Below are 57,493 nucleotides of genomic sequence, written 5' to 3' on the forward strand. Positions count from 1 at the left end.
TTTCCAAACCATTTATTACTATATTTAATAATGAAGTTAATGTTTAAAAACGGTCAACCATATTTAGGGATGTACATAGTGAGTGGTAAGTAGTGAGTGGTAAGTAGTGAGTGGTGAATGGTGAATAGTGTGTAGTAAGAAGTGAGTAGTAAACAGTTTACGGTTTGCAAATCGCGCAAAGCACAAAGAGCAAAGCACAAAGAGCAAAGCACAAAGAGCAAAGCACAAAGAGCGAAGAGCCACTTACCACTCACCAATTAAAAAATGAAAAATGAAAAATGAAAAATATAATACAACAAAAGATAAAAGAGATCGAATCCTCCCATGGTATAGAAGTACTATATGCCTGCGAGTCGGGAAGTAGAGCTTGGGGATTTGCCTCTGTAGACAGCGATTATGATGTGCGTTTAATCTACAAAAGAAAACAAGCAGATTATGTAAGTGTTTTGGAACCGTCAGATTTTTTACAGTTACCTATGGATGGGTTATGGGATTTTAATGCCTGGGATCTCAAAAAGGTATTGGGACTGTTGATACGATCAAATACGACGGTTTTCGAATGGATTCAATCGCCTATAGTATACAGAGAAACTAGTTTATTTAAAGAAGAACTGTGGCAATTGTGTCATAATTACTATTGCCAACAAACCCATACGTATCATTATTTGGGATTGGCAAAAAAGAAAATTTTAGAGAATCAAGAAGAACAAATTAAGTACAAATCCTTATTTTACATTTTACGCGCGTTGCTTTCTGCTCAATGGAATGTTCAGTTCAATTGTATTGCTCCCATGGAGTTTGCTCCGCTCTTAGTATTAGTTCAGGATGAAGCCTTGAAAGAGGATATCCTACAGTTGATGAAGGAGAAAGAAAGTTTGACAGAAAAAGAGATGTATTTTTGGAGCGCTAATTTAAAAGCCTATATAATGGCATTGTATGACTCCTTATCAAAAGCAACCGTTCATAAAAGTAAAAACGATTTTGATCAGGAACAGATCAACTTTTTCTTTAGAAAGGAGGTAATGAAATGACGATAGAAGAAATGAAAGCCAAAGGGCTTGTGCTCTTTGAGTGTATCAGTGGAAGTAGAGCCTACGGATTGGCAACCAAAGATTCGGATACCGATATACGTGGGGTTTTTTATCTGCCCAAGGAACTTTTTTATGGACTGACTTATATCCCTCAAATTAGCAATGAAACCAATGATGTTGTGTATTATGAGTTGGGGCGTTTTATAGAATTGTTGAGCAAGAACAATCCGAATATTTTAGAACTCTTAGCCACACCTGAGGCGTATGTGTTGTACAAACACCCTATACTAGAAAAGGTTCGTTTAGCTGATTTTTTATCTAAATTAACCAAAGATACTTTTGCCGGTTATGCCTTGAGTCAGATGAAAAAAGCCAAAGGATTAAATAAAAAAGTATTTCAACCTATGGATAGGGAACGCAAAGATCTTTTAGATTTTTGCTATGTTCTAGAGGAGAAAAAAACTGTAGCGCTAAAAAACTGGTTAGAACGCAGGAGTAAACAGCAAGCCCAATGTGGTTTGGCAAAGGTCGATCACATGAAAGGATTATACGCTTTGTATTACGATGAGGATAGAAACAAAGGCTATAAGGGAATTGTTTACTCGGATATGTCTAATCAAGTGTGTTTGAGCAGTATTCCCAAAAATGATCCTATAGAAGCCTACTTCCTGTGTAAAATGGATGAGTATTCCAGTTATTGCAAGCAGTATAAAGAATATTGGGATTGGATAGAGAAGCGAAATGAAACGCGCTATCAAACGACAGTCCAACACGGCGGAGGATACGACAGTAAGAATATGATGCATACCATGCGATTACTGCTGATTGCTCGAGATATAGGCAAACAGGGAACGCTAGAAGTTTTTACCCCTTACCGAGCAGAATTGCTCCAAATAAAGGCTGGACACTTTACGTATGAAGAGCTACTCGAACGGGTAGCGGCCCTACATGAAGAAATAGAGCAACTGTACGAAACTTCTTCTTTAATGGAAAAACCAGTGCTAAAGAAGACGGAGGAATTGTTGGTCGAAATGAGAAACGAGTTGTATAGCAGTTAACAGTTGAGGGGCAGTAACCCGCGCAAAGAACAAAGCGCAAAGAACAAAGAAAAAAAACATGAAAGAAAATAAACAAATAAACGGAAATGATTTACTAGCCTTAGGATATCCTGAAACCAAGTTGTTGGGGATTGCCTTAAAGGCAAATAAAAAGCGAACTGGGCTAACACGTGTTGAAATGTTAGCTCACTATAAAATGGTTTTAGCTAATGCGGAGGATTATATCAACCATAAAGTATTTGGAAAATTAGCCACGGCAATTATTGAAGGAGTAGGACAGCCAGAAGAGGAGGAGGAAACAATCCCTTTAAAAGAAACCCCTGTAGCCTATAGTATTTATGGCGCTGATCAGATTGAAGAAGGAGCGATGAAGCAGATGGAAGTTGCCGTGAAATTACCCGTGGCTGTTGCAGGGGCTTTAATGCCCGATGCACATCAAGGATACGGATTGCCAATTGGAGGAGTATTAGCCACAGAAAATGCTGTGATTCCCTATGGTGTTGGTGTGGATATTGGCTGTCGAATGGCGTTGTCCATTTTTGATATTAAGGGAATTGAATTTTATGGAATGGAAGCCGTATTGAAGGAACAATTGGTGAAGCATACGAAGTTTGGTGCGGGCCATGGATTCTTAGGGCAGTATAAAGCCCAACATGCTATCTTGGATAGAGGGGAATTTAACTTGAATCCCTTTATCAAGAATCTACAAGATAAAGCCTGGGCACAATTGGGATCTTCGGGTGGAGGAAACCACTTTGTAGAATGGGGGATTGTGGAGTTTGCTCAACGCGATGAGGTGTTGAATATTGACCAAGGAACGTATTTGGCGTTATTGACCCATTCAGGTTCTCGCGGAATGGGGGCGATGATTGCGGGTCGATACACTCAGATTGCCAAAGATTTGTGTAAGTTGCCTCAGGAAGCGAAGAATTTAGCGTATTTGGATCTGAATTCAGAAGCGGGTCAAGAATATTGGACGTTAATGAACTTAGCAGGAGATTATGCTTCGGCTTGTCACGAGGTGATTCACGATAAATTGACGAAGGCGATTGGGGCTGAGGTCTTAGCAAAAATTGAAAACCACCATAACTTCGCTTGGAAGGAAATGTATCAAGGAAAAGAGGTAATTGTTCACCGAAAAGGAGCGACTCCGGCAAGTAAAGGCGTGATGGGAATTATCCCAGGGTCCATGACGGCACCGGGGTTTTTAGTCCGCGGAAAAGGAGAAGAAGAAGCCTTTAACTCTGCTTCCCATGGAGCAGGACGACAAATGAGTCGAACACAAGCCATAAAAACGCTAAAAGCTAAGGATATCCAGGCCGTTTTAGAGGATCATGGAGTTGACCTAATCGGAGCAGGTAAAGATGAAGCACCGATGGCGTATAAAGATATTCATCAAGTGATGGCCGCCCAGGGCGATTTAGTAGATGTGGTAGCGATGTTTACCCCTAAAATTGTCCGAATGGCTGATGACGGAAGTAGAGAAGATTAAACAAAAGAAAACCTCTTGTGCATCACAAGAGGTTTTTTATTTTTACTAGGTTCCCATTTCGATTGCATCCCAATCCGATTCTGCATTGAGCAGCCATTCTAATGCACGACGGCGTTCGTATACAATGCCTTCATTGACTTTGGCTTCTTTACCCGCTAGGCGTTCGTCTACACAATACCAATGTAGGCGATAGTAGAAATCGAGCATGCTGTACAGCTCTTCGACTGAGTGCATGGTTGTGATCTGATCTAAGCGATTGTTATCTTCTCCTTCTTCTAGATTAGGTAACATCGCAGCCATCGATTCGTCATTCCATTCTGTTTCGTCTAAATCCGGAATCATTTTAGCCGCCCACATCAGTGCCCATAATCCTTCCAAATACCAACGCAGCGTATTGATTTCATATTGATCTAAATCCTCTTGTGTTTTCGATAGGATTTCTTTTTCCCAAGCCGATAAGTGTTTGGTTAAATTTTGTTTTTCAATCCATTGCTGGATAATGTGTACCGGAGCTTCGAAAGAAATGTTAATCAAAGCATTCATCACAGACATACGCCCAATTAACTCTTCTTGTGTTCGCAATTGTGGCTGTTCCAAAATAGGAAGCCAATCGATGTAGCGATAGTTCTTTTCAGCAATACGAGTAATATTGTGCGTTTTGATAGCAATGCGTTGTTCTTCTGTAAGTTTCATAGTTTTTTTTGTAAAGATAGCGGAAATAGCCCTGCTTTCACATCCCTAGATTTGACTAAATGCGTTGAGAACCTTTTGGAATCTTGCAGGGTGCAAATCGTGTCCCATATGTTCTATTAACAATAGTTTGGAATGAAAGATAGCAGCATGCAAATCTAAACGGGGTATGCCTACTCTATCAACTTATTACTCAAGATTGGATTGATTTTCTGACGGATTAAATCATTGAGACAGAAATTCACTTTTATTTGATATATGTTTGATTAATCAAATACTTTACACCTATAGTTGCGAGAGATATAAATATAAAATGCCAAGGATAGTTTGCTTCCTTGGCATTTTTTTAGTTGTTCCGTGTAGAGCAGTAAGAGCGGAGCTACCCAAAGCTTTTTCTGCGCTTATGAGATAAAACAAGAAAGTATAACCTAAGACTGTGCCCAATAAAAGGAACAACGATCAAAATGGCGATTCTTTAAATCGTCTTTGTCTATTAATATAGAGAAAACCCCTTCATCATTAAATTCATTTTCACCCACTTGAAAGAGAACAACTTGATTCGAAGCCACTACTTCTTCAATTTCCTCTTTTCCCAACTGGCAATGGGTGAAAAAACCAAAGATCTTGGAGCGCAAAGTACCGCCAAAATAATCCCAGTAGTATCCGTGTTCATCCGCATCGTCTTCTTCGTAATCTTCTTCAGGCAGGTAGTAGCGGTCGCTCCATTGGTCTACATCTGCATAGATACGATCGATTAAAACCCCGTAGAAAAAATTATCATCGTGTTCAGCAATGATTCGAACTAAATCTTCATTTTTTACATCTGCATAGATGACTTTGCCTTCTTCTGTCATGATATCCACAAAAAAGAGCAGTTGTCCCGTTTTGGGCAGTAATCCGTACGGATCAAGAGGTGCAAATTGAGTGAGGTCCAATTGACCAGCGAAGCGCAATCCTTCGGGATGTTCTACTCCAGGAGGTAAATCAATGACCGGACCTCCGTAGCGAGAATGTCCTAAAGGGATTTCAACTTCCGTATGGGGAACATCGCGTTCCTTCATCCAATTTTGTCGACCCAAAAATTCGGGATAGTATTGCTGTTTCGCTGCTTCAAAGCGGATAATATCGATGGTTTTATCGTACATTCGTTTATATTTAATAATAAAAATTAAAGATAATTAGTTTTACTTCAAGATGAACCGTCCCCAAACTAAAAAAACACGCTGGACTACTGCCTTTTTTCACCTTGTACTCTTTATAGGGTTGGGGTATATGCAAGCTCTCTTATCCATGACTCCCTTTAAAGATCAACCGTCGAGCAATCTTTCCTATGCTTTTTATACGGATGTGTTTTGGGCGGTGACCTTGACAAGTGTGCCCTATTTTCTGCTGCAACTCTTGCTCCATCGCGTACAACCACACAAGCTGCAATTCACCTTGCATCTGTTTTTGGTAGGTTTACTGTGGTTCTGGATCAATTGGGGGGTATTCCTCGATCGAGAAGCGGGCTGGAGCACGTATACAACGGTGGAATCACTCTGCGCTACGTTGAGGTGTAGTGCTTGGTTGGGTGTAGGCTTGGTGGCTTTTGGTTGGGGAAGTTGGAGAGTGAATCATCACCGTAGTAAAGAAAAAGTAGAGCAAAAATAGTTAACTAGTACGCTCAGGTTTTGAATCAAAGAGATGGTACTGACTCGTGCTATTTCTTTTCTCCTCGGCAGATTCCCAAATACTCCAAAGGTGAAGCCGTTCTATTCCCCAATGAGAAGGCAGTGAAAAAAGCAGTTGTCCCTCTTGTCGTGTTCCTATTTTTTGGAAGATATAAAACTCGTCTAGTTTATCGTGATACACAAGTAAGGTAACTTGATCATCCGGTTGGCTGAGGATATTACTCAATCGAGTATCCCAAGTGAATAAAAAGGTGTGTTGCTCCTGTTGTTGAAATTGCTCCTCCGTTGCTGCGGGTAAAGTACCTATAGCGAGTAAAATCCGATCGAGAACAAGGTAAGGCGTACCCGCTAATACGGTGACACATTGCTTCATGAGCAAGGAAATGAGTTGTTCCTTTCCTGATAGGCGTTTGTTATTGATTTGGAGTTCGACGGAATACAAATTCACCACATCTCGAACTTTGTTTACAAAACTAGAAACCAAACTGAACTTTTCTCGCTGTAGCTGTTGAGCAGGGGAGGCTTTTCGTTTAATAGATCTTGGATTGGTGCGCAATAAGTTTTTGCCTCTCCACTGATACCCCACCATATTGCCAATTTTACCTGATACCCCACCTAAAATACCGTCTTTTATTTCTGCCATCGTTGCTTTTTTTTATTTTCTAAGATAGTAAGATGAATGCCAAAAAACGTGTAGTATTCAAAACTGGTTTGTAATTGTAATTAGTTGTTTTTTACTTGGTTATTTTGTATTTAATCCAAAAGATAAAGGAATCAACGAACCCTTTTCGGTAGTCAAGAAGAAGATATGAAGTGTTTTTATTTGAGATAAAGGATACTTTAGGTTAGAAGCTAGTTGAAGTTTGAACAGAGGATGCTTCGAGTGTGCTTCGACCCTGCTTCGACAAAAAGGGCTTTTTTCCAGATATACTCGGAGGGGAGTCGGAGAAGTGTTGGAGGGGAGTAGAGGAGTGGTGATTGATACACCGGAAACGACAACTGGAAAGGAAGTATTATATCATTATTTAAATCGATTAAATAAAGGGGAATAATCTATTTATATAGAAGAAATTCTACCTTTGTTAGAAAACAAAGCATATGAAAAAACTATTTACTTTAGCCCTATTGGGCTTACTTACTTTAGGGTGTAAACAAGGGGAAAAACAAGATAATCCGATTAAAGAAGAGCCTACTGGAATTGCCGTTTCACAGGTATTTGAGCAAAGTGAAGCACTGAAAAAAATCAGCAGCGAATTGCTGATTCCCATGGAACTCGTAGAGCCCAATGCAAAAGAGGTAACTACCAAATACGGATTAGAATTTGGAGGAAATTGTTATGCTTGCGATGTGGCAAATATTTTAATTGACGGAGAAATGATTACGCTGATGAATGCGTGTGATCTAAATAGTCAAATCTCTTTTATCATTGAATCAGTCGAGGAACAAGGACAGCAGATTAATATCCGCACTAAATTGCACACTTTTGTATTTGAACAAGTGGATGATTATCCTGTGTATAGCCTAAAAGTGATAGGAGAAGAACTAGATGAATCTATATTTAGAGAAGGAGCCTTCTATACGTTGCGCAGCTTATTGCAAACTTTTGAAGTACACGATTGTGAAGATTTTGAAGGATAGGCTTTAGCCACTTCTAATTGATCGAAGGAATATCAGGCGGTTAATAAAGAAGGAGCCTTTGGTATAAAGCACAACAAGTCTTAGCCCTTTTTGGACCAAAAGAAGAAATTGTGATGGTCGCTCATCACAATTTTTCTGATTCGTTCTGTATCGCTATTACCCTCTATTCTGGTTGATCCTCATCATTCTTTTTAGAGCTTCCTCCCATAAACATGAAGATCGCCACAACAAGACCTACACATACTAATCCAAAGATAATGATCATAAATGTGCCATTAGCAAAATTGTACAGTGGTAAATTCATTAAGTTCATAATACGTGTTTATTTATGTTATTCTGTACTAATTTATGAAAAAAAATAATAATACAGTATGATAAATGTCAGTATATTATGACGAATAATAAAAAACGCCTCTTTTTTTTTAAAAGAGGCGCTGTTTTTTTATAGTTTATCTAAGGTATTTCCTAAGGGAAGATTCATTTTCTTTGTTAAGGAAGACAGCTCGTTTAAGCTGAAATTTCCTGTGATTAGGACTAATACTGTTTCTTTGGAAGGATCTACACTTTCGTTTAGCATGACTAGCTCAGCAATGTTCTGGTTGCTACCCGATTTATCAATGTAGATGACGATTTTTGCGTCATTGTCTTTTTTATTTATGAGCTCTTTTAGTCCATTAGCTTGTATATATTCCTGAACCGCTGTAGTCATCGCTTTTTTATCCTCTGAGGATTTGGTGTTGAACACCCGTAAACTCGTCAATTTCTTAATTAGGTCAAAGTAGCGTTTTTCTTCAACATTTGTTGCTTCTACCTTCACATTGGCCATCATCTCAAACATCTTCTTATTTACGACTACATTGTTGATGCTTTTGCTCTTTTCAAATTTCGAAAAGCTGTCTTGTCCAAAGGCTACATTTGCGGTGAAAATAACAAAGCAGAGAAAGACATATGATATTATTCGTTTCATACTATTCTAATTAGTTGTATCGCTCGTATTTAAGGCTTTAGAAACCTCCGATAAAATGGTTTTACACTCCTGGTAAGCCACTTCTGGATTGGTAAAAGTACCAAGGCTGGTTTCTGGGGCTGCTGATTTTGTAGTATTCAAGTATTGAGATTGTACAACCAATACAAGTAAACTTACAAACAGTATCCCACCAATGAAGTAGGTGAAGTTTCTTTTGTTCTTCATTATTCTTGCGAACTAAATTAATATTATTGTAAAAATATAAAATATAATGGAATAATTACCATCTATTGCTAATATAGTGTGAAAGCAGTATAATAAAAAATGCCCCAAAAAGGGTTTAACTTTTTGGGGCATGTCTATTCAGACTCTTATTTTTATTACTTATAGTTAGCGTAAAAGTTATTCGTCATAATTCCCGCTGTGAAGCTACTTACTTTTTTACCTTGTCTATAAACATTTACTTTACTAGGCTCGTTCATATCTCCTGCGTCTCCGACGTAAATGACTTTGTTAATTACATTAAACCCGTAAAAGGATGATACTTCGTTGAATGTTTCTGCTTCCAGGCTTAAAACTGGTGCTGTTTGTACGTAGGTGTCATTAGGTTTCCAATTGTATACCTCATTCTTACTCGTATAGTATAAATCGTTGTTGTCTAAACGGAGGTTTTTTGCGTTAGCATTTCTCGTTGAGAAGAATTCTAAAACCTTTTCATCTGTATGTGCATCAAATTTATGGAAGAAAGACTTGTCTTTAGTAGACGATATCGCGTAAACAAAATCACCTAATGTAGCTATTCCTTGCAATTTGTTGTCGATCGCTATTTTTTTCGTAATCGCAAATTCTGCGTTGATTACCACAATCTCACTTTTGGTTTCTGAAATATTCTTTTGTACATACAATTTAGTATTCCAGGCTAAGATTTGCCCTACTGGTGCATCCATTGGTATTTCATGAATGAATTTGTTGTTTGCATCATATACAGCAACCGATTTTCCCTCTTCGTTAGTTACGTATAGGTTATTGTTCGCAAACGCAATATAAAGTGGTTTGTTTAATCCTTCTTTTATCGCACCTAGGTGTTTAAACGTATAGCGATCAAAGATTTCGATCGTATTTGAACCTTTTAAAACTACATAGGCTTTATTGTCTTTAAAAGCAATACTATGCGCTAGATCTCCTAATACTTTTTCTGGCGTTTTTGCAATGTTTTCAAAGTACTTGTCGTAAGTAAAAGATGAAAATCCTATAGACGCATCATTTAATTGAAAACCTCCCTCGTTTAATATAATTAATCCGTTCTCAAGATTCGGACCTGGTTCTACCTCTACAAAAGGATCATCCGATGTACTACAAGATGTTGAAAGGATTGATAATGATAGTGCTAGAAATAAAAGTTTTTTCATATTTAGTTGCATAGTATTAGTATTACACGAAAGTGAAAGTTTAATAAAATGTTAATTTTTATCTTTCTCAAAATTAGTTTTTATTCTGAAATAAACAAGAACTAAACTATAAAATTTATGGGCAACCCCCTGAATTAACGCTGAAATACGAATAGTAAACCGCATTGTGGAATTAAAATCAAGGATCCCATGGTGTTTTTAACACGATTTTCTCTGGTTTTGCTCCTCATTTGATGCTTTATACTAACGAATAAATTCCTCCTATCGTATGTATAATGGTAAAAAAGGAGGAAATAGTTTCGATTGAAAAGGGGATATTGTAGTCCTAGACCTTTGTTAAAATGCAAAATGTGAAAGAGAAAAATTAGTTTGTAATTTTTAATATCACTTTTTACTTCGGAATGTTCAGAACTAAAGCTGTGTTTTTTGTATGGATTTTACCCTTTTGTCGCGAAAAATGATTGATAAGGTGACAAAGAAGACTAAATTGGTAAAAATGATAAAAACTAAAAAGAGCATACTGCAAGCTCGCTAAGACTAGAAAAGATGTAACTAAAGTTCAAAGAAGGTTTCTTTTTCAACTTATTGGTTGTTTTTACTAGGGAAAATCACAAGAATGTTCTTAATTCGATTGGACTCAATGAAAAGGAAATTATTCGTTTTTTGATTTTTTTAAACAAATCAAGTTGTTGTAAATGAGCTGTTTGTGTTTTTTGTGCTGAAAAATGGGTTTCCTGTGAAAGCAGTAACTTGGCAGTAACTAAAATAACAATAGTATGACTCAACTAAGGGTAAAAAAAGAAATACATCCCTTATATCAAAAGCAACAAGAAGAATTAACAAAACTTATCGAAAACTATGATGCATTAACTACTTATCTTTTTAAAGGCAATCGGAACACCATTAAACTGGCCACCTTATCAACAGGACAATGCGTAGCGATTAAAGCCTTTAAAATACCAAATGAATTTAACAAACGCGTGTATAAATTTTTTAGAAAACCAAAAGGGTTGCGATCATTTGAACATGCTGAAAAGTTAAAAGAACTTGGCGTAGCTAATCCACAAGCTGTCGCATACTTTGAATACAGTACAGCCACAACGATTCGAAATACCTATTATATTTCTGAATTTGTGGATGCTGAACTGACGTACCGCGATCTACTTACGAAAAAGAATTACCCTGATCGAGAGGTGATTTTAGAAGATTTTGTTCGATTTTCTTATGGATTGCATGAAAAGGGAATTATGTTTTTGGACCATTCCCCCGGAAACACCTTGATCCAAAAACAAGAGGATGGGACCTATAAATTTTATTTGGTCGATTTGAATCGAATGAAATTCAATCAAACGATGTCTTTTTCGCATCGAATGAAAAATTTAGCTCATTTAACCACCAATATCCATGATATTGAAAAAATGGCAGAGCATTACGCTCGACTAATCGGAAAAAATTCCAAAGAAGTGTTTATCCGTTTATGGCTTGAAACAATTAAGTTTCAATTTAGATTTTACAAAAAGAAAGACATTAAGTTTAAAATTAGACGGTTTTATTTTAATTAATTTTTATTTCAACTGAGGGCTTTCAAGAAGACTCAGAATATAAAACCCCAGTCCAAACTGCTGGGGTTTTTTCATGCCATATGCTAAAGGGGCACCCGTTCTAATAAAACGCAACCTTTTTTTAAGATAGGTCAGCTCACTTCAATCGAATAAATAAGTTTATTTTTGTAGACAAACAGTCGAATACATGAAGAAATTGGTTTTTTACTTGATGGGATGTACCTTGTTTGTATTTTGTGGCAGTTGCAAGCAACAACTAAAAGAAGAGGAGATACAACAGACAGAGCAATCGAATATTGACTATGCAAAAGGCTTTAACTTTACCAGCTATGACGATGTCTACGTGGTGAATATCACCCAACCTTGGGCTAATGCCAATACGCGTTTTACCTATGTTTTGAAAAGAGCAACCGCTCAGGTTCCTGATTCGCTTCAAAAGTATCCACAGATACAAATTCCAATACAATCTCTTGTAGCCACTTCTACGACGCATATTCCTGCTTTGGATGTACTTAATCAAGTACCTTCTTTGGTTGGTTTTGCAGGCTTAGATTACGTTTCAACCCCTGCTGTTAGACAGCAAATTGACTTGGGGAAGGTTAGAGAAGTAGGGCAAAATGATGCGCTAAATGTTGAGGTTATTTTAGATGTACAACCCGATGTTTTGATGGCTTTCGCCATGAATAAAGAAGATAAAAGTCTGCAAACACTTGCCAATGCGGGTATTCCCATTTTGTACAATGGCGATTGGACCGAACAAAACCCCTTGGGCAAAGCGGAGTGGATTAAACTTTTCGGACTATTATATGACAAGGAAAAAGAAGCCTCTGCCTTTTTTGATCAGATTGTCATAGATTATACCGCTGCCCTTCAATTGGTGAAAGCGGTAACGAAGCAACCCACTGTGATGAGTGGAGTCATGTACGCAGATGTTTGGTATTTACCAGAAGGGAAAAGCTGGGCTGCTGTTTACTTTAGCGATGCACAAACCGATTATTTATGGAAGGATACTCAAGGAGTAGGGAGTTTAGCGTTGTCTTTCGAGCAAGTGCTAGAAAAAGCCCAACATGCAACGTATTGGATTAACCCAGGGCATTATGAATCCCTAGCTGAATTAGCTCAAGCAAATCCTCATTACAAAGAGTTTGAGGCTTTCAAAAACAAAAATGTCTATTCTTTCGCTCCGACAAAGGGGCCAACAGGGGGATCTTTATTTTATGAAATAGGCGGAATGCGACCTGATTGGGTTTTAAAAGATCTCATCCATCTGGTCCACCCTGAGGTATTACCCGAATATGAACCACACTTTTATAAACAATTGAAATAAGCATGAAACAAAAACTGGGCTGGGGGCTTGGAATTTTGTTGCTCCTATTTTTGTTTGCATTAAATCTCTCCTGGGGAAGTGTAAAGATTCCTCTAGCCTCGGTATGGGATATTCTCACAGGACATGAGGGAGTAAAATCCTCTTGGGAATATATTGTTTTACACTATCGTTTGCCAAAAGCTTTGGTCGCTATGCTTGTAGGCATCGCCCTTTCTGTGAGTGGATTGTTGATGCAAACTTTGTTCCGAAATCCCATGGCCGAATCATATGTGCTAGGTGTTAGTGCAGGAGCTGGACTCGGAGTGGCTCTCGTATTAATGGGAGGTGCACTCTTACCCGCTTTTATTTCGCCTTTGTTGACTTCGAACTACACTCTACTCCTCACAGCAGTTTTGGGTAGTCTCGTGCTGTTACTCCTTATATTAGCCGTTTCAAAACAGGTGAAAAATTCCATAACAGTACTCATCGTCGGGTTGATGTTCGGCAGTTTTGCCAATGCAGTGATTGCTATATTGAGTTTTTTTAGCGAAGCAGATCAGCTCAAAAAATATGTGGTTTGGATGTCAGGAAGTTTGGGGAATCTCACCCAAGAGATGATTTTGCTCTTCGGAATGGTAGTGGGTTTGGGGGTTGGATTAGCCCTCTTGTTGATTCGACCATTAGATGCCTTGTTACTGGGAGATACTTACGCTGCTTCTTTGGGAATTCAGGTCAAGCAAACCCGTAATTTGATTATCATTACCGCAAGCTTGCTTGCAGGGGGAGCAACGGCTTTTGTAGGGCCAATTGCTTTTATAGGACTGGCAGTTCCTCATATGGCGCGTATGCTATGCAAAAAAAATACCCATCGCAGCCTATTGTTTGCGTGTATGTTACTGGGAAGTACCCTGATGTTGCTCTGCGACATACTTACCCAGGTCAATGCAAATGCCCTACTGCCTATTAACGCCATTACAGCAATTTTTGGAGCACCCATTGTACTTGTATTGGTATTCAAATACCGCATTATTTAGAAAAGAGAAAAAAAAATTAAAACTAAGGTTGATGACTAGTTTTAAATTATCTTTGCAAGCTGTAAATAGATAATATGAAGTTCGAATTATTACATACTGATGTACAGTCACGTGCGCGTGCTGGAAAAATTACTACGGATCACGGCGTAATTGAAACACCTATCTTTATGCCTGTTGGAACAGTTGCAACGGTAAAAGGTGTACACCAAAGTGAGTTGAAAGAGGAAATTAATCCCGATATTATTTTGGGAAATACCTATCATTTATACTTACGACCAAAAGTAGAAATTTTAAAGCAAGCAGGTGGTTTGCATAAATTTATGAATTGGGACCGCAATATTTTGACAGATAGTGGAGGGTTCCAAGTGTATTCTCTATCGGCAAATAGAAAAATTAAAGAAGAAGGAGTGAAATTCAAATCGCATATTGATGGATCTTATCACTTCTTTTCGCCAGAAAATGTAATGGAAATACAACGTGCGATTGGCGCTGATATCATCATGGCTTTTGATGAGTGTACGCCTTATCCATGTGATTACCGCTATGCGAAACGTTCCATGCACATGACACACCGTTGGTTAGACCGCTGTGTGACGCATTTTAATAATACACCTGAACTGTACGGATACTCCCAAGCGTTGTTTCCAATTGTTCAAGGAAGTACATATAAAGACTTACGTCAGCAATCTGCAGAGTATATTGCTAATGTTGGTGCCGAAGGAAACGCCATTGGTGGATTATCCGTTGGGGAACCAGCAGAAGAAATGTATGCGATGACTGATGTGGTAACTTCAATTTTACCAGAAGACAAACCTCGTTATTTGATGGGGGTAGGAACGCCAATCAATATTTTGGAAAATATTGCTCTTGGAGTAGATATGTTTGACTGTGTGATGCCAACACGTAACGCAAGAAACGGTATGTTGTTTACGGCCAACGGAATCATGAACATGAAAAATAAAAAATGGGAAAATGACTTCTCTCCAATTGATGAAATGGGGCATACTTGGGTAGATACGGCATACTCTAAAGCGTATTTACGCCACTTATTCGCCGCCAATGAATCTCTAGGGAAGCAAATTGCCTCCATTCACAACCTTGGTTTCTATATGTGGTTAGTACGTGAAGCACGTCAACAAATCTTGGCGGGAACTTTCGCCACGTGGAAAAATAAAATGGTAAAGCAACTGGGAGAAAGATTGTAATAATCAACGAACGTCTAATAGCAAAAGTAGTTTACAGATGAAAATTATAGATTGGTATATTTTAAAGCGATATTTAGCCACTTTTTTTGTGATGCTCTTGCTGTTTGTACCCATTGGTATTGTTATTGACGTCTCAGAAAAGATTAATAAAATCCTCGAAAATAAAGTGCCGTTGCAAGCAACAGTACTCTACTACTTGGACTTTACTGTTTATTTTGCCAATATGCTTTTCCCTATATTTCTGTTTATTTCCATTATTTGGTTTACCTCCAAATTGGCTAATAACACAGAAATTGTGGCTATCTTAAGTTCGGGAATCTCTTTTACTCGATTCTTGCGACCTTATTTAATTGGAGCAACTTTAATTTCCCTCCTGTCACTAGCGATGTCGATGTATATCGTTCCTCGGGCAAGTGCTGGATATAACGACTTTCGATATAAATACTTAAAGAGAGATGAAGTACGCGAGAGTCAGAATGTATTCAAACAGATCAATGCAAACGAATTTATCTTTGTGAGCAATTTTAATTATAGTACCAATACGGGATATAATTTTACTATTGGAGAGTTTGACGGAAATTCCCTTGTTTCTAAAATTGAGGCCAAACGCATCGAGTGGAATGCAGAAACTAAAATGTATACGCTTTACGACTACTTTAAACGCGAAGTTGGCGAAGCCAATGATATTTTAGAATTTGCCGACCAAAAAGAATTGCAATTGGAATTTGATATTGATGATTTGAGTCCTGTGGTATATGCTGCAGAGACGATGACATTAGGTCAATTAAAGCGATTTATTGAGAAAGAGCGCATGCGTGGTTCATCGAACATCAATGTGCACTTGGTGGTGTTGTACAAGAAGTACAGCGTGCCCGTATCAGCCTTTATTTTGACAATTATCGCCGTATCCGTATCTTCCATGAAGCGAAGAGGGGGGATGGGAATTAACTTAGCCATTGGTATCGCCCTGGCTTTCATATATGTTTTCTTTGACAAAATATTTAGTGTACTAGCGGAAGCCTCTAGTATGTCACCTTTGGTGGCTGTGTGGATTCCCAATGTTACCTTTTCAATTTTAGCTATATTTTTATTACGAAATGCTCGGAGATAATTTTAAGAGTCATCTGTTGTTACACCTCATTGTTTTTATTTGGGGGTTTACAGCTATTTTGGGTAACTTAATTACCTTGGAAGCGTTGCCATTAGTCTGGTATCGCATCGTAATTGCCGTGATTACCTTGATGTTGTTGTTTGCTTTTAAGGGTCAGTCGATCAAAGAAAGCAAGGGCAAAATCGGCATATTTTTAGCCGCTGGAGTAGTGATTGCCATGCATTGGCTTACGTTCTTCTGGGCAATTAAAGTATCAAACGTTTCCGTTACACTGGCTTGTTTGTCAACGGGTGCTTTTTTTACTTCCATCTTGGAACCCATTTTCTATAAACGCAAGGTGATCGGATACGAAGTGTTCTTCGGATTTATCGTTGTATGCGCTTTAGCACTTATTTTTAGCGTGAGTACCGAATATGTGGAAGGAATCATTTTGGCCTTAATCGCCGCTTGCTTATCCGCCATATTCTCGATTATTAACGGTAAATTAGTACACAAGTCCTCTGCCTCTGTTATTACTTTTTATGAAATGGTAGGCGGGTTACTTATCTTATCCATCTATTTGTTTTTTAGTGGTGGATTTACAGCCTCATTTTTTGAGGTAACAACTTCAGACTGGCTCTGGTTGTTGGTGTTAGGAACTTTTTGTACTGCTTTTGCCTTTATTGGATCCGTCTATGTAATGAAAGATATCACGCCGTTTACTGTGATGTTAACCGTGAATTTAGAACCAGTTTACGGTATCCTTTTGGCGATTCTCTTATTTAAAGATAGTGAGAAAATGAGTGTCGAATTTTATGTCGGCGCTTTGTTAATATTGAGTACTGTCGTGTTAAACGCGATTGTTAAAAACAGGAAAAAGATAAAAGTTGCCAAAATATAGAGGTCTATATAGAGGAAAATTTTATCTTTGTCATTAGTAATTGAAACTAAAAATTATTCATAAATGGAATATTTAGATTTTGAGCTTCCTATTAAAGAACTTGAGGAGCAGTTAAAAAAATGTACGTTAATCGGGGAAGAATCTGATGTAGATGTATCGACAACTTGCTCACAAATCGAGAAAAAATTAGAAGAGACAAAGAAAGACATATATAAAAATTTGACCCCTTGGCAACGCGTACAATTGTCAAGACATCCAAACAGACCGTATACTGTTGATTATATTAAAGCGCTTTGTGGAGATACTTTTTTAGAACTATTTGGGGATAGAAATGTAAAAGACGACAAAGCAATGATCGGTGGATTAGGGAAAATCGGAGATCAAAGTTTTATGTTTGTGGGTCAGCAAAAAGGATTCAACACAAAGACTAGACAGTATAGAAACTTCGGGATGGCCAATCCAGAAGGATACAGAAAAGCTTTGCGTTTAATGCAAATGGCTGAGAAGTTTAATATTCCAATTGTTACGTTGATCGATACGCCAGGGGCATACCCAGGATTAGAAGCGGAAGAAAGAGGACAAGGAGAAGCTATTGCACGCAACATTTACGAAATGTTCCGTATTAAAGTGCCAATCATCTGTATTATTATTGGTGAAGGGGCTTCTGGTGGAGCGTTAGGTATTGGTGTAGGTGACCGTGTAACTATGTTAGAAAATACATGGTACTCTGTAATTTCACCAGAATCGTGTTCGTCAATTTTATGGAGAAGCTGGGAGTATAAAGAACAAGCCGCTGACGCATTGAAATTGACTTCCTATGACATGAAAAAGAATAAGCTCGTAGACGATATTATTGCTGAACCACTTGGTGGTGCACACTCAGATCGCGAAGCTACATTCGAATCTGTACGCAACTACATTGTAAAAACACATAAAGAGTTAGCTAAAACTCCTCTAGACAAATTACTGAACCAACGCATGGAAAAGTATTTTGAAATGGGAGAATACAAAAGTTAATTCAACTTGTTGACCTTATAAAAAAATCCGAGCCTAGGCTCGGATTTTTTATGCTTTAATAGTTCTGTATTCAATTATAAAATCTGTATTTTTATTACATGTAAAGATTTAAATAGCAACAGTAGTTTAAAAAAAAGAAGTATTTTCGCACTATGGAAAAAGCAAAAGATATACGTACCTATCCCAGCGCTTTTTCTAAAGATGTTATCGCTTTAGAAAAAGGAAAAATACCACCTCAAGTTACTGATTTTGAGGAGGCTGTTTTAGGTGCAATGATGATTGATAAAAAGGGGATTGACGAAGTAATTGACATACTTCAGCCAGAAGCTTTTTATAAGGAAGGACACAAGTATATTTTTGAGGCTATTGATCAATTATTTGTCAGCAATCAACCCATTGACTTATTGACCGTATCGGCTCAATTGAGAAAAAATGCAAAGTTGGATATTGCTGGAGGCGATGCTTATTTAGTTAGCCTAACGCAAAAAATTAGCTCCTCAGCTCATATCGAATTTCACTCTCGTGTTATTCTTCAAAAGTTTATTCAACGCAGCTTAATTCGAATTTCGAATGAAATTATCGAAGACGCTTACGATGAAACGACGGATGTTTTTGACTTACTCGATAAAGCTGAAGCTAAGCTATACGAAGTGACGCAGGGGAACATTAAAAAGAGTTCTGAGACGGCTCAAAGTTTAGTGGCGCAGGCGAAAAAGCGAATTGAAGAGATTAGTACCAAAGAAGGATTGAGTGGATTGGCTACGGGTTTCCACAAACTAGATGAATTAACTTCTGGCTGGCAGCCCAGTGATTTAATTATTATTGCCGCTCGTCCCGGGATGGGAAAAACAGCCTTTGTACTTTCTATGGCGCGTAATATTGCCATTGCATCGGGGGCTGGTGTTGCCTTTTTCTCTTTAGAGATGTCTTCTGTTCAGTTGATTACCCGTTTGATTTCATCGGAAACCGGACTTTCATCTGAAAAACTCCGTACAGGTAAGTTGGAAAAACACGAATGGGAGCAATTAAACGTTAAGGTGAAAGACTTGGAGCGCGCACCTTTATTTATTGACGATACTCCTTCCTTGTCTATTTTCGATTTACGTGCAAAAGCAAGACGTCTTGCCTCTCAATACGGTATTAAACTAATTGTGATTGACTACTTGCAGCTAATGACCGCAGGGGGAAGCCAAAAAGGAGGAGGAAACCGCGAGCAAGAAATTTCTACGATTTCGCGAAACCTTAAAGCATTGGCAAAGGAACTAGATATTCCCGTTATTGCTTTATCACAGCTTTCGCGTGCCGTTGAGACCCGTGGTACGTCAAAACGTCCCTTGCTATCCGATTTAAGGGAGTCTGGTGCGATTGAACAAGATGCGGATATCGTATCGTTTATCTACCGTCCTGAGTACTATAAAATCGAAGAATGGGATGATGAATTCCGCTCACCAACAGCTGGTCAAGCCGAGTTTATTGTGGCTAAACACAGAAATGGTGGTCTAGATAATATTCGCTTGAAATTCTTGGGTATGTTTGGTAAGTTCGACAACTTAGATGAAGATGCTCGTATGGAAGGATTTGTTGGTAGTGATGGTGTGTTCTCTTCTGCAATTAATAACGGAGGAGGAGCAAATATGACCCAAAATTTACCACCAGCACGCGATGTGTTTAACGATGATGATGTTCCGTTCTAATGTATTTATGATAAACGGTAAACGAAACGTTTAGTGACTATAATAACAAAGGCGAAGGATGATTAAAACCTTCGCCTTTGTTATTATTTTAAATTAGCATTAGCAAATTCCCAATTGAGGTGAGGAAGCAATGCTTTGATGTATTTTTCTTTGTCATTTTTATAGGATGGCAAATAAGCATGTTCCCATAAATCAATTGCTAATAAAGGTTTGCCTAATCTCAAGGTGATGGGATTGGCATTGTTTTCTGTAGTGATCAAGGTTAGTGTATTGCGGTGATCAACCAATAGCCATAACCAACCAGAACCTTCAAATTCAACCGACATACGCAAGATTTCTGCTTTTAAATTGTTGTAGGACCCAAAATTCGAGTTAATCAAGGTAGATAAATTCGTATCGGGACTCGTGGTTGTATTTTTGTGTATAGATTGCCAAAAGAAATTGTGATTGTAATACGCTCCAGCTAGATTGCTTATTTCTGCTTGTGCGGGTGTTACTTTCGTTAGAATACCTACAAGGCTATCAGTTACAAAAGAACTGTTGTGAATCGCTGTATTCAAACGGTTGGCATAACTTAAATGAATTTCGCCATAGTGTAAAGCCAAATCCTCCGGTTTAAATAGATCTTCAATTTCCTCATAGGAAAAAGAAAGGGGAAGCATGTCAAATGGACCTTGTTTGGTTTTGACCTTTTCTTGCCCAAGCACCGATTTTTTCTCTACGATAAATGTCTCCCTTTTAGGAATCTCAACTTCTATGCGTTCGCTTTTCTTGCCACAAGATGTCGCTAAAACTACAGCAAAGAGTAAGGTAAGGTTTAACGACTTTATTGTTTTCATTGTTTGGCTAAGATTGTTTTGGCAAGTTTAATATATTCTGTTTTAGCTTGTGTTGTGGACAAATGACTCACTTGTGTCCACGCATTGAATTTGAATGCCTTTTTTAAATCATGCGACATATGCTCGAAGTCTTGGTGACTTAGTCCATTAGTCGCTTGTTTGTAATAGGCGTATATCCGCAGCATAACATCGGGAGCTAAATTTCTTGCTTCTTTAGAAATTCGCTCGTAGGCTTCTAAAAAGTCTTTGTCTAGTTGCTCGTTCATTCCTATTTTTTTGCAATTACCGTTTTGTTACCAATCGCTTTTTGGTTTAACACCACATCTACTTTTGTTCCAAGCGGTAAATATAAATCTACGCGAGATCCAAATTTTATAAAACCAGCATCTGTTCCTTGAATGGCTTGCATACCTGGCTTTGCGTAGTTTACAATACGCTTCGCTAGTGCACCAGCGATTTGACGGTACATCACTTCTCCAAACACCTTGTTTTCTATTACAACCGTTGTTCGTTCATTTTCTTCACTAGCTTTTGGATGCCATGCTACAAGGTATTTCCCTGCATGATATTGGCTGTATTTGATCAATCCGCTTAATCCATATCGCGTTACGTGTACGTTAATAGGAGACATGAAGATTGATACCATTAATCGCTTGTCTTTAAAGTATTCAGGCTCATAAACTTCTTCGATTACAACAACTTTTCCATCTACAGGAGCTACAATGACAGCGTCATTGGGAACAATGGTTCGGTCCGGATTTCTAAAGAATTGTAACACTAAGATTAGCAGTGCTAGAATAATAGATGACAACGTCATTCTTAACCAATCAATCGTTATGAAATAATCAAAAACTACAATAATGATTACAGCGACTACTAACGAGAAAAAAATAATTTTAGTTCCTTCTTTATGAAACATGGCTTATAAAATTTGAAAAATGATATACAAAAAGGGTGAGATAAACAAGATGCTGTCTAAGCGATCTAAAATACCTCCGTGTCCAGGCATGATATTGCCACTATCTTTTACACCAGCTTCTCTCTTGAAATGCGATTCAACTAGATCTCCAAGTGTACCAAATAATCCTACAAAAATAGCACTTGCAATCCAAATATCCACACTTAATGAAGTAAAAAACTGATATAATACCAGAGAGGCTAGAATGGCAAAGACAATTCCGCCTACTAATCCTTCTATAGTTTTTTTGGGTGAGATACGTTCAAAGAGCTTGTGCTTACCAAAACGTTTACCTACAATATAAGCAAAAGTATCGTTGGTCCACACAAGAATTAATATACCGATAACAATTTGCGGATCATACCCTGCTGCGGTATATGGCAGATGTAGAAAAGCGAGAAAACTTCCTATTATATACCCGAGAAAAATGATGATTTTTACGGGAAGACTGCGATTGGGTTTGCGCGTGGTAAATAATTCGGCTGTTATGGCTAGTAGAATTAAAAAAGTAAGAATCACTATGGTTTGCATTGGCAAGGCAAAAGCCGACTGAAAAATTGCCAATACGGCAACCAAGCTCAGGCCAACACAAAGGGATTTGGGTAAATCTATTAAACGAGCAAATTCATAAGCTGCTACGATCATAAAGAATCCAAAAAGTAGTTTAAACGTAAGTACATCGTATAAGGTTGCACTTAGTAATAGAACAATATAGACAATGCCGGATATCGTTCTTTTAAGGGTTTCTGACATAATTTAGAGATCTTCTAATAAAAGTAAATATAAGTTTTTAGGAGATCTGCCATAGCTTAAGAAATCTTGATTGGCAGAAGGTTTAAAGCAGTTAATCGCCGTGATGTTTGTAGGTAATGCGCTGCTGTATTTTCTTTTGATTTCGCGAAGTCCATCACTTTTTGTACGCGTAATCTGGCTAGTTGTTGCGATAATGATGATGTTGTCAGGAATTTCATGTGGTTTGTAATCCCTTAATTGTTTTTCGCAAAATAAGATTGCTCCATCGTCTGCAATTAAACTCTCACAAGACGATACAAAAAAGACCGGTTGTTTGGAATTGATGTAGTGAATGTTATTGTCTCTTAAAAGCGCATGGAATTGACTCTCATGGGTTAATGCCTCTTTTTCAAACCAATCATTCTCTAATAAAACATTGACAAAGGTTTCGTGTAGTTCTGCTTGTGTATCGCAGTATAAAAATTTACCGCCGTTATTCCTGAAATTTACTGTAAATAAATCATCAACAGGCATAACAGTCTCAGGAAGATATTGACTTCTTTGATTGTTAGCCTCTTCGTTACTTTGTTTTGACATAAATCCGCTAATTAACTTCTTTAGAAAGCTCATAGGTTAAGTGTCGAAATATGATGGTTTGTAATATCTTCAAAGATAAAAAAAATCTTAACTTAAATGAGTCTTTAAGTTAAGATTTTTATATAGATTCTTATCGATTGCTTGATTAAGCGATTGTTTCTTCTGTATCCGATTGAGGTTGAATTGTGTTTTCTACCGTTTCGGGCTGATCGAAAGGTCGTTTACCAAAGATATTTTCTAGATCTTGTTGGAAAATCACCTCTTTTTCGCAAAGTAAATCTGCTAATTGGATCAACTTGTCTTTGTGTTCAGTCAAAATGGCTTGTGCACGTTCGTATTGTCCTTCAATTAACTTCGAAATCTCTTCGTCAATCACCTTGGCAGTATCTTCAGAATAAGGTTTGCTAAAGTTGTATTCACTTTGACCAGATGAATCGTAATAGGTAATGTTTCCGAGTTTTTCGTTCAATCCGTAAATGGTCACCATAGCACGTGCTTGTTTAGCTACTTTTTCAAGGTCGCTTAACGCACCTGTAGAGATTTTGTCAAATACAATTTTCTCTGCTGCACGTCCTCCCATGGTCGCACACATTTCGTCTAGCATTTGTTCCGTGCGAACGATTTGTCTTTCTGCTGGTAAGTACCAAGCAGCACCTAAGCTTTGTCCACGTGGTACAATGGTTACTTTTACTAGTGGAGCCGCGTGTTCACACATCCAGCTTACGGTAGCGTGACCAGCTTCGTGTATCGCAATGGCGTATTTCTCTTCTACTGTAATGATTTTGTTTTTCTTTTCTAAACCACCAATAATTCGGTCAACAGCATCCAAGAAGTCTTGCATATCTACTTCTTTTTTGTCTTTACGCGCTGCAGTTAGAGCAGCCTCGTTACAAACGTTAGCAATATCTGCACCTGAGAATCCAGGTGTTTGTTTTGCTAAGAAGTCGATATCTAAGTTGTCAACGCGCTTAATGTTGCGCAAGTGTACGTTGAAGATTGCTTCTCTTTCTTTAACGTCTGGAAGATCAACATAAATTTGTCTGTCAAATCGTCCAGCACGTAAAAGTGCTTTATCTAGGATTTCCGCACGGTTTGTCGCTGCTAATACAATAACATTGGTATGCGAACCAAAACCGTCCATTTCCGTCAATAATTGGTTTAATGTGTTTTCTCTCTCGTCGTTTGACCCAGAGAAATTGCTTTTTCCACGTGCTCTACCCACAGCGTCAATCTCATCAATAAAGATAATGGCTGGTGATTTTTCTTTGGCTTGCTTAAACAAGTCGCGAACACGAGATGCCCCAACTCCTACGAACATTTCCACGAAATCAGAACCTGAAAGTGAAAAGAAAGGAACTTTAGCTTCTCCTGCTACTGCCTTAGCCAATAGTGTTTTTCCTGTTCCTGGAGGACCTACTAAAAGCGCTCCTTTTGGAATCTTACCTCCGATAGAGGTGTATTTTTCTGGGTTCTTTAAGAACTCTACGATTTCTACAATTTCTTCTTTAGCTCCTTCTAATCCAGCAACGTCACTAAACGTTACTTTAATGTCATTCTTTTCATCGAAGAGTTTTGCTTTCGATTTTCCAATAGAGAAAATCTGTCCGCCACCGCCAGCACCACCGCCACTAGTCATTCTTTTCATCATGAATAACCAGAATCCAATGATAATGATGATCGGTAAGAAACTAATGAAAATGTCTCCCCAATTGCTCTCAGCTTCAGATTTATATTCCAGAAGTTTGCCTTCTCCAGCAGCCTCATCTAATTTCTTTTGGAAAATCTCAGAGTTACCGATTTCAGTTACAAACTGTGGTCCTGTACTTTCTTTTCCTAAGATTGACTTGCGTTGTAACTCTTCAAAATCTTTGCTTTGTAAAGCGTCTTTTGTCAAATATACCTTAGCAACAGAACGATTAAATTCTACTTTCTCCACTTTACCTTCTTTCAGGTAATCGAAAAATTTAGAAAGACTCAGTTGTTTGGAATCTCCAACACCACTTCCGTTCGATAAAAAGTTTATAACCAATACGATAACCACAATGCTCACGTATAAAATCCACGGGCTAAATTTGGGTTTGTTTTGGTTCGGTTTTATGTTTCCCGCCATGAAGAATAAATTTTAAGTTTAATATTGGCTGTTGATAGTCGTAATCTTTGCGTCTCCCCACAAACTTTCTAAGTTGTAGAATTCGCGAATTGATTTTTGGAATACGTGTACTACAACATTAATGTAGTCCATCAATATCCACTCAGCATTTATCTCGCCTTCAACATGCCAAGGTTTGTCGTGTAATTCTTTTGATACAATTTTTTGGACAGAACCCGCGATCGCATTGACCTGTGTATTAGAGTTCCCATCACATATAATGAAGTAATCACAAGGTGTGTTATCTATTTCTCGTAAATCTAAAATTGTTGTGTTTTCCCCCTTTACAGCTTCAATTCCTTTGATAATATTAGCAATCAATTCGTCGTTGTTGATAGTTTTGTTTGTCATTTATTGATTTTATCTAAATTTCTTCAAGTTAACAAAAATATGTTTCCTAATTTTGGGTTCAAATATAGTGAATCGCTTCTGATTAGACTACAATAATTTTATATGAATATTATCAAACTCGATGCCACTGCATCTACAAATACCTATTTAAAGAATTTGTTAACAACTTGTGATTTAGAAAATTTCACCACGGTTGTGACTGAAAATCAATTTGCAGGTAGGGGGCAGCGCGGGTCGGATTGGCTATCTGAAGCGGGTAGTAACCTGACCTTTAGTGTGTTGTTGAAAACAACTCCTGTGTCGATGCAAGGTATTTTTGATCTTAATGTTATGGTTGCTTTGGCTGTTATTCACGCTTTAAAAAAAATGTATAATCTGCCATTTTTTGTCAAATGGCCAAATGACATTTTGTCTTGTAATAAGAAAATTGGTGGCATATTGATCGAAAACATTCTCAAATCGCAGGGTAATGTATGTTCGATTGTTGGAATTGGAATCAACGGTAATCAACAGCATTTTCCAAAAATGAGCAAAGCGAGTTCGCTGGGTATATTAACAGGAGGGGTGATCAGCAAAGAAGAGCTACTGCAGTCTATTCTGAGTGAATTGGCCATTGGATTTGCCGTGTTAGAAGCAGGTGATGTAGACGTTTTATGGGAAAAGTACAAAGCTTGTCTATTTCGAAAAGATGTAGTTTCTGTCTTTGAAATACCGGAAGGAAAGCGGTTTAACGGTATTATACGCGATGTTACCCGCCACGGTAAATTAGTGGTGGAAACTGAAGAGGAGGCTATGGTATCCTTTGCCCTAAAAGAAGTACAACTATTGTATTAGTTCAAAATAAGGAACCCCTTATTTTGAACCTAGGAATTCCTTTATTTTTGATGTTTAATTGAAATGGAGTTGATGCAATAACGGTGTCCCGTTGTATCTTGTGGACCATCGGGAAAAACATGGCCTAAATGTCCCTGACAATTCGAACAAACTACTTCTACGCGGACCATGCCATGAGATAAATCTTTAATATAAGTTACGCTACCCTCTATTGCTTGGTCAAACGAAGGCCAACCACAATGCGAATTGAATTTGGTGGTTGAATCAAACAAAACCTGACCGCAACCCGCACAGACATAGTGTCCTGCTTCATAAAAATCATTGTATTCGCCTGTAAAAGGGCGCTCTGTTCCTTTTTCTCTCAGAACGTAGAATTCTTCAGGGGTTAGTATTTCTTTCCATTCTTCTGCTGTGGTATGTTTGTCTTTTTTCATTTTTCTGTGGTATTAATGGGTTTCTTGTGTGAAATCGCGAATGCGTTCAATTACTTTTTTATCACCTAATACTTTGCGGTGTCCTAGTCCAGTTGTTACCATCAACTGACTGTTTGGCGCGTGCTTCTTAATTTGGTAAGCCGCTTTGATTGGAACATCTATATCGTCCTCATCGTGTATAATCAACAAGGGAATTTGGATGGCTTCTGCGGCTTTGTGGACGCAGTAACTATCCATTGTGCGGTTAAATTGTTTTTCAAAGCGCTTTTTAATTATATCGGCAATTTGGGGTTTGAGTTGAATTTGCTTGACAAAATCTTCAATGACGTCTTCTACTACGTCTCCACTGCCAATAATGACTGCTTGTTTGGCTTGTAGCCCGTCGCGCAAGGCATTCATCGTTGTCATGCCCCCTAAAGAATGCCCGACAATGAGGTCAAATGCACCAAATTGTTTTTCGATTTCAAAGGCAGAAGCAATAAACTCCGTCAAATTTGTTTTCGTTTTTGGCGCAAAACCATGACCAGGTGCATCAAAACTGACAATGTCATAGCCTTGACGAATTAAAATATTGGCAATGGTAACCAATTGGGTGCCTCGTCCGTTCCAACCATGAATTAAAAGCGCTTTTTTATTGGCTTTTTTATTGATGCCGTATTCGTATACCACAATGTCTTTTTTGATTGCTGGTACAAACAACTTATTTTTCTTGCTCTTGGTCAGCATCTCTTTTTCCCTCTTTGGGGTTTTGAATTTAATCGGTGTAATAAAGAGATTCTGCGCAAATTTTGCCGCTAAAGATTGGGAAAAAAATTGTAAAAACTTCCCGGTCCATATGATTGATTTAGGTACTTCTAATGAGCGTTTTACCTTTTTAGAATTGTCTTGCATTAGTGAAAAGCATTTCAAACAAAAGTACAAAATATTAAAAAGATATTGTTTACTTCAGCACTCCCGTTTTTTTGTTGGCTGATTATCGGGTGTTTTTTACTTTTGTTTTTGCTTGGCTTTCTGTGTAAATTATAGTTTTTTCTTATGAAAACTTGATTACTAGATCAAAAAGAGGGAAGAAGTAAAAAATACATCCCTAAAAAAACAAAAAGTAAAACGCAGTGAAACCTAAGAGAATAATTTTAATTTTGAATAAAAAAAATATGAGAAAAATAGCACTATCCTTGGGAGTAATCCTTTTGTTAACGGGGTGTAAGACAAACCCGTTTAGTGGAAAAAGCACCATGGCATTTGTTTCGGATGCTTCGTTGTTTCCGTCGTCTTTTCAGCAGTATAACGATTTTTTGAAGGAACACAAAGTCATTAAAGGGACGGCAGATGCAAAGCGCATTGAGGATATTGGCAACAAAATTCGCATTGCCGCAGAAAAGTGGTTAACGGCTAATGGGTATCCGAAGTATTTAGATGATTATCGATGGGAGTACAATTTGGTCGATGATAAAGAGGTGAATGCATGGTGTATGCCAGGAGGTAAGATTGTATTTTTTACTGGAATTTTGCCAATTTGCAAAACGGATGCGGGTATTGCTACGGTAATGGGGCACGAGGTATCACACGCTTTGGCGAATCACGGGCAGCAACGCGTAAGTGCCGCTATGTTACAACAAGCGGCTGCCATGGGGTTGGATGTCGCTACTTCAGGGAGTAAAGAATCAACCAAACAAGCGTTAGGTATGGCTTTTGGTTTAGGAAGCCAGTACGGTGTAATGTTGCCTTTTAGCAGAAGCAATGAAAGTGAAGCGGATAAGATAGGGCTGACATTAATGGCTATTGCAGGCTACAATCCCGAGGAAGCTGTTGCTTTTTGGAGTCGTATGGCGGCCAATAGCGGGGGAGGAGGAGGATCGTCCTTTACTAGTACGCACCCGTCAAATCAACAGCGCATTGACGATTTGAAAAAGCTGATCCCAGCTGCAAAAGCAGAAGCCGCTAAATTTGGCGTAACCTTTTAAAATAAATAAGAAAAAGCAATCGACACCGATTGCTTTTTTCTATTTTAGTGGATTATTTAGATTGTAGCATGAAAAATTTTGAAAAAGGGAATCCTAAGCTATTAAATGCTTGGGCCTTTTACGATTGGGCTAATTCAGTTTATGCCCTAGTTATATCTTCTTCTATCTTTCCTCTGTATTACGGAATGTTGTTTCGAGCAAGAGAAATTGATCGCTATTCCTTTTTTGGAATTGAAATGAATAGCGAAAGTATTATCAGCTATGTTACAGCTATTGGTTTTTTAATCATTGCCTTTATTTCCCCTTTATTGTCGGGAATCGCAGATTATCTCGGTACAAAAAAGTTTTTTATGAAGCTTTTTTGCGGTATTGGAGCTGTATCTTGTATGCTGCTGTATTTCTTTAGTTTAGATTATTTTGGTTTGAGCTTGTTTATCTATATGATGGGCTTAATTGGCTTTTGGGGCAGTTTAGTTTTTTATAATTCCTATTTGCCTGATATCGCTTTCGAAGAACAACAAGATCGCATTAGTGCCAAAGGATATGCCCTGGGGTATATTGGGAGTGTACTCTTACTAATTCTAAATCTTGGCTTGGTGATGAATGCCGAAAAGTTGGGCTTTGAAGATGCAACACAAGCCATGCGCGCTTCCTTTATATTAGTAGGAGTTTGGTGGATTGCCTTTAGTCAAATTACCTTTCGCAAACTCCCAGACTTTAAAAACGACAAAAAACTGACTAGCGGTATTTTCTTCAAAGGTTTTAAAGAGTTGAAAAAAGTGTGGGGTATCCTTGGAGAACACACCGTTTTAAAACGCTATTTGGCTGCCTTTTTTGTTTATAGTATGGCCGTGCAAACCGTAATGATCATCGCCGCCTTTTTTGGTGAAAAAGAAATAGCATGGGCCGATGATCAACAACGCAGTATGGGGTTAATACTGAGTATTATGTTAATCCAATTAATCGCTATTGTTGGGGCTTTTGCTACTTCAAGCTTGTCTAAGCGCATAGGCAATATTTATACCCTATGTGTGCTAAATGTACTGTGGGTTTTTATCTGCATCTATGCTTATACGATTATCACGCCCAACGAGTTTTACATCGCAGCCGCTTTTGTCGGATTAGTAATGGGGGGAATACAATCGCTCTCTCGTTCTACCTATGCTAAGTTATTGCCCCAAACAACAGACACAACATCGTTTTTTAGTTTTTATGACGTAACAGAAAAAATAGGAATCGTCCTAGGGATGTTTGTCTACGGTTTAATTAGCGATATAACAGGGAAAATGCAAAATGCGATTTTATTCCTTATTTTATTTTTTATCGTTGGTTTTTTTCTGTTATTGCGTGTAAAAGAGAAGAAGAAGTAGAAAGGGAGGTTTATGTTAATTTTTTTTTGTTAAAAAAGTTTTAAAATATATTAAAATCTATATATTTGGAATTGTAATTAGAATGTAAAATCATGAAGAAATTTTATTCAATATTAATTGGTTTAAGTTTGTTGACAATCGGAGGAGGTTTGTTGTCATCTTGTAGTAGTTCAGATGATAACGATTTTTCTAGCGACCCTTCATATAAAGGACCTACTTATGTTTCCCTAACTTTGCCAGATACAACGCGTATTGAAACGGAAAAGTTTATAGCTACCTTAGATGCAAACGGAGAGTTTCGTTTACTAATGGATGATATTGAAGGGGGAAATCACATATTTGGATTTACTTTATTGCGATTCCAAGAAGGGAATTTTCCAACCAATTTAAACGTGATTGAATATATGTTGCGCACTGGAGAGGTTACCTATGACACTTTTAGTTCCTTAGATCCAAATGATCCTAGACGAAATAATGGAATGATTAAAATCTCTAAGATTGATAAAGAGTCCATGCTCGTAAGTGGAACATTTAGTAGTGCAATGGTGCCTTCACCGCTGAATCAAAGTGGAATGAGAACGTTTACCGTTTCAGGAGAGTTTAAAAATATACCATATAAAAGAATAGGTTTAATTAGCGAATACGGATTCGTATATGCGAGCTTGAATGGCAACGATATTAATGATTTAATGGTTGTCTCAGATGCCAAAGGAGATGTTGTTGACGGTAGAGTAGTTATCGCAGCTGAAAGTAAACCGATGCGCAAAAGAGCGATTAAGTTTAGCTTCCCAAAAGAAGCTGCTGTAGGTAACTATAAGTACGATCAAGTACAAGTAGAGTACATTTCTGAAAATGGAGTGAAGTACTTTTCGAATGCAGAAGATCAAAGCTTAGCCGAAAGTGTGTTGAAAATAGAACAAATAGGAACATTACCAGGTATCCCTAATCGCGCTACCTATAAGGGTAAATTTACATTTAAGTTAAAATCAAAAGACGGACGTGTGCTGACTTTAAATTTTGGCGACTTTAGCGCTGATATTTCGTTAAAAGAAGTGGTAACGCCAGGACCTGGCCCTGGACCAGGTGAAGGTGGAGGACCGATTGAATTGTAATCCAATAGCGATAAATAACTGACAGAAGACCTTGCATAAAGCAAGGTTTTTTTATGGCATAAAGATTGAACTACTAGTGTAGTATGAAACTAATATGTAGCTACTTTTGCTGATTACTAGAGACTTATGGTTTTTGTAGTCAATAGTGAAATTGGGGTTACTGACAAAATGACGTGATATTTATAATATGGCAAACCAAAAAATAATAACATTAGATAATTTGATGCTTGATGATTTCTTAGATGGTGATTCTGAATTCATTCCTTTGTTAAGTCAAGAAGACGAAGAGGAAATGAATAACGAAGAACTCCCAGTAGAATTGCCGATTTTGCCTTTGCGTAATATGGTTTTATTTCCTGGCGTTGTTATTCCAATTACAGCGGGAAGAGATAAGTCGATCAAATTGATTGAAGCAGCAAATAAAAAAGGCAAAAGCATTGGAGTTGTTGCTCAACTAAACGAAGATACAGAAGATCCTAGTATACAAGATATTCACCACCAAGGTACTGTGGCGCGTATCATTAAGGTATTGAAACTACCTGATGGAAACGTTACCGTTATTCTACAAGGAAAAAAGCGCTTTGAAATTGTAGAACTTGTTAGTGAGAAACCTTACCTAACGGCAAGCGTAAAAGAATGTGATGAAATACGACCACAAGCGGATGATCAAGAATTCTTAGCTGTTGTAGATTCGATCAAAGAACTCGCTGTTGAAATCATAAGAGAAAATCCAAATATCCCTACAGAGGCTTCTTTTGCCGTGAAGAATATCGAGAGCAATTCGTTCTTGATCAACTTTGTGTCTTCCAACCTAAACTTAACGGTAGAAGACAAACAGCAATTGTTGCGCATCAATGATTTAAAAGCTCGTGCGTACGAAACCTTGCGTTTGATGAATGTGGAACTGCAAAAGTTACAGTTGAAAAACACGATTCAATCCAAAGTGCGTATTGACTTAGATCAGCAACAAAAGGAGTATTTCCTACATCAGCAAATGAAAACCATTCAAGAAGAATTGGGTGGATTTTCCAATGAAGAGGAATTTGAAGAAATGCGCAAAAAAGCCAAGGAGAAAAAATGGACCAAAGAGGTGCGTGAGCGTTTTGAAAAGGAATTGATGAAATGGCAACGCATGAATCCTCAGGTGGCTGAATTTGGTATTCAACGCAATTACTTAGAGCTTTTGTTAGAGCTGCCTTGGCAAAAATATTCTGAAGATAAGTTTGATCTCAAGCGATCTCAAAAAATTCTAGATAAAGATCACTATGGCATTGAAGATGTCAAGAAAAGAGTAATTGAACACATGGCCGTTTTAAAACTGCGCAATGATTTAAAAGCTCCTATTTTGTGTTTATACGGACCTCCAGGTGTTGGAAAGACTTCTATTGGAAAGTCTATTGCCAAAGCGTTAGGTAGAGAATATGTACGCATTTCTTTAGGAGGATTGCGAGACGAAGCAGAAATTAGAGGACACCGTAAAACCTATATTGGCGCAATGCCAGGGCGTATCATCCAAAGTTTGAAAAAAGCAGGAACGTCAAACCCTGTATTCTTGCTCGATGAGATTGATAAATTGTCGGTAAGCAACAATGGAGATCCATCATCTGCTTTGTTAGAAGTGCTCGATCCAGAACAAAACAGCGACTTCTACGACAACTTCCTCGAAATGGGATACGACTTGTCTAAAGTGATGTTTATCGCTACCTCTAACAGCTTGTCTACGATTCAACCTGCCTTGAGAGACCGTATGGAAATCATTGAGATGACAGGTTATACGATTGAAGAAAAAGTGGAAATCGGAAGACAGCATTTGTTGCCTAAACAATTGGAAGAGCACGGTTTAACAGCAAAAGATTTGGTGATTGGCAAAAAGCAAATGGAGTTTATTGTCACTCATTATACGCGCGAGTCCGGCGTACGTGGATTGAATAAACAACTAGCGCATGTGGCTAGAGGCATTGCCAAAAGCATTGTAATGGAAGAAGAATTTAATCCTAAGGTAACTGAAGAAGATATCCAAAAAATACTGGGAACGCCTCGATTTGAAGCGGATAAATACGAAAATAACGACGTAGCTGGTGTGGTAACTGGTTTAGCTTGGACGAGTGTTGGAGGAGATATTTTATATATTGAATCCATTGTCTCTAAAGGCAAAGGGGGACTGAGTATTACGGGTAATTTAGGTACGGTAATGAAAGAATCAGCAACCATCGCCTTAGAGTACATCAAAGCACATGCAGATGAATGGGGAATTTCCTCCGATGTATTTGACCACTATAAAATCCATATTCACGTGCCAGAAGGGGCTACACCCAAAGATGGACCAAGTGCAGGTATTACCATGTTAACGTCTATGGTATCCTCCTTTACACAGCGCAAAGTAAAGAAAAACTTAGCCATGACAGGAGAAATTACCTTGAGAGGTAAAGTATTGCCAGTAGGGGGAATTAAAGAAAAGATTCTAGCGGCAAAACGCGCCAATATCAAAGAAATTATTTTGTGTAAAGACAATAGAAAAGATATTGAAGAGATTAAAGAGGACTATATCAAAGGATTGACTTTCCATTATGTGGATCGCATGGATGAAGTGTTGAAAATTGCCTTACTAGATGAAAAGGTGAAGAAAGCAAAGAAATTCACCGTAGAAAAAGCATAAAACGAACGGTCATTTTCCTAAAATAAACAAAAGAGCAGTAGTATAATAAAATGTACTACTGCTTTTTTTATGGGGTAAAATCGATACATCGTATGCGACTAAAAAAAAGACAAGCAGAAGTCCGCCGGCAATATATCCTTTTTTAGCATTGTTTTTGAAAATGTAATATATTAGCGACGTAATATCAACTGCTCATGAGGAATTCATTATTGTGGATGGGAGTCACCATACTCTGCTTGCTATCGCATAAAAACTATAGCCAAGTGGGGGCTGATTATACCTATCAGTTTTTGAATTTACCCTCTTCGCCTGTGCAGGCAGCACTTGGAGGAAAAAACTTTGCTTCTTCTAACAGCGTCAGTCAAGTATTTTGGAATCCTGCGAGTATAAATGAATCGATGGCTAACCAGGTAGATGCGAGTTTTAGTCGGGTGTATGGCGTGGCTAACTACGGTTCTTTGGGCTATACAAAAACCTTTCGATCCAAGCGAAATCTATTCGTAGGAGTGAATTTCATCAACTATGGGGATATGGAAGGCTATGATGAGTTTGGGACTTATACTGGAAACTTTCACGGTAATGAAGTTGCGCTCACTGCGGGTTCGTCCTATCAAATTGAGCAATCCGATTGGTATATAGGAGCAAATGTCAAATTCGTTTTTTCCTCGTTGGAATCCTATCAATCTATTGGGGCAGCAATTGACTTAGGGGTGCTGTATAAAGATGAAATTGGCAAGTGGGATTTTGCCTTCACCATTCGAAATATGGGGGCTCAGCTAAAAACCTATGCCGATTATCGAGAAAAATTGCCATTAGATGTCGCAATTTCTGTTTCGAAAGAATTAGAAAACGTACCTTTGCGCTGGCACATTACAATAGATAATTTACAACAATGGGATTTGTCCTTTTCAAACCCCAATAGGGGCACTACGTCTATAGACGAAGAATTCAAAGAAGAAAAGGTCAGTTTCTTTAATAATGCACTACGACATTTCATTGTTGGAGTAGAACTCTTTCCACAAAAGAAGTTTCAAGTCCGTTTAGGCTATAACTTCCGAAAAGGAGAGGAATTGCGCATTGTCGACAATCGACATTTCGCAGGGATAACTGCGGGCGTGGGTTTACAACTCAAACGCTTTAAATTCGACTATTCTTATGCACGCCAAACCTCGGCAGCAAACACAAGTATGTTTGGTGTTCGTTTTGATATGAATTAATTGTAAATTTTTCAAATTTGAAAAAGATAACTATAGCGATTGACGGTTTTTCCTCGACAGGAAAAAGTACGTTAGCCAAAGCACTAGCCAAATCATTAGGTTATATCTATATTGATACGGGTGCCATGTATCGCGCCGTGACGCTTTTTGCCATGCGCAAAGGTCTAATCTCTGCCAAAAACTTTGATCAAGCAAGGTTAGTAGAGCTATTAGACACCTTCGATCTACACTTTGAATACAATGTAGCCAAAGGATATGCCGATATCTATCTCAACCAAGAAAATGTAGAAGAACTCATCCGTACCTTGGAGGTTTCTCAGTTTGTAAGCCAAATTGCTGCCGTTTCAGAAGTGAGAAAAAAATTAGTCGAACAACAACAAATCCTCGGTAAATCAAAAGGCGTTGTAATGGATGGTCGAGATATTGGAACTGTTGTTTTTCCCGATGCAGAATTGAAAATATTTATGACTGCTTCTCCAGAAATTCGCGCCCAACGTCGCTTCAAAGAATTACAAGAGAAAGATAGTAAGGTGGTATATGAAGACGTCTTGCACAACGTAATAGAACGCGATCAAATCGACACTTCTCGCCAAGACTCGCCTTTAGTAAAAGCCGATGATGCTGTAGAAGTCGATAACTCAAACTTATCCCGAGAAGAACAGTTTGACCTAATCCTACAATTAGTAAAAGAGAGAATTTAATATGATCTGTGGAAATTCGTCCTTAGATCATCTTATTATCTATAGGCGTATTTCTACCACTTACAAGATAAAACTATGAATGTAAAATTGAAACTAACGGGTATGAATTTCCTCGAATTTGCCGTTTGGGGAGCGTATCTAACGTCTATGGGAAACTATTTAGGTTCTATAGGCTTAGGACCTAAAATCGGTTCGTTTTATGCGATGCAAGGAATTGTGTCAATATTTATGCCTGCTATTATGGGGATCGTGGCAGATCGTTGGATTCCCGTGCAACGCTTGTTGGGAATCAACCACTTATTAGCGGCTATTTTTATGTTCGCAACCGGATACTACGGCTATGTATCAGGAAGCAATGTAGATTTTGCAACCATCTTTACGTTATACAGCATTAGTGTGGCTTTCTTTATGCCGACCATTGCCCTGTCTAACTCCACCGCCTATACGGTGCTTAAACAAAATCAGCTGGATGTCATAAAAGCCTTTCCTCCCATTCGTACCTTTGGGACCATCGGTTTTATCATCGCCATGCTCTTTGTGAACTTCTTTGGTTATACCGGTGATAGCCTTGGTTTTAACTTTAGTAGCAGCCCTGATTTTGTCAGTTTTCAACAAGATTATCACCAGTTTTACGTCTCTGGATTTTTAGGAGTAGTCCTGTTTTTATACAGCTTCTCTTTACCCCATTGTCCAGTAAATAAATCAGGAGAAAAACGAACCCTTGCCGATGCTTTTGGATTAAAGGCTTTTGCATTATTCAAACAAAAGAAAATGGCTATTTTCTTCATTTTCTCTATGTTATTAGGGGTATCTCTTCAAATTACCAACGGCTATGCCAACCCGTTTATCACGACCTTTAAAAATATTCCTGAATATGCAGATACCTGGGGAGCGAGTAATGCCAATGCGCTAATCTCTCTTTCGCAAATCTCAGAAACCCTGTGTATTTTGTTAATTCCGTTCTTCTTAAAACGCTTTGGAATTAAAGTGGTTATGCTAATGTCGATGGTCGCTTGGGTGTTGCGTTTCGGTTTATTCGGATTAGGTGATCCAGGAAGTGGTGTTTGGATGTTTATCTTGTCGATGATTGTGTACGGAATTGCTTTCGACTTCTTCAACGTATCAGGGTCTTTATATGTCGACAATGAAACTAGTGAAGACATTCGCTCTTCTGCTCAAGGGGTATTCATGATGATGACCAATGGTTTTGGTGCAACCATCGGAATGTTCTTAGCTCAAGCCGTAGTAAATCACTATGTGTATAGTCAAGATGATTTGCTATTGCAAGTGGAAGGATGGAGACATTCGTGGATTATTTTTGCGTTGTTCTCTTTAGTTGTGACTATCTTATTCGCGATTATTTTCAAATACAAACACAAACCCGAAGATGTAGAGCATCTTTCTCATTAATAAAAAATAAAATATAAACAAAAGCAGTAGCGAACTATTCGTTACTGCTTTTTTGATTTTTTTAGGTAAGTTCCTTTATTGCACAGGCTCTTTTAATTGTTGCAATAAGCTTACTACTTGCAGGATGCGGTGTACATCCGATGCGTCCAAAAAGAGATCTTCTCCTTTGTCTGTACAGTGTTGTACATAGTAGTAAAACAGTTCATTAATGCTTTGTGCATAAGAGGTAAAGTTGGTGTGGAGGTCAACGAGCTCTTGTAAAAGCGTCGCATTGTACTGATCAGTTGATCGTACTTGAGTGTGGGGTTTTGTACTCATATTGTTATTGTTTAGGAGTATAGAAACCCGTCTAGATTAGGTGTCCTACGCCAATAACAGCGTTACAGTTGTTTCCAATACTGTCACCTTACCAAACGGGTGAACTATTTTTTAGAGTCATGATGTTATTGTTTAGGAATACAAATGTTACTACACATTTTATTCCAAAACTAACTAGCTTAGCTTGTAATGGCTTGTTTTAGTTGTAATTTGAATGACTTTAGAGATAAGTTTTTCTTTTTTATACGAAATTGTCAACGGACAATAAGGATAGCTGCCCTGCTTTTTTTGTGTAACTTAGTCAAACCAAAGCAGTCATGATAGCCAGTGGTGGTTTATCAGGTGGTATTTCTTCAACTATTGCAGGCGGTGATTTTTGGCAAGGCATGCGACAAGGATTGATTACCAGTGGATTGAATCATGTGTTGCATATGGGGGCGGATGGTTTGGAACAAGATAAACCCAAAGGCCGAAATAGTGAAGGAAAATTGTATGGGGGTGATGGTAGTGGTGATGCATTAGATTTAACTTATAGGGTTGTTGATAATATAAATGATTGGTTGCCTACTAAGTCAGGCTTAGATCTTGTTTATGGATTATTTACTGGAGCTGATTTAAATGGTAATCCAATGAGTGGTGTAGATTTTTCATGGGCAGTGATCGGAGTAATTCCTGTAAACAAGTTTTCTACACCTGTAAAAGGAGCAACAGGTTGGGTTAAGAGATCAGTGTATAAGTCCTATGATAAAACAGTTCAGAAAGACATATCAAGAGCTATTGCTAAAGGTGTAGTCCCTCCTAAAGGACATTCAGGAATTATATGATTAACAGCATCAGAGGCACAGCAAACAGGTTACTCTTACAAGTTGAAGATGATGGGTGAAAAATCTAAAGACCTTCGTATTTATGGTAACGCGAATGCGAATGGATATATATTTTTTGAAATACCTATGACAAATAAAAAAAATAAATAGATGAATATAGAAGAGATGAGAATTTTGTATGCAAAGGCTCAGAATTTTATTGACAATTGGATAAAACTGCCAGTTAATTTTGAGAAAATAATACAAGAAATAGATTCTAAGTACTTGGCTAATATCGATGAAATACATTTTAAAAATTCGCGAATAACTTTAATTTGGTCTGAACTAGATTATAAAGTTTATAAAGTTTGTGTGACTATTTATTTTTTAGGAAAAAATGACATTTTGTTAGCGGAGTTTAAATACTTTGAAGATATGGAAGGAAATTATATAAATAATGAATTTTATTTTTTTGAAATTTACGATTAATACAAAAATAGACTTTTAGTAATAGAAAGGATGAATAATAGAAATTTTTTTAAGATGTCTAGTGCAGAAGAAATGCTAAAACTTTATGAAGAAGCACGTGATGGGTTCCTATATTTAATAAATATTCCTGATAATAAATATGTAGAAGAGGAACTCATAAACGATCTTGGAATTTGTTTTACCGATATCAAAATGGTAAATAAAGCAATTGAGCTTTTTTGGTTTCATGAAAATACAATTGAATATACGATTGAAGTGTTTCTTTCACTTCAAGATAAAAAAGGAGAAGAAATTGGTGAATATGTATATGTTCTTGATCATGAAGGGAACGGTGTTGACGATCGTTTTTTCTATTCAAAGTAATTAATTTAATTTTAAGATAACAAAAGCAGTAGCGAAGCATTCGCTACTGCTTTTTTGATTTTATTAGCTAAGTTAACTTACTTCACAGGTTCTTTCAATTGTTGCAACAGATTGATTACTTGTAGGATGCGGTGTACATCCGATGCGTCCAAAAAGAGATCTTCTCCTTTGTCTGTACAGTGTTGTACATAGTAGTAAAACAGTTCATTAATGCTTTGTGCATAAGAGGTAAAGTTGGTGTGGAGGTCAACGAGCTCTTGTAGAAGCGTTGCATTGTACTGATCAGTTGATCGTACTTGGGTGTGGGGTTTTGTACTCATATTGTTGTAATTTAGGAAGGATAAAGCTCATACAACTTAGATGTCCTAACGCTTACAACAGCATTTACAGTTGTTTCCAATACTGCCATCGTATTATATGAGCAAAGTCTTTTTAGCAATAGATTGTTGTAATATAGGAATACAGCTACTACAACACATTTTATTCCAAAATCCAAAAGCTTAGCTTGTAATGGCTTGTTTTAGTTGTAATTTGAATGACTTTGGGGAAAAGTTTTTCTTTTTTATACGAAATAGGTTTTAGAAGTTGACGATAAAAAAAGCAGTGGTAGATTTTTCTACCACTGCTTGTATTTGAAAATGCACGGTTTACTCGTTGTGAGGTTCGCCTGGTTTGATGGAATATTTATTCAGATAATTTCCTTCTCATTGTCTCATCACTAATAATGCGCGGTTTGCTCGTTGTGAGGTTCGTCCGGTTTGATAGTGTCCACTCACTACTCACCAATCATTTTTTTCGGATCTACCCAAAGGTCAAAGTCTTCCGGGGTAACATAGCCCAATCGAACGGCTTCTTCTTTTAGTGTAGTTCCATTTTCATGTGCGGTTTGAGCGATTTCAGCGGCTTTATAGTAGCCAATTTTTGTATTGAGTGCTGTAACTAACATCAAGGAGTTGTCTACGAGTTCTTGAATGCGTTTGTGGTTGGGTTCAATTCCCTGTGCACAGTGTTCATCAAAAGAAACACAAGCATCGCCGATTAGTTTTGCCGATTGAATAAAATTAGCTGCCATTACAGGTTTGAATACGTTCAATTCATATTGTCCTTGTGTACCACTAAAGGAGATGGTTACATCATTTCCTAATACTTGAGCGGCTACCATGGTTAAGGCTTCACATTGCGTTGGATTTACTTTTCCAGGCATAATAGACGAACCAGGTTCATTGGCAGGAATGATAATCTCACCAATTCCCGAACGCGGACCTGAAGCTAACATGCGAATGTCATTGGCGATTTTGTATAGAGATACCGCTAGTTGTTTTAAGGCACCATGCGTTTCTACGATAGCATCATGAGCAGCAAGCGCTTCAAATTTATTTGGAGCCGTAACAAAAGGCAGTTTTGTAAAATCAGCTATGTGTTTAGCAACGACTACGTCGTAGTTGGTTGGGGTGTTTAATCCCGTTCCTACAGCCGTACCTCCCAAAGCCAATTCAGCAAGGTGAGCTAAGGTATTGTTTAACGCTTTTAATCCGTGTTCTAATTGAGCAACATAGCCCGAAATCTCTTGTCCTAACGTTAGAGGTGTGGCGTCCATTAAGTGCGTACGTCCAATTTTAACGACATCTTTATACGCTTTTGCCTTAGCAGCCAAGGTGTTTTTGAGCTGGGTAACCCCTGGAATGGTAGATTCAACAACCGCTTTATAGGCCGCAATATGCATTGCGGTTGGATACGTATCGTTAGACGATTGGGATTTGTTGACATCGTCATTGGCTTTGAGTACGGGTTCTCCTTCTCCAATAGCAAACCCAGCTAAAACCTGTGCGCGATTGGCAATGACTTCATTGACATTCATATTGGATTGAGTTCCCGATCCCGTTTGCCAAATAACCAACGGAAACTGATCGTCTAGTTTACCTGCAATAATTTCATCACATACTTGAGCAATTGCATCCCTTTTTTCTTGGTTTAATACACCTAAATCGAAGTTAGCATATGCCGCAGCCTTTTTTAAATAAGCAAAAGCTTCGATAATTTCATGAGGCATGGATCCTTCAGGGCCAATTTTGAAATTGTTTCTCGAACGCTCTGTTTGTGCTCCCCAATAGTTGTCTTTGGGTACTTGTACTTCACCTAAGGTGTCTTTTTCTATTCTATAGTCCATGATGTGATTTGTATTTAAAATTACCTTAAAGATACTGAATTATTTAGTTTGATTCTAAAGAAGGGGTAAAATAAAATGAGGGCTATTGTCAAATCAAGAAAAGGATGTATATTTGGGACGTATACAAAAAAATCCGGAATAAAATGTTTGAATTTCAACAGTATTTAGGTTTCATCGTTGCCATGACCGTTATTACAATGGCGTTTTGGCTTTTAATATTCTTGATTGGATTCGCTTGCTACTGGGCAACTGGAGGAACAATTGAGTTTTTAAAAGAGAAGAAAGCTAAAAAACAGCAGTTAGAAGAAAGTCAAATGTAAAATTTGATTTTACGAAATAAAAAGAGGTTATGCCAAGCGTAACCTCTTTTTTTGTTTACTGTCTCTTCGTTTGTAAGATAATTGTGCTTTACAACGAGCAAAGAGCAACGAACGACGAGCAAAGAGCAACGAGCAACGAGCAAAGAGCAACGAGCAACGAGCAACGAGCAACCCATTCTTAACATAAGAAGCAAAACCAAAACACAATCATAACAATATAGAAACGCCCTTTCATAGGGGGTGGACTAAGTTTGTTCAAAACTATTTAAGATTATGATTATGAAAGTAAAGTACTTCTTATTCTTTTTTACTCTTTGTTTGGCTTGGACCTTACACGCGCAGCAAGGGGATAAAAAACACGGTATTGTGTCCGGACGCGTTATTGATGCTACAGATATGAGCTCACTTCCCGGCGCAGCTGTATTGTTGAATGATGGAAAACAATACACGATTAGCAATACCAATGGTTACTTTGAATTTTTAAATATACCAGGGGGTGCGTATACCTTATCGGTTAGTTATATGGGGTATGCACCAATTGAACAAGAGGTTGAGGTAGTTGCAGGACAAAATACCGTAGTCAATTTGAGTTTGTCTACTGATATTCAAACCTTAGAAGGGATTGTTATCATTGGAGACCGTTTGAAAGGACAGGCTAAGGCGTTAAACCAACAGAAGAACAACGCCAATGTAACTAATGTTATTTCAGCCGATCAAGTGGGGCGTTTTCCCGATTCCAATATTGGAGATGCGTTAAAACGCGTACCGGGAATCACCATGCAGAATGACCAAGGAGAAGCCCGTAACATCGTGATTCGCGGATTAGCAGCTAGTTTAAATTCCGTAACCCTAAATGGAGATCGCATTCCATCAGCAGAAGGAGATAATCGAAACGTACAGATGGATTTAATTCCGTCAGATATGATTTCTTCTGTAGAAGTAAATAAAACCCTAACTCCCGATATGGATGCAGATGCTATTGGAGGATCTGTTGATTTAATTACCCGTGCATCCCCTTATGGAGAGCGCATTTCTGCTACCGTTGCAGGAGGATATAATCCTATCCGTGAGAAAGGCAACTACATTGGTAGTTTTGTTTATGGCAATCGTTTCTTAGATTCTAAATTGGGAATGATAGTAAGCGGATCGTACAACAGCAATAACTTTGGATCGGACAACGTAGAAGCCGTTTGGAGTCAAGATGAACACGACAAGGTGTATATCAGTGAGTACGACATCAGAAAATACGATGTTCAACGCGTGCGCCGCAGTTTTTCCGGAGCTTTTGACTACAAAATTAACGACAACCACACGATTTATGCCAGTGCGATGTACAACTGGAGAGATGATAGAGAAAACAGATACCGTGTGCGTTATAGAAGTATTACACCCGAATACGATGCGGAAAACAATATTGTGGGATACAAAGGAGATATCCGCAGAGAAACAAAAGGGGGAATTGACAACAGCCGAAATAAGAATACGCGATTAGAAGACCAACGCGTACAGCACTATGCGTTGAGTGGAGAGCATTTGTGGTCGAGTAACTTAGATATGGATTGGTCCGTGAACTATTCCCGTGCATCCGAAGATCGTCCAGGAGAGCGCTACTTGGACTTCCAAAACAAAAAAGTAGCTATGGTAGAGGACTTGTCTAACGGAGATTATCCTTTAATCACAGCTGCTAAAGATACACCAGAAAACTTCAGCTTTAGAAAGCTAACAGAAAACCACAATTTCACAAAAGACAGTGAGTTTGGCGCAAAATTGAATTTTAGAATTCCGTTTTCTGTAATTGAAGATCAAAAAGGACGCTTGCGTTTTGGTGGTCGCTTGCGCTTAAAAGACAAAGAACGCGATAATATGTTCTACGAGTATACGCCAATTGAACCTAATTCGATTGGAAACCTATCGGAAGTACCTCACAATTACTACGATGGAGCTAAGTTTCAAGCCGGTAGTAAGTATGTGCCAGGGTATTTTGCAACCAAGGAATACCTAGGAGGATTAGATTTGAACAATGCGACTTTATTTGAAAAAGAAGCCAAACCGGAAGAATATCTAGCCTTGAATTACAAAGCCAAAGAAAAAATCTACGCAGGTTATATCCGTTGGGATCAAGATTTCAACGAAAAACTGTCGATGATTGTTGGTGCACGTGTAGAGCATACAAGTATTGATTATACCGGAAATCACATCGTAGATGAAAGCGATTTAGTAGGGGAGGTAAACAACACCAACAGCTATACCAACGTCATGCCAAGTTTGACCTTTAAATACACCACGGATCAGGATTGGATTTATAGAGCGGCTTTTACGACCGCCTTAGCAAGACCTGATTATTATGCATTAGCCCCTTATATTAGCGTGATCTCTCAAGATAATATGGTGGCTGCTGGAAATCCAGATCTAAAAGCAACCTATGCCTATAACTTCGATCTAATGGCAGAAAAGTATTTCGAATCGGTAGGGATGTTCTCTGCAGGCGTGTTTTACAAAAACTTAAATGACTTTATTTACACCTATCACTCAGATTCGTTTACCAGAGAAAACTTTGAGACGACTTTCCCTGACCAAGTAAATCCAATCAAAGCAGGAGATAAGTGGAAGTTTACCCAACAGCGCAATGGAGATCAAGTGAATCTCTTTGGTGTTGAGGTGGCTTTTCAAAGACAACTTGATTTCATCCCTGGAAAATTCTTTAAAGGGTTGGGCGTTTATGTAAACTATACCTATACACATTCAGAAGCAAAGGGAATTACCAATGCCGATGGGGAAGTGCGAAAAAACATGGAATTGCCAGGATCAGCTCCTCATATGTTTAACGGATCACTATCGTGGGAAAATGAGCGCTTTTCTGCGCGTATCTCATTGAACTATTCATCTGATTACTTGGATGCCTTAGGCGGAGATAGTTTTGAAGATAGCTATTACGACAAACAATTGTTCTTAGATGCTAATGCTTCTTACAAAATTACCAAGTATATGCGCGTATTTGCCGAAGCAAATAACCTGACGAATCAACCGTTGAGATACTACCAAGGCGTGAGTAATCGCGTAAAACAAATGGAATACTACCAACCAAAATTTACATTGGGAATTAAATTTGATTTATAATATAAAGCATACACAAAAAATAAATTACAGCGAATACTTCTATTGGCTGTAATTTTTTATTTTACAACACATGAAGAAAATACTTTACACTTTATTTTTACTTAGTTTCACGGGACTAGCACAGGCACAAACTCCTTTTGAATACGAAAAAAGTACGGGGTATTCCGGACGTAATATTCCAGGTTTAAACTATCAAGAGGATAGTTTTAATTTCTTAGTTTTAGGAGATTTTGGTCGTGTAGGCGATTACTACCAAAAAGAGGTGGCTCGTGAATTGGGAAATGCCATGGTGGTTCTCGATGGAGAATTTATCGTTTCCGTAGGGGATAATTTTTACCCCAATGGCGTAGCGAGTACGCAAGATTATCATTGGATTTCCTCTTTTGAACAGGTGTACACCAATCCTTCCTTATACGCCAATTGGTATGTCGCTTTGGGCAATCACGATTACTTGGGCAATGTGCAAGCGCAACTAGATTATACCCAAGTTAGCAGACGCTGGAATATGCCTGATCGCTATTACAGCAAAACGTTTACATTAGAAAATGGAAAAAAACTACTGTTGGTGGTGATGGATACTAATCCGTTTATTGACAATTACCGCAAGAGTGCAAAATATGGCGATTTGCTTGAGCAAGATACAGCTAAACAGATGCAGTGGCTGGAAGAAACCCTAGGGCAGGCGGATGCAGATGTGCAATGGAAGGTTGTTGTGGGACATCATCCAATGTACAGTGGTGGCAAGCGAAGAGTAAATAAAGATACCCAGGGATTTGAACAGAAATTTGCCGATTTCTTTGATCGCCATCGCGTAGATGCCTATATCTGTGGTCATGAACACGATTTGCAAATCATTAAACCAAAAGAGCGCTATACCACCCAATTCCTGTCTGGTGCTGCAAGTGAAGTTCGCCCTTCTGGTACTATGGAACACACCATTTTTGCTGCTGCAGAACCAGGATTTATGGCTTTTTCTATCGCAGAAGACGAATTAACCGTTCAAGTAGTAAAAGCGACAACACAACAGGCAGAAGTTATTTATACACACACGATAAAAAAGAAAAATTAATGAAAGCACAAGCCATCTATTTTATATTGAGTTTGACTTTACTCACTGGGTGTAAAGACAAATTAGCTCCCGTTTCACCCCATGCGATTCAACCCCTAGTGGTTACAGAACAAACCGTGTTTGATACCGATGATCCCGCTATTTGGATCAATAACAAAGATCAAAGCCAACGCTTGATCATCGGAACAGATAAAGAAAAAGGCGGTGGATTATACGCCTTTGATTTAGAAGGAAAGATTGTGGCTAAATACACGGATATGGCTCGTCCAAATAACGTGGATATTGCCTACAACTTCCCCTATAAAAACGATACCATTGACATTGCAGTAGTCACCGAGCGCAAGGCCAATGCCATTCGAATTTTTAAACTACCCGAATTAACGCCTATTGATGGAGGAGGATTAAAAGTGTTTGAAGGAGAAACAGCAGAAGAATACAATGAACCAATGGGGATTTCACTCTATACCAAAAAAGACAGTGAAACCCCCGTGTTTTACGCTATTGTAGGCCGTAAAAATGGTCCTGTGAATGAATACTTGTGGCAATATGCGTTTGCAGCAAATGAAGAGGGAAAGATAGAACTGAAACTAGCGCGTAAATTTGGTGCGTATAGCGGAAAGAAAGAAATTGAAGCCATAGCAGTAGATCAAGAGTTGGGTTATGTCTACTATTCCGATGAAACCGCAGGAGTGCGCAAGTATTATGCAGACCCTGTAAAGGGGAACGAAGAACTGGCTTTCTTTGTAAAAGGGGATGCCAAACGCGATCATGAAGGAATTGCTATCTACAAAAAGGATGCAACAACGGGATATATCGTCCTATCCAATCAACAGGACAATTCCATTCTGGTTTACCCAAGAGAAGGGGAACCGACAAATCCGCATCAACATCAACTAATCACAACCATTCCCGTAGCAGCAATTGAATGCGATGGTTTGGAAATAACCTCTGTGCCACTGGATCCCAAATTTCCTAAAGGCATGTTAGTGATGATGAGTAATGGCAAGGTGTTTCATTATTACGACTGGAACATCATCCAAACTCACATTGATAAGGCTCAGAAATAGAAGATCTACCCAAAATGCCCCAAAAAGTTTGACACTTTTTGGGGCATTTTTTATGAGTAGAACACAAAAAAAAGCCGAAAGCCGAATAACAAAATTCATCGAATACCCAAACAAAATATAAACTAGATGAGGTAAAGCGAGCAACTAATCCATCACGCCAATGTTCAAAGACTTTTCTTTGGATCTTGTTCGAGTCTTGTTCGAGTCTTGTTCGAGTCTCCTTCGGTAAAATGGCCCTCAGCCCAAGTAAATTCGAACATGACTCGAACAACTACCGAAGAAAGCCAAAAGAAGTATAAGTTAATGTATGTAAATCTGATGATTATTTCTTTTGGATCAAGATGAATATCCCCATTAGCGGTCATTTATACCCACTATCAGAAAAATAAAGAAAGAGGATTTGTTTGTGTAAAAAGAAAGTTTTAAGCCTTGAACAAAGGAAATCAGCTTCCTTTTTGTATCTTTAGGAGATATCAAAAGAAAAACCAGTTATGAATTATACAGAAAAAATGTTGCCACCTACGGCATTAAAAGATAAAGTGGTGATTGTTACCGGAGGGGGAAGTGGATTAGGACGATCGATGTCGGCTTACTTTATGGAAATTGGTGCAAAAGTTGTCATTACTTCTCGCGATATGGAGAAGCTCCAAAAAACGGCCAAAGAACTAGAAGCCCAAACAGGAGGGGAATGTTTTCCGGTGAGTTGTGATGTTCGACATTACGATCAAGTAGAGCAGATGCTACAAGCGGTATTGAACAAATGGGGTAGAGTAGATGTATTGCTCAACAATGCTGCGGGTAATTTTATTTCACCAACAGAGCGACTATCGTCTAATGCGTTTGATACCATTGTTGATATTGTGCTAAAAGGAACAAAGAACTGTACGTTGGTTGTGGGTAAACACTGGATCGAACAAAAACAACGCAATACCGTTGTACTAAATATTACAACGACTTATGCGTGGACGGGATCGGCTTATGTGGTACCTTCTGCGGTGGCCAAAGCAGGTGTTTTAGCCATGACTAGAAGTTTAGCTGTTGAGTGGGCCAAATACGGCATGCGCTTTAATGCGATTGCCCCGGGTCCCTTTCCAACAAAAGGCGCATGGGACCGCCTATTGCCAGGGGATTTAAAAGAAAAATTCGACCTAGCTAAAAAAATTCCACTGCGCAGAGTAGGTGAACATCAGGAGTTAGCGAATTTAGCAGCGTATTTAATTTCTGATTTCTCGAGCTACATCAACGGAGAGGTAATCACCATTGACGGCGGAGAATGGCTACAAGGTGCAGGAGAATTTAATATGCTGGACCAAGTTCCTGAAGAAATGTGGGACATGCTTGAAGCCAATATTCGCAAGAAATAAAGGCAAAAAATATAAGGGTATTCTTTTGGATGATAAGAGATTACCCTTTTTTTATGGAATTGTTACCGATTGAGAATGTTAATAAAATAGATTTTATATACAGATAAATAATTGTATTTTTACCACTCAAAATTTATTTGATATAAAAAAATGGGGAAAATTATAGCTGTTGCCAATCAGAAGGGTGGCGTAGGTAAAACTACGACTTCTGTGAATTTAGCTGCTTCTTTAGGAGCACTTGAAAAAAAGGTATTGTTAATCGATGCCGATCCTCAAGCGAACGCTACTTCAGGATTAGGAGTGGATGTTGAAGCTGTTGAAATTGGTACGTATGAAGTACTAGAACACAGCTGCACACCAGCAGAAGCCGTCGTAGATTGTACAGCTCCCAATGTGTATCTAATTCCTGCACATATCGACTTGGTCGCAATTGAAATTGAATTAGTCGATAAGAAAAATAGAGAGTATATGCTCAAAGAAGCATTGCAATCCATTAAAAATCACTATGATTACATTATCATTGACTGTGCTCCTTCCTTAGGGTTGTTAACCCTAAACGCATTAACCGCAGCCGATTCTGTAATCATTCCCATTCAGTGTGAGTATTTCGCCCTAGAAGGATTGGGAAAACTGTTGAATACCATCAAAAGTGTACAGCGCATCCACAACCCTAAATTGGATATCGAAGGGTTGCTATTGACCATGTATGATTCGCGTCTGCGCTTGTCTAATCAAGTAGTAGAAGAAGTACAAAAACACTTTAATGACATGGTTTTTGATACGATTATCCAACGCAATGTCAAATTAAGTGAGGCACCGAGTTTTGGTGAAAGTATCATAAATTACGATGCAACCAGTAAAGGTGCTACAAATTATATTAATTTAGCGGAGGAAATAGTAAAAAAGAATCACTAAAAAATAGGAGAGGAAAGATAAACTATGGCAAAAGCAATCAAAAAACAAGCTTTAGGAAGAGGATTGTCAGCGTTGTTGAAGGACCCAGATAACGATATCAAGTCCATTGACGATACCAATGCTGATAAAGTTGTGGGGAATATCATTGAACTGGATGTAGAAGCAATCGAAATTAATCCTTTTCAGCCTCGTACAAATTTTAATGAAGAGTCTTTACAAGAGTTGGCGAGTAGTATTCGCGAACTCGGCGTGATTCAGCCGATTACGGTTCGAAAAATTGATTTTAATAAATATCAGTTAATTTCAGGGGAAAGAAGGTTAAGAGCATCTAAAATTGCTGGCTTATCCACGATTCCTGCTTATATTCGCATCGCAAACGACAATGATTCTTTAGTCATGGCTTTGGTTGAAAATATTCAACGCCACGATTTAGATCCCATTGAGATTGCCATGTCCTATCAACGGTTGATGGAAGAAATCAGCCTGACACAAGAACAAGTCAGTGATCGCGTAGGGAAAAAGCGCTCGACCATTGCCAATTACTTGCGTCTGTTGCGATTAGATCCCATTATTCAAACGGGAATCCGCGACGGATTTATCAGCATGGGACACGGTAGAGCGATTATTAACATCGACGATTTAGACGTGCAAACGGATATTTATCACAAAATTATTGCGGAGAATTTATCCGTTCGCGATACAGAAGCGCTGGTAAAAAAATATCAAGAAGGCGATAAAGGCGTGGGCAATGTAAAACCACAACCCAAACCACAACCTGTAGTACCGGAAACCTACAGACAGTCTTTTGGAAAGTTTTTTGGCGCTAAGGTAGATATCAAAGCCAACCACAACGGAAAAGGAAAAATCACCATTCCCTTTTACTCAGAAGAAGATTTAGATCGTATCATCAAACTTTTAGAAAAGTAGTGAGAAGTAAAGTTTTATTGATAATTATTTTCAGTACCTTTTTTCATCTAGCAGGTTTTGCACAAGAAGAAGAAATACTCGAAAAAGATAGTAAAAAAGAAAAAAGAAATAAAGAGGTTGTTTACAAACCGATTGATCCTGTTGCTCCATCGCGTGCAGCATTCTATACTACAATTGTTCCTGGCTTAGGACAAATTTACAATCGAAAGTACTGGAAAGTGCCCCTAGTATATGCTGGGATTGGTATTCCTGTTTACTTTTGGGCAGATAACCAACGCAATTACGACCGTTATAGAAACGAGTATAAAAATCGCTTGCAAGGGAAAGTAGATCAAACAGATGAAACACTAGCGGGACTCGATGAAGAACGCCTGTTAGATGGTCAAAATTTTTACCGCAAGAATAGAGATTTATCTGTTGTAATCGCCATTGGATTCTATGTTTTAAGTATCGTAGATGCCAATGTAGATGCCCATTTAATGCAGTTTAACGTCAACGAAAACCTGACGATTAAACCCGTGATTGAGTTCGACCAAAAAAGTTTAACCCAACAACAACAATATCAATACGCGATTAACGTTCAATATCGCTTTTAATTTAATCCTAACGTATGAAAATAGCATTGCTAGGCTATGGCAAAATGGGTAAAATCATTGAGCGCATAGCAGTAGAGAGAGGACATGCCATTGTGTATACCAAACAGCGCAATCAAACAACAGGTAGCTTGTCAGAAGCGGATGTTGCTATTGATTTTAGTGTGCCTTCTATTGCCGTTGACAATATTAAAGAAGCCTTAGCAGCTGGAATTCCCGTGGTAAGTGGTACGACAGGTTGGTTAGCGCAGTATAACGAAGTCGTGGAGTATTGTCAGGCACATAATAGTGCGTTTCTCTATGGATCCAACTTTAGCTTAGGTGTTAATGTTTTCTTTGAATTGAACGAGTATCTCGCCAAGATGATGCGCAATCTATCGCAATATCAGGTAGACATGCAAGAGGTACACCATACCGAAAAATTAGATGCACCTAGTGGAACAGCCATTACCTTAGCTGAGGGAATTATTGCCCATTCTAACTATGAAGGTTGGACGCTAAACAAGCCATCAAGTACAAATGAAATCCATATTGATGCGGTAAGAGAAGATCAAGTACCCGGAACACATACGGTGCGCTATGACTCGACTATCGATCAAATAGAAATTAAACACACCGCACATAACCGCGAAGGCTTTGCCCTTGGTGCAGTAATTGCCTCGGAGTGGATCAAAGATAAAAAAGGTATTTTTTCAATGAAAGATGTTCTTAATTTGAAAAATTAAGTAACTTGGGAAGTTAAAAAACAAATAGTATGACAATAGCACAATGGTTTATTTTTTTCCTGTTGATCCAAGTGGTTCACTTTGTAGGAACTTGGAAATTATACGTAAAAGCAGGTAGAAAAGCATGGGAAGCAGCGGTTCCAGTATACAACGGAGTCGTATTGATGAAGATTATTAATCGCCCGTGGTGGTGGGTAATACTACTGTTCATTCCAATTGTCAACCTAATTATGTTCCCAGTCGTGTGGGTGGAAACATTGAGAAGTTTTGGAAAAAAATCAACACTAGATACTATTTTAGGGGTAGTTACTTTGGGATTGTACGTGGCTTTCATAAACTATGTAGGTCAAGTACACTATCGCGAGAATCGATCGCTAAAACCCGAAACGGAATCTGGAGAATTTGTTAGTTCGATTTTGTTCGCTGTAGTGGTAGCCACAGTTATTCATACCTATGCTATCCAACCCTATACGATTCCTACCTCGTCTTTGGAAAAAACCTTAATGGTTGGCGATTTCTTATTTGTAAGTAAATTTCACTATGGTGCTAGAACTCCAATGACAACAGTAGCCATGCCAATGGTACACGATACTATTCCATTTACGCATAGCAAGTCCTATTTGAATAAACCACATTTGCCTTATTTTAGATTACCTGGTTTTCAAAAAGTACAGCACAATGATATTGTGGTGTTTAACTGGCCTGTGGATACTATTTACAAATTCAATGATCCGGTAAGACGCCCTGGCGTTATTAAACCCATCGACAAGAAAACCAACTACGTAAAACGCGCTGTAGGTTTACCTGGAGATAATTTATCCGTAAAAGAAGGGGTTGTGTTTATCAATGATAAAGAATTACAACTCAACGATAGAGCACGTGTACAATATAGCTACTTAGTTGAAACAGATGGTACGTTAGATTTGCGCGCAATCATCAATGAGCGCAAAATTACTGAGGCTGTTACCTATGTGAACCGCCCGCATTACGGCGTATTCTTTCAAGGGTTAACAAATGATGATGTAGCGTATTTAAAAACCTTTAGCGGCGTAAAATCCGTGTTAAGAAGCCCAAATACGGCTCAACTTGGCTTATATGCTATGCCAAAAGATTATATCTTCCCCCACAACCAACCAACGTGGACCGAAAGCGAATTGGGGCCTATCCACATTCCTGCAAAAGGGGAGACTATTACCCTGACGGAAGAGAATTTACCTATGTATAAACGCGCTATTCGCGTGTATGAAGATAATGATCTACAAGTCAAAGACGGACAAATCTTCATCAACGGACAAGCGACTAATCAGTATACCTTTAAACAAAACTATTACTTCATGATGGGAGATAACCGCAACAACTCTGAAGATAGTAGAATGTGGGGATTTGTTCCAGAAGATCACATTGTTGGAAAACCAGTATTTGTTTGGATGAGCTTGGATCAAATGATTCCTTGGTCAAAAGCATTGGATAAAATACGTTGGGATCGCATGTTTATTACCGTAAATGGAAACGGCAAGCAAGTATCTTATTTCCCTTATTTTGTCGTGATCTTAGTAGGTTGGGGTAGTTATAGTTTGTACAAGAGAAGAAGAGATAAAAAGAATTCTAAGTTTTAGTAATGACCAATACAATTTTACTACATCCGACTTATTTTCCTTCGATAAGTCACTATGTAGCGATGGCACAAGCAGAGGCGCTTGTTTTTGAAGTTGAAGACAGCTTTCAAAAACAAACCAATAGAAACCGAATGTATATTCACAATGCCAATGGTATGCAAATGTTGAATATTCCCATCAAACACACCAAAGTAGGACCAGGTCAAAAGTTTAAAGATGTGCAAATCGAATACGCTTTTGGCTGGCAAAAACAACACTTTAAGAGCTTAGAAGCTGCCTACCGCACTTCGCCTTACTTTGAGTACTTTGAAGACGATATACGCCCAGTTTTTGAGAAAGATTACAAGTATATGTTGGACCTGAATCTAGAGATTCACGACATCATTACCTCTTGTTTAGGAGTGACATGGATCTATGACAAAACAGAAGAGTACTTTAAGGAAGTTCCAGCAGGCATAACCGATTTTAGAGACTTAGCCAATGGAAAGAAAGATGAGAATCAATTTGAACCTTATGTTCAAGTATTTGACGATAAGAACGGCTTTTTAAACAACCTCAGTATTTTAGACCTCTTATTTAACGAAGGACGAAATGCTGTAGACTATTTGAAAAATCAACAATTGAGATAAAAAAAAACCACCTGTATAGGTGGTTTTTTGGTTTATTGTTAACTGTTTCAAACCCGTACAAACAACAACGAGCAAACTGCGCAACGAGCAAACCTCGCAACGAGCAAACTTCGCAACGAGCAAACCTCGCAACGAGCAAACCTCGCAACGAGCAAACCTCGCAACGAGCAAACCTCGCAACGAGCAAACCGCGCAACGAGCAAACCGCGCAACGAGCAAACCGCGCAACGAGCAAACCGCGCAACGAGCAAACTGTGCAACGAGCAAACTGTGCAACGAGCAAACCGCGCAACGAGCAAACTTCGCAACGAGCAAACCGCGCAACGAGCAAACTTCGCAACGAGCAAACTTCGCAACGAGCAAACTTCGCAACGAGCAAACTTCGCAACGAGCAAACCGCGCAACGAGCAAACCGCGCATAAAAAAAAACTCCGCTTTAGCGGAGTTTTTTTTATTTTCTATCTGCATTTTCGTACAACTTCAGTTCAAAAACTAAGTCAGTGTTCGGAGGGATAGGACCCACACCGCGCTCTCCATATGCCAAATGTGCTGGAATAAAGATAATCGCTGTATCCCCAAAATTCATTTGCTCAATTCCTTCGATAAATCCAGGGATTAAACCTGTTTTTGCACCGAATTTAAATGGAATTGGGTTGTATCCTTTCATGTCAGCTCTGCGTTGATCAAACATATCAAATGATTTTGCAATCGATTCAATACCTGAGTCAAACAACATACCGTTTTCAAAAAATCCTGCATAATCTACATATACCTCTTGGCTGATTACCGGTTTTTTACCTGAACCTTTTTCTACAATCACATAGGCTAAACCAGAATCCAACACTTTTGCTGTGCTTTTTAACTCTTCAAATTTAGTAGCATAGCTCTTTTGTACTGCTGTTAAGTTATCTTCTTTTTCTTTTTTCTCTTTTGCTGCTTCTTCAAAGTAGTTTTTAAACACTTTTACAGCATCAAATTTTTTCGCCTCTTTCCCTTGACGGATGATTTTCACACTTTCGATTACATCGTCTTTTGCAATGCTATTTACAACGTCCATTCCTTTTACAGTATAGCCGAAAACGGAATGTCTATTATCTAAAAATTGCGTTGGTTTATGCGTGATGAAAAACTGACTTCCATTGGTAAAAGGACCGCTGTTAGCCATTGATAAAGTACCTGGTTTATCATGGGTTAATTCCGGAGAAAACTCATCCTGAAAAACATAACCAGGGCCACCAGCACCCGTACCTGTTGGATCTCCCCCTTGGATAACGAAATCCTTCTCTACACGGTGAAATTTAATTCCATCATAGTAGTTTTTTCCTTTGTATTTTTCGTCGACAAAAGGGTTTTTTCCCTCAGCTAAACTCACAAAGTTAGCAACTGTAATTGGCGCTTTATCATAAGCCAACTCCACAATAATATTGCCCTTGTTTGTTTTTATGTCCGCATACAACCCGTCAGGTAAATCTGACTTCTGAGTCGTACAAGCCGACACTAAAGCGACTAAACTTAAAATTAAACTCGTCATTTTTTTCATTTTTATTAATTAGATTTTGTGATTGATTCCAAGGAAACGATTAGGATTAAAGGTTGATTTTTAGCAATGGCCTTTTGATCACCTAGATAGCTATACGCCAAGCTGGATGGAGTTAATACTTTGATTTGCTCCTTGGCTTTTAGCATTTTTAAACTACTTCTCAATACGGGCAGGATGTCTTCTTCGTCAACTTTATAAGTTAGTGATCCAATAGCCGTTTTAGGGTAAATGATACTGTCATTCACATGGTGAACTTCGTATGTATATCGCACAATATCGCCTTTGACCGGTTTGATGGAGTCTTTGACTGCTCGTTGTTGGTAAGCGAACCAAAAGCCTGTGTTTGAATGGAAGTATTCGTTGGCTGTGTCGTGTTCTCTGTACTTTTTGAAGATGTCCTCCTCGCTTTCTCTCATTTCTATGTTGCGATCAATAGATAGCTTGGTCTCAACAGATTTTGATTGAGAAATTGGTTTTCTCGCTTCTTCTTTTTTTTGACAACTCGTCAATATACAAGCTAAAGCAAGCAAGGCAAAGCTAAAACGTAGGTTAAGCATAAAAGTCTTGTTTGTGATTAGTTACAATTTCTATATAGCGTTTAATTGTATCTTCCAGGGATAAGGTTGATTTACCACCCGCTGCGTTAATATGTCCACCCCCTTCAAAATAGGTTCGAGCCAACTGATTGACATCGAGGTTCCCTGAGGAACGGAAAGATATCTTAATGATTCCTTCCTCTTGCCGTTCAATAAAGAAGGCGGTTAGGTCAATTCCAGCGATCGAAAGTCCGTAATTGACAAGTCCTTCTGTATCGCCTTTTTGGTGTTTGAATTCCTCCAAGTCTTGATCACTTAAAAACAAGTAGGAAGCTTGTGTATCGGGAATCAAGCGCAAGTTTTGCAGTGCTCTTCCCATCAGCTGTAGGCGATTGAATGAGCTATTGTCAAATAAAGCGTGGTGTATCGCCGGATTGTCGATACCTTTATCAATTAAGGCAGCCACCACTTGATGGGTTTTAGCCGTTGTCTTCGGAAAGCGAAAAGAACCAGAATCAGTTACAATTCCAGTATAAATGCAAGTCGCTGCATCTTGGTCAACCAAGTCTGTCAGTTGCATTTGTTCTAAGAGCGAATAAAGCAATTCACAAGTGGAGCCAAAAGAAGTGTCTGAAAAAGTTAGCTTGGCATAATCACCCGGCATTTGATGATGGTCAATCATCACAAAATCGTTGGTTAGGGTTGCTAAAAAAGCACCCATTTCATCGCCAGTGCGCGATAGAATATTAAAATCTAACGTAAAAATGCAATCGCTATTTTTAAGGATGTGTTGTCCGGCTGTTTTATTAAAATCGTACACTTTAATTTGGGAAGTTCCCGGCATCCACGCCAAGAAATTAGGGTAATCATTAGGAGAGATTACCTCTACTTTATGTCCTAATTTTACTAGCACATGATATAAGCCTAAACAAGAGCCTATTGCATCGCCATCGGGATTGCGATGGGGGATGATAGTAAAGCGCTTTGCAGGCGAACTGATGAGTTGTTTTAACGAATCTAATGTTGTATGCTTCATAATGCGAAAATAAGTTATTTTGCATCATTTGCATAAAAATATAGATGAATTTAATTAAATTAAAACGACAGTTCGCATTTATTCTGCTAATGAACGAAGCTCTCGCTTGTCCACGAGAATAATGTCTTTTCCTTTGAGTTGGATGATGCCTTCTTTTTTGAGTTCAGAAAGTAAGCGAATACAACTTTCAGTAGCTGTTCCTACCATATTAGCTAAGTCTTCACGCGATAATTTGATGTTTAACGCTTGCGTTTCCGCAGATGAACCACCTAAATCTTCCAGTTTCAACAAGATAATAGCTAAGCGTTCTTTTACTGTTTTATGCGTTTGATTGGCCAAATCTTGATCCGCGTCTTTTAAGTGTGTACAGATATCGCGCGTAACCAATAACGAAAATTTATTGTTGTCCGTGAAGTTTTCGAGCATTTCCTTTTTGGGGATAAAGCACACTTGCATATCTTCTAAAGCCGTCGCAGAAAGATTGGACGCCTCCTCATTGATAATCGAACGTTGACCTAATAAGTCTCCCCGTTTTGCTAATTTAACTATGGAGTCCTTTCCGTTAGAATTTAATTTTGTTAATTTACAGAATCCCTCCTTTATACAATAAACACCATTCAAACTATCCCCTTCAGAGAAAATATTTTCTCCTTTCTTAATGATAAAGTGGGTTTTTGTTTCTGAAATAGCTAGTAACTCCTCTCTAGTTAAAGCCTTTAGAGAACTGAATTCTCTAACCATACATTGCTCACATCGTCCCATACCTGAATATACTAATTTTAATGTAATTGGTGAAATACCTCTGCAAAGA

General features: G+C 38.3%; 58 protein-coding genes. 35 read left to right on the top strand and 23 right to left on the bottom strand.

Features of this window, described 5'->3' with window-relative positions:
- Nucleotides 1-278: 278 nt before the first annotated feature.
- From HX062_RS10465 to HX062_RS10475, 3 genes are read left to right on the top strand one after another with little or no spacing between them, the layout of a single operon-like run.
- Nucleotides 279-1,031 carry a nucleotidyltransferase domain-containing protein gene (locus HX062_RS10465; protein ID WP_286467358.1) on the top strand — a complete coding sequence of 251 codons (753 nt, stop codon included), beginning with the start codon at nt 279-281 and terminating at the stop codon, nt 1,029-1,031.
- Nucleotides 1,028-2,089, top strand: coding sequence for a nucleotidyltransferase domain-containing protein (locus HX062_RS10470; RefSeq protein ID WP_286467359.1), 1,062 nt, complete (start codon nt 1,028-1,030; stop codon nt 2,087-2,089). The genes HX062_RS10465 and HX062_RS10470 overlap by 4 nt, the downstream gene beginning before the upstream one ends.
- 58 nt (nt 2,090-2,147) lie before the next feature.
- Nucleotides 2,148-3,581 carry an RtcB family protein gene (locus HX062_RS10475; protein WP_286467360.1) on the top strand — a complete coding sequence of 478 codons (1,434 nt, stop codon included), beginning with the start codon at nt 2,148-2,150 and terminating at the stop codon, nt 3,579-3,581.
- Between the two features lie 45 nt (nt 3,582-3,626).
- On the opposite strand, the gene HX062_RS10480 is transcribed toward HX062_RS10475, so the two are convergent.
- Entirely contained in the window at nt 3,627-4,274 is a 648-nt protein-coding gene (locus HX062_RS10480) for a DUF4272 domain-containing protein (RefSeq protein ID WP_182625676.1), read from the bottom strand.
- Between the two features lie 425 nt (nt 4,275-4,699).
- Nucleotides 4,700-5,416, bottom strand: a complete 717-nt coding sequence (locus HX062_RS10485) for a DUF1963 domain-containing protein (RefSeq protein ID WP_286467361.1) — start codon at nt 5,414-5,416, stop codon at nt 4,700-4,702.
- A 49-nt stretch (nt 5,417-5,465) separates the two neighbouring features.
- Between HX062_RS10485 and HX062_RS10490 the strand changes: the two genes are divergently transcribed.
- Nucleotides 5,466-5,921: a hypothetical protein gene (locus HX062_RS10490; RefSeq protein ID WP_286467363.1), complete on the top strand. Its 456-nt coding sequence runs from the start codon at nt 5,466-5,468 to the stop codon at nt 5,919-5,921.
- Here HX062_RS10490 and HX062_RS10495 read toward each other — a convergent pair whose 3' ends face one another.
- Complete coding sequence (locus HX062_RS10495) at nt 5,922-6,584, bottom strand: DUF6266 family protein (RefSeq protein ID WP_286467364.1); 663 nt, start codon at nt 6,582-6,584, stop codon at nt 5,922-5,924.
- A 455-nt stretch (nt 6,585-7,039) separates the two neighbouring features.
- Between HX062_RS10495 and HX062_RS10500 the strand changes: the two genes are divergently transcribed.
- On the top strand, nt 7,040-7,579 hold the full coding sequence (locus HX062_RS10500) for a hypothetical protein (protein ID WP_286467365.1): 540 nt from the start codon (nt 7,040-7,042) through the stop codon (nt 7,577-7,579).
- Nucleotides 7,580-7,742: 163 nt separating this feature from the next.
- On the opposite strand, the gene HX062_RS10505 is transcribed toward HX062_RS10500, so the two are convergent.
- The 4 genes from HX062_RS10505 to HX062_RS10520 form a co-directional block, all read right to left on the bottom strand.
- Complete coding sequence (locus HX062_RS10505; RefSeq protein WP_286467427.1) at nt 7,743-7,883, bottom strand: hypothetical protein; 141 nt, start codon at nt 7,881-7,883, stop codon at nt 7,743-7,745.
- 138 nt (nt 7,884-8,021) lie between these two features.
- Nucleotides 8,022-8,546: a GFO_1090 family protein gene (locus tag HX062_RS10510; RefSeq protein WP_182625682.1), complete on the bottom strand. Its 525-nt coding sequence runs from the start codon at nt 8,544-8,546 to the stop codon at nt 8,022-8,024.
- 6 nt (nt 8,547-8,552) lie between these two features.
- Entirely contained in the window at nt 8,553-8,771 is a 219-nt protein-coding gene (locus HX062_RS10515) for a hypothetical protein (RefSeq protein WP_286467366.1), read from the bottom strand.
- Nucleotides 8,772-8,926: 155 nt separating this feature from the next.
- Complete coding sequence (locus HX062_RS10520) at nt 8,927-9,955, bottom strand: YncE family protein (protein WP_286467368.1); 1,029 nt, start codon at nt 9,953-9,955, stop codon at nt 8,927-8,929.
- 776 nt (nt 9,956-10,731) lie between these two features.
- Here HX062_RS10520 and HX062_RS10525 point away from each other — a divergent pair.
- From HX062_RS10525 to dnaB, 8 genes are all read left to right on the top strand, one after another.
- Nucleotides 10,732-11,517: a lipopolysaccharide kinase InaA family protein gene (locus HX062_RS10525; protein WP_286467369.1), complete on the top strand. Its 786-nt coding sequence runs from the start codon at nt 10,732-10,734 to the stop codon at nt 11,515-11,517.
- A gap of 187 nt (nt 11,518-11,704) precedes the next feature.
- The gene (locus HX062_RS10530; protein WP_286467371.1) at nt 11,705-12,844 is read left to right on the top strand and encodes an ABC transporter substrate-binding protein; all 1,140 of its coding nucleotides are present in this window, start codon (nt 11,705-11,707) and stop codon (nt 12,842-12,844) included.
- Nucleotides 12,845-12,846: 2 nt separating this feature from the next.
- Complete coding sequence (locus HX062_RS10535) at nt 12,847-13,857, top strand: FecCD family ABC transporter permease (protein ID WP_286467372.1); 1,011 nt, start codon at nt 12,847-12,849, stop codon at nt 13,855-13,857.
- A 74-nt stretch (nt 13,858-13,931) separates the two neighbouring features.
- Complete coding sequence (gene tgt / locus HX062_RS10540) at nt 13,932-15,062, top strand: tRNA guanosine(34) transglycosylase Tgt (RefSeq protein WP_182625688.1); 1,131 nt, start codon at nt 13,932-13,934, stop codon at nt 15,060-15,062.
- A gap of 37 nt (nt 15,063-15,099) precedes the next feature.
- A complete protein-coding gene (locus HX062_RS10545) occupies nt 15,100-16,173 on the top strand; it encodes an LptF/LptG family permease (protein ID WP_286467373.1) in 1,074 nt (357 codons plus the stop codon).
- On the top strand, nt 16,160-17,053 hold the full coding sequence (locus tag HX062_RS10550) for a DMT family transporter (protein ID WP_182625690.1): 894 nt from the start codon (nt 16,160-16,162) through the stop codon (nt 17,051-17,053). Before HX062_RS10545 ends, HX062_RS10550 begins: the two co-directional genes overlap by 14 nt.
- 63 nt (nt 17,054-17,116) lie before the next feature.
- Complete coding sequence (locus tag HX062_RS10555; protein ID WP_182625691.1) at nt 17,117-18,070, top strand: acetyl-CoA carboxylase carboxyltransferase subunit alpha; 954 nt, start codon at nt 17,117-17,119, stop codon at nt 18,068-18,070.
- A 152-nt stretch (nt 18,071-18,222) separates the two neighbouring features.
- Nucleotides 18,223-19,764 carry a replicative DNA helicase gene (gene dnaB, locus HX062_RS10560; protein WP_182625692.1) on the top strand — a complete coding sequence of 514 codons (1,542 nt, stop codon included), beginning with the start codon at nt 18,223-18,225 and terminating at the stop codon, nt 19,762-19,764.
- An 83-nt stretch (nt 19,765-19,847) separates the two neighbouring features.
- On the opposite strand, the gene HX062_RS10565 is transcribed toward dnaB, so the two are convergent.
- The 7 genes from HX062_RS10565 to rsfS form a co-directional block, all read right to left on the bottom strand.
- Nucleotides 19,848-20,603 (bottom strand): superoxide dismutase, encoded by a 756-nt coding sequence (locus HX062_RS10565; RefSeq protein WP_286467374.1) that lies wholly within the window; start codon nt 20,601-20,603, stop codon nt 19,848-19,850.
- Nucleotides 20,600-20,869, bottom strand: a complete 270-nt coding sequence (locus tag HX062_RS10570; RefSeq protein ID WP_182625694.1) for an acyl-CoA-binding protein — start codon at nt 20,867-20,869, stop codon at nt 20,600-20,602. The genes HX062_RS10565 and HX062_RS10570 overlap by 4 nt, the downstream gene beginning before the upstream one ends.
- A 2-nt stretch (nt 20,870-20,871) precedes the next feature.
- Entirely contained in the window at nt 20,872-21,522 is a 651-nt protein-coding gene (locus HX062_RS10575) for a phosphatidylserine decarboxylase family protein (RefSeq protein ID WP_182625695.1), read from the bottom strand.
- 3 nt (nt 21,523-21,525) lie between these two features.
- On the bottom strand, nt 21,526-22,314 hold the full coding sequence (locus tag HX062_RS10580) for a phosphatidate cytidylyltransferase (protein WP_182625696.1): 789 nt from the start codon (nt 22,312-22,314) through the stop codon (nt 21,526-21,528).
- 3 nt (nt 22,315-22,317) lie between these two features.
- Nucleotides 22,318-22,890: a lactate utilization protein gene (locus tag HX062_RS10585; protein ID WP_255492332.1), complete on the bottom strand. Its 573-nt coding sequence runs from the start codon at nt 22,888-22,890 to the stop codon at nt 22,318-22,320.
- A gap of 145 nt (nt 22,891-23,035) precedes the next feature.
- Nucleotides 23,036-25,000 carry an ATP-dependent zinc metalloprotease FtsH gene (gene ftsH, locus HX062_RS10590; protein ID WP_286467376.1) on the bottom strand — a complete coding sequence of 655 codons (1,965 nt, stop codon included), beginning with the start codon at nt 24,998-25,000 and terminating at the stop codon, nt 23,036-23,038.
- An 18-nt stretch (nt 25,001-25,018) separates the two neighbouring features.
- Nucleotides 25,019-25,390: a ribosome silencing factor gene (gene rsfS, locus HX062_RS10595; protein ID WP_182625699.1), complete on the bottom strand. Its 372-nt coding sequence runs from the start codon at nt 25,388-25,390 to the stop codon at nt 25,019-25,021.
- 102 nt (nt 25,391-25,492) lie between these two features.
- Between rsfS and HX062_RS10600 the strand changes: the two genes are divergently transcribed.
- On the top strand, nt 25,493-26,224 hold the full coding sequence (locus HX062_RS10600) for a biotin--[acetyl-CoA-carboxylase] ligase (protein WP_286467377.1): 732 nt from the start codon (nt 25,493-25,495) through the stop codon (nt 26,222-26,224).
- A gap of 41 nt (nt 26,225-26,265) precedes the next feature.
- Here HX062_RS10600 and msrB read toward each other — a convergent pair whose 3' ends face one another.
- Both msrB and HX062_RS10610 read right to left on the bottom strand, forming a co-directional pair.
- Nucleotides 26,266-26,658 carry a peptide-methionine (R)-S-oxide reductase MsrB gene (gene msrB / locus HX062_RS10605; protein WP_182625701.1) on the bottom strand — a complete coding sequence of 131 codons (393 nt, stop codon included), beginning with the start codon at nt 26,656-26,658 and terminating at the stop codon, nt 26,266-26,268.
- 12 nt (nt 26,659-26,670) lie between these two features.
- Nucleotides 26,671-27,549: an alpha/beta hydrolase gene (locus HX062_RS10610; RefSeq protein WP_286467378.1), complete on the bottom strand. Its 879-nt coding sequence runs from the start codon at nt 27,547-27,549 to the stop codon at nt 26,671-26,673.
- Between the two features lie 263 nt (nt 27,550-27,812).
- On the opposite strand from HX062_RS10610, the gene HX062_RS10615 reads away from it, so the two are divergent.
- The 7 genes from HX062_RS10615 to HX062_RS10645 all read left to right on the top strand — a co-directional run bounded on the left by HX062_RS10615 (nt 27,813) and on the right by HX062_RS10645 (nt 37,088).
- Entirely contained in the window at nt 27,813-28,622 is an 810-nt protein-coding gene (locus HX062_RS10615; RefSeq protein WP_182625703.1) for a M48 family metalloprotease, read from the top strand.
- A 68-nt stretch (nt 28,623-28,690) separates the two neighbouring features.
- Nucleotides 28,691-29,992 carry an MFS transporter gene (locus HX062_RS10620; RefSeq protein WP_182625704.1) on the top strand — a complete coding sequence of 434 codons (1,302 nt, stop codon included), beginning with the start codon at nt 28,691-28,693 and terminating at the stop codon, nt 29,990-29,992.
- Between the two features lie 92 nt (nt 29,993-30,084).
- Nucleotides 30,085-31,104 carry a hypothetical protein gene (locus HX062_RS10625; RefSeq protein ID WP_182625705.1) on the top strand — a complete coding sequence of 340 codons (1,020 nt, stop codon included), beginning with the start codon at nt 30,085-30,087 and terminating at the stop codon, nt 31,102-31,104.
- A 187-nt stretch (nt 31,105-31,291) separates the two neighbouring features.
- A complete protein-coding gene (gene lon, locus HX062_RS10630; protein WP_286467379.1) occupies nt 31,292-33,760 on the top strand; it encodes an endopeptidase La in 2,469 nt (822 codons plus the stop codon).
- A gap of 194 nt (nt 33,761-33,954) precedes the next feature.
- Nucleotides 33,955-34,977 carry a type IX secretion system protein PorQ gene (gene porQ, locus HX062_RS10635; RefSeq protein WP_182625707.1) on the top strand — a complete coding sequence of 341 codons (1,023 nt, stop codon included), beginning with the start codon at nt 33,955-33,957 and terminating at the stop codon, nt 34,975-34,977.
- A 17-nt stretch (nt 34,978-34,994) separates the two neighbouring features.
- The gene (gene cmk, locus HX062_RS10640; RefSeq protein WP_286467381.1) at nt 34,995-35,678 is read left to right on the top strand and encodes a (d)CMP kinase; all 684 of its coding nucleotides are present in this window, start codon (nt 34,995-34,997) and stop codon (nt 35,676-35,678) included.
- A 75-nt stretch (nt 35,679-35,753) separates the two neighbouring features.
- Entirely contained in the window at nt 35,754-37,088 is a 1,335-nt protein-coding gene (locus tag HX062_RS10645) for an MFS transporter (protein ID WP_286467382.1), read from the top strand.
- A 75-nt stretch (nt 37,089-37,163) separates the two neighbouring features.
- Here HX062_RS10645 and HX062_RS10650 read toward each other — a convergent pair whose 3' ends face one another.
- Nucleotides 37,164-37,406, bottom strand: a complete 243-nt coding sequence (locus HX062_RS10650) for a hypothetical protein (protein ID WP_286467383.1) — start codon at nt 37,404-37,406, stop codon at nt 37,164-37,166.
- A gap of 317 nt (nt 37,407-37,723) precedes the next feature.
- Here HX062_RS10650 and HX062_RS10655 point away from each other — a divergent pair, with 317 nt between their 5' ends.
- From HX062_RS10655 to HX062_RS10665, 3 genes are all read left to right on the top strand, one after another.
- Nucleotides 37,724-38,230, top strand: a complete 507-nt coding sequence (locus tag HX062_RS10655; RefSeq protein ID WP_286467385.1) for a hypothetical protein — start codon at nt 37,724-37,726, stop codon at nt 38,228-38,230.
- 150 nt (nt 38,231-38,380) lie between these two features.
- Complete coding sequence (locus HX062_RS10660; RefSeq protein WP_182625712.1) at nt 38,381-38,698, top strand: hypothetical protein; 318 nt, start codon at nt 38,381-38,383, stop codon at nt 38,696-38,698.
- A 54-nt stretch (nt 38,699-38,752) separates the two neighbouring features.
- Nucleotides 38,753-39,061: a hypothetical protein gene (locus HX062_RS10665; RefSeq protein WP_182625713.1), complete on the top strand. Its 309-nt coding sequence runs from the start codon at nt 38,753-38,755 to the stop codon at nt 39,059-39,061.
- Nucleotides 39,062-39,138: 77 nt separating this feature from the next.
- Here the strand turns inward: HX062_RS10665 and HX062_RS10670 are convergent, their stop codons facing one another.
- Together HX062_RS10670 and fumC are read right to left on the bottom strand one after the other, a co-directional pair.
- Nucleotides 39,139-39,381 carry a hypothetical protein gene (locus tag HX062_RS10670; RefSeq protein WP_286467387.1) on the bottom strand — a complete coding sequence of 81 codons (243 nt, stop codon included), beginning with the start codon at nt 39,379-39,381 and terminating at the stop codon, nt 39,139-39,141.
- A 455-nt stretch (nt 39,382-39,836) separates the two neighbouring features.
- A complete protein-coding gene (gene fumC, locus HX062_RS10675) occupies nt 39,837-41,228 on the bottom strand; it encodes a class II fumarate hydratase (protein WP_182625716.1) in 1,392 nt (463 codons plus the stop codon).
- Between the two features lie 143 nt (nt 41,229-41,371).
- On the opposite strand from fumC, the gene HX062_RS10680 reads away from it, so the two are divergent.
- From HX062_RS10680 to HX062_RS10730, 11 genes are all read left to right on the top strand, one after another.
- On the top strand, nt 41,372-41,548 hold the full coding sequence (locus HX062_RS10680; RefSeq protein ID WP_182625717.1) for a hypothetical protein: 177 nt from the start codon (nt 41,372-41,374) through the stop codon (nt 41,546-41,548).
- A 279-nt stretch (nt 41,549-41,827) separates the two neighbouring features.
- Nucleotides 41,828-44,665 carry a TonB-dependent receptor gene (locus HX062_RS10685; protein WP_286467388.1) on the top strand — a complete coding sequence of 946 codons (2,838 nt, stop codon included), beginning with the start codon at nt 41,828-41,830 and terminating at the stop codon, nt 44,663-44,665.
- 70 nt (nt 44,666-44,735) lie between these two features.
- Nucleotides 44,736-45,734 carry a metallophosphoesterase gene (locus HX062_RS10690; RefSeq protein ID WP_286467389.1) on the top strand — a complete coding sequence of 333 codons (999 nt, stop codon included), beginning with the start codon at nt 44,736-44,738 and terminating at the stop codon, nt 45,732-45,734.
- Nucleotides 45,734-46,801 (top strand): phytase, encoded by a 1,068-nt coding sequence (locus HX062_RS10695; RefSeq protein WP_286467390.1) that lies wholly within the window; start codon nt 45,734-45,736, stop codon nt 46,799-46,801. The genes HX062_RS10690 and HX062_RS10695 overlap by 1 nt, the downstream gene beginning before the upstream one ends.
- A gap of 491 nt (nt 46,802-47,292) precedes the next feature.
- Nucleotides 47,293-48,165 (top strand): SDR family oxidoreductase, encoded by an 873-nt coding sequence (locus HX062_RS10700; RefSeq protein WP_286467391.1) that lies wholly within the window; start codon nt 47,293-47,295, stop codon nt 48,163-48,165.
- 150 nt (nt 48,166-48,315) lie between these two features.
- Nucleotides 48,316-49,080 carry a ParA family protein gene (locus HX062_RS10705; RefSeq protein WP_182625722.1) on the top strand — a complete coding sequence of 255 codons (765 nt, stop codon included), beginning with the start codon at nt 48,316-48,318 and terminating at the stop codon, nt 49,078-49,080.
- 24 nt (nt 49,081-49,104) lie between these two features.
- Nucleotides 49,105-50,007 (top strand): ParB/RepB/Spo0J family partition protein, encoded by a 903-nt coding sequence (locus HX062_RS10710; protein WP_182625723.1) that lies wholly within the window; start codon nt 49,105-49,107, stop codon nt 50,005-50,007.
- Nucleotides 50,007-50,603 (top strand): DUF5683 domain-containing protein, encoded by a 597-nt coding sequence (locus tag HX062_RS10715; protein WP_430530231.1) that lies wholly within the window; start codon nt 50,007-50,009, stop codon nt 50,601-50,603. The genes HX062_RS10710 and HX062_RS10715 overlap by 1 nt, the downstream gene beginning before the upstream one ends.
- A gap of 14 nt (nt 50,604-50,617) precedes the next feature.
- The gene (gene dapB, locus HX062_RS10720; protein WP_286467392.1) at nt 50,618-51,325 is read left to right on the top strand and encodes a 4-hydroxy-tetrahydrodipicolinate reductase; all 708 of its coding nucleotides are present in this window, start codon (nt 50,618-50,620) and stop codon (nt 51,323-51,325) included.
- Between the two features lie 29 nt (nt 51,326-51,354).
- A complete protein-coding gene (gene lepB, locus HX062_RS10725) occupies nt 51,355-52,941 on the top strand; it encodes a signal peptidase I (protein ID WP_286467393.1) in 1,587 nt (528 codons plus the stop codon).
- A gap of 2 nt (nt 52,942-52,943) precedes the next feature.
- Nucleotides 52,944-53,570 carry a WbqC family protein gene (locus tag HX062_RS10730; RefSeq protein WP_286467394.1) on the top strand — a complete coding sequence of 209 codons (627 nt, stop codon included), beginning with the start codon at nt 52,944-52,946 and terminating at the stop codon, nt 53,568-53,570.
- A gap of 451 nt (nt 53,571-54,021) precedes the next feature.
- Here the strand turns inward: HX062_RS10730 and HX062_RS10735 are convergent, their stop codons facing one another.
- The 4 genes from HX062_RS10735 to HX062_RS10750 form a co-directional block, all read right to left on the bottom strand.
- The gene (locus tag HX062_RS10735; RefSeq protein WP_182625727.1) at nt 54,022-55,110 is read right to left on the bottom strand and encodes a peptidylprolyl isomerase; all 1,089 of its coding nucleotides are present in this window, start codon (nt 55,108-55,110) and stop codon (nt 54,022-54,024) included.
- 5 nt (nt 55,111-55,115) lie between these two features.
- Nucleotides 55,116-55,667 carry a gliding motility-associated peptidyl-prolyl isomerase GldI gene (gene gldI, locus HX062_RS10740; RefSeq protein ID WP_286467395.1) on the bottom strand — a complete coding sequence of 184 codons (552 nt, stop codon included), beginning with the start codon at nt 55,665-55,667 and terminating at the stop codon, nt 55,116-55,118.
- Nucleotides 55,660-56,682 carry a DHH family phosphoesterase gene (locus HX062_RS10745; protein WP_182625729.1) on the bottom strand — a complete coding sequence of 341 codons (1,023 nt, stop codon included), beginning with the start codon at nt 56,680-56,682 and terminating at the stop codon, nt 55,660-55,662. The genes gldI and HX062_RS10745 overlap by 8 nt, the downstream gene beginning before the upstream one ends.
- Before the next feature lie 78 nt (nt 56,683-56,760).
- Entirely contained in the window at nt 56,761-57,444 is a 684-nt protein-coding gene (locus HX062_RS10750) for a Crp/Fnr family transcriptional regulator (RefSeq protein WP_286467426.1), read from the bottom strand.
- Between the last annotated feature and the right edge of the window lie 49 nt (nt 57,445-57,493).

The sequence above is a fragment of the Myroides sp. DF42-4-2 genome (genome assembly GCF_030326445.1).
GTDB lineage: Bacteria > Bacteroidota > Bacteroidia > Flavobacteriales > Flavobacteriaceae > Flavobacterium.

Bases quoted from the DNA above. Each gene is read 5' to 3' on its own strand.
- HX062_RS10465 (WP_286467358.1), top strand. From the start codon at position 279: ATGAAAAATATAATACAACAAAAGATAAAAGAGATCGAATCCTCCCAT.
- HX062_RS10470 (WP_286467359.1), top strand. From the start codon at position 1,028: ATGACGATAGAAGAAATGAAAGCCAAAGGGCTTGTGCTCTTTGAGTGT.
- HX062_RS10475 (WP_286467360.1), top strand. From the start codon at position 2,148: ATGAAAGAAAATAAACAAATAAACGGAAATGATTTACTAGCCTTAGGA.
- HX062_RS10480 (WP_182625676.1), bottom strand. From the start codon at position 4,274: ATGAAACTTACAGAAGAACAACGCATTGCTATCAAAACGCACAATATT.
- HX062_RS10485 (WP_286467361.1), bottom strand. From the start codon at position 5,416: ATGTACGATAAAACCATCGATATTATCCGCTTTGAAGCAGCGAAACAG.
- HX062_RS10490 (WP_286467363.1), top strand. From the start codon at position 5,466: ATGAACCGTCCCCAAACTAAAAAAACACGCTGGACTACTGCCTTTTTT.
- HX062_RS10495 (WP_286467364.1), bottom strand. From the start codon at position 6,584: ATGGCAGAAATAAAAGACGGTATTTTAGGTGGGGTATCAGGTAAAATT.
- HX062_RS10500 (WP_286467365.1), top strand. From the start codon at position 7,040: ATGAAAAAACTATTTACTTTAGCCCTATTGGGCTTACTTACTTTAGGG.
- HX062_RS10505 (WP_286467427.1), bottom strand. From the start codon at position 7,883: ATGAATTTACCACTGTACAATTTTGCTAATGGCACATTTATGATCATT.
- HX062_RS10510 (WP_182625682.1), bottom strand. From the start codon at position 8,546: ATGAAACGAATAATATCATATGTCTTTCTCTGCTTTGTTATTTTCACC.
- HX062_RS10515 (WP_286467366.1), bottom strand. From the start codon at position 8,771: ATGAAGAACAAAAGAAACTTCACCTACTTCATTGGTGGGATACTGTTT.
- HX062_RS10520 (WP_286467368.1), bottom strand. From the start codon at position 9,955: ATGAAAAAACTTTTATTTCTAGCACTATCATTATCAATCCTTTCAACA.
- HX062_RS10525 (WP_286467369.1), top strand. From the start codon at position 10,732: ATGACTCAACTAAGGGTAAAAAAAGAAATACATCCCTTATATCAAAAG.
- HX062_RS10530 (WP_286467371.1), top strand. From the start codon at position 11,705: ATGAAGAAATTGGTTTTTTACTTGATGGGATGTACCTTGTTTGTATTT.
- HX062_RS10535 (WP_286467372.1), top strand. From the start codon at position 12,847: ATGAAACAAAAACTGGGCTGGGGGCTTGGAATTTTGTTGCTCCTATTT.
- tgt (WP_182625688.1), top strand. From the start codon at position 13,932: ATGAAGTTCGAATTATTACATACTGATGTACAGTCACGTGCGCGTGCT.
- HX062_RS10545 (WP_286467373.1), top strand. From the start codon at position 15,100: ATGAAAATTATAGATTGGTATATTTTAAAGCGATATTTAGCCACTTTT.
- HX062_RS10550 (WP_182625690.1), top strand. From the start codon at position 16,160: ATGCTCGGAGATAATTTTAAGAGTCATCTGTTGTTACACCTCATTGTT.
- HX062_RS10555 (WP_182625691.1), top strand. From the start codon at position 17,117: ATGGAATATTTAGATTTTGAGCTTCCTATTAAAGAACTTGAGGAGCAG.
- dnaB (WP_182625692.1), top strand. From the start codon at position 18,223: ATGGAAAAAGCAAAAGATATACGTACCTATCCCAGCGCTTTTTCTAAA.
- HX062_RS10565 (WP_286467374.1), bottom strand. From the start codon at position 20,603: ATGAAAACAATAAAGTCGTTAAACCTTACCTTACTCTTTGCTGTAGTT.
- HX062_RS10570 (WP_182625694.1), bottom strand. From the start codon at position 20,869: ATGAACGAGCAACTAGACAAAGACTTTTTAGAAGCCTACGAGCGAATT.
- HX062_RS10575 (WP_182625695.1), bottom strand. From the start codon at position 21,522: ATGTTTCATAAAGAAGGAACTAAAATTATTTTTTTCTCGTTAGTAGTC.
- HX062_RS10580 (WP_182625696.1), bottom strand. From the start codon at position 22,314: ATGTCAGAAACCCTTAAAAGAACGATATCCGGCATTGTCTATATTGTT.
- HX062_RS10585 (WP_255492332.1), bottom strand. From the start codon at position 22,890: ATGTCAAAACAAAGTAACGAAGAGGCTAACAATCAAAGAAGTCAATAT.
- ftsH (WP_286467376.1), bottom strand. From the start codon at position 25,000: ATGGCGGGAAACATAAAACCGAACCAAAACAAACCCAAATTTAGCCCG.
- rsfS (WP_182625699.1), bottom strand. From the start codon at position 25,390: ATGACAAACAAAACTATCAACAACGACGAATTGATTGCTAATATTATC.
- HX062_RS10600 (WP_286467377.1), top strand. From the start codon at position 25,493: ATGAATATTATCAAACTCGATGCCACTGCATCTACAAATACCTATTTA.
- msrB (WP_182625701.1), bottom strand. From the start codon at position 26,658: ATGAAAAAAGACAAACATACCACAGCAGAAGAATGGAAAGAAATACTA.
- HX062_RS10610 (WP_286467378.1), bottom strand. From the start codon at position 27,549: ATGCAAGACAATTCTAAAAAGGTAAAACGCTCATTAGAAGTACCTAAA.
- HX062_RS10615 (WP_182625703.1), top strand. From the start codon at position 27,813: ATGAGAAAAATAGCACTATCCTTGGGAGTAATCCTTTTGTTAACGGGG.
- HX062_RS10620 (WP_182625704.1), top strand. From the start codon at position 28,691: ATGAAAAATTTTGAAAAAGGGAATCCTAAGCTATTAAATGCTTGGGCC.
- HX062_RS10625 (WP_182625705.1), top strand. From the start codon at position 30,085: ATGAAGAAATTTTATTCAATATTAATTGGTTTAAGTTTGTTGACAATC.
- lon (WP_286467379.1), top strand. From the start codon at position 31,292: ATGGCAAACCAAAAAATAATAACATTAGATAATTTGATGCTTGATGAT.
- porQ (WP_182625707.1), top strand. From the start codon at position 33,955: ATGAGGAATTCATTATTGTGGATGGGAGTCACCATACTCTGCTTGCTA.
- HX062_RS10645 (WP_286467382.1), top strand. From the start codon at position 35,754: ATGAATGTAAAATTGAAACTAACGGGTATGAATTTCCTCGAATTTGCC.
- HX062_RS10650 (WP_286467383.1), bottom strand. From the start codon at position 37,406: ATGAGTACAAAACCCCACACTCAAGTACGATCAACTGATCAGTACAAT.
- HX062_RS10655 (WP_286467385.1), top strand. From the start codon at position 37,724: ATGATAGCCAGTGGTGGTTTATCAGGTGGTATTTCTTCAACTATTGCA.
- HX062_RS10660 (WP_182625712.1), top strand. From the start codon at position 38,381: ATGAATATAGAAGAGATGAGAATTTTGTATGCAAAGGCTCAGAATTTT.
- HX062_RS10665 (WP_182625713.1), top strand. From the start codon at position 38,753: ATGTCTAGTGCAGAAGAAATGCTAAAACTTTATGAAGAAGCACGTGAT.
- HX062_RS10670 (WP_286467387.1), bottom strand. From the start codon at position 39,381: ATGAGTACAAAACCCCACACCCAAGTACGATCAACTGATCAGTACAAT.
- fumC (WP_182625716.1), bottom strand. From the start codon at position 41,228: ATGGACTATAGAATAGAAAAAGACACCTTAGGTGAAGTACAAGTACCC.
- HX062_RS10680 (WP_182625717.1), top strand. From the start codon at position 41,372: ATGTTTGAATTTCAACAGTATTTAGGTTTCATCGTTGCCATGACCGTT.
- HX062_RS10685 (WP_286467388.1), top strand. From the start codon at position 41,828: ATGAAAGTAAAGTACTTCTTATTCTTTTTTACTCTTTGTTTGGCTTGG.
- HX062_RS10690 (WP_286467389.1), top strand. From the start codon at position 44,736: ATGAAGAAAATACTTTACACTTTATTTTTACTTAGTTTCACGGGACTA.
- HX062_RS10695 (WP_286467390.1), top strand. From the start codon at position 45,734: ATGAAAGCACAAGCCATCTATTTTATATTGAGTTTGACTTTACTCACT.
- HX062_RS10700 (WP_286467391.1), top strand. From the start codon at position 47,293: ATGAATTATACAGAAAAAATGTTGCCACCTACGGCATTAAAAGATAAA.
- HX062_RS10705 (WP_182625722.1), top strand. From the start codon at position 48,316: ATGGGGAAAATTATAGCTGTTGCCAATCAGAAGGGTGGCGTAGGTAAA.
- HX062_RS10710 (WP_182625723.1), top strand. From the start codon at position 49,105: ATGGCAAAAGCAATCAAAAAACAAGCTTTAGGAAGAGGATTGTCAGCG.
- dapB (WP_286467392.1), top strand. From the start codon at position 50,618: ATGAAAATAGCATTGCTAGGCTATGGCAAAATGGGTAAAATCATTGAG.
- lepB (WP_286467393.1), top strand. From the start codon at position 51,355: ATGACAATAGCACAATGGTTTATTTTTTTCCTGTTGATCCAAGTGGTT.
- HX062_RS10730 (WP_286467394.1), top strand. From the start codon at position 52,944: ATGACCAATACAATTTTACTACATCCGACTTATTTTCCTTCGATAAGT.
- HX062_RS10735 (WP_182625727.1), bottom strand. From the start codon at position 55,110: ATGAAAAAAATGACGAGTTTAATTTTAAGTTTAGTCGCTTTAGTGTCG.
- gldI (WP_286467395.1), bottom strand. From the start codon at position 55,667: ATGCTTAACCTACGTTTTAGCTTTGCCTTGCTTGCTTTAGCTTGTATA.
- HX062_RS10745 (WP_182625729.1), bottom strand. From the start codon at position 56,682: ATGAAGCATACAACATTAGATTCGTTAAAACAACTCATCAGTTCGCCT.
- HX062_RS10750 (WP_286467426.1), bottom strand. From the start codon at position 57,444: ATGGGACGATGTGAGCAATGTATGGTTAGAGAATTCAGTTCTCTAAAG.